The organism is Gluconacetobacter liquefaciens (assembly GCF_003350405.1).
In the GTDB taxonomy this organism is placed as follows: domain Bacteria; phylum Pseudomonadota; class Alphaproteobacteria; order Acetobacterales; family Acetobacteraceae; genus Gluconacetobacter; species Gluconacetobacter liquefaciens.
Genome location: NZ_QQAW01000004.1, coordinates 172,016 through 229,686 on the forward strand (window position 1 = coordinate 172,016; position 57,671 = coordinate 229,686).

The window sequence follows — 57,671 nt, forward strand, 5'->3', positions numbered from 1 at the left end:
ATCTGCGACCTGCTCCGGCGCTGGGACCTCACGGAGGTCGAGGTCATCCTCTTCGACACTCATGGCGAGAGCATCGGCCGCGGCGCCCACCCGTTCCGCCTGGCCGACCGGCTCGACTACCTGTCGCCACCGCAGGCACGGGCCACCTTCGCCGATGCAGGCGTGCATATCCGCGAGGAAACCGCCTTCCAGGGCGGTGACGGTTACCTGCTGTTCGGCACGAGCGCGCTGGCCGACGCCACCATCAGCATCATCGCCGAGCACGCCTTCGCCCATCCGCCCCGCGACCGCGACCCGGTGTATGACGAGCCCGATTTCTCCGCCGATTTCTTCTCCACCATTGGCGCGGGCATGGCCACCCTGGTCGAAGACCCAGGCTATGCCGCGCTGCTGGGCGCCTTCGGTCCGTCCCTGATCGACAAGACCGGCTCGCGCCCCTCGGCCCGCCAGAGCGATGCCGGCGCCGCCACCACGCGCATCAGCCATCCCAGCCAGTTGCGCGCCATCCCCAACAACGCAATCCTCCAGCAACTCGGCTGGTGCGCCAACACCATCCAGGGCCTCGGTACCGCCTCCGCCCGCCACCCCGAAACATTCGAGGAATTTCTCGGCCGCAGCCCGCGCTTCCGCCGGGCGCTGGATTTCGCGGCCCACGCCCTGGCCCACTCGGATGACATGGTGCTACGCGCCGTCATCTACATGCTCGACCCGGATATGTGGCTCAACCGCGCAACGGCCGAGACCGACCCGGCCCGGCGCGACGCCTATCTGGTCCTGATGCAGGGGCTGGAACGGCTGAATTTCTGGGCCAGCACCCAGGCCATGTTCCGCCGCATCCAGTCCGATCATCTCGCCCTGCGCCGCGCCTGGGCACAGGCCCCCGCCATGGGCACCGAGGAAAAGCTGCTGCACGCGATCCGCATCGCCATGATCGAGCAGATCTGGCTGCTATCGACGCGCATCCCCTATTTCTCGCCGCGCAACGCCTTCTCGCGCGACGCGCTGACAACGCGCGTGCTGTGCCTGGAAATCCCCTCCGCCCTGCGCGAGCTGGACCATGTCTTCCCCTCGGTCACGCGCAGCGGCCTGGAACTGGACTACCACGAGCCCCACGGCCCCCGCTCCGAAGGCGCCTATGTCCGCGAACATGCCGAAATCTTCGTGCCCATGCTGCGCCTGTTCAACCTGCTGCGCGAAACCAGCGTCGCGGTGATGCACCATGTCGGAGCCTTCGGCTGACCACGCGCCTCGAATCCCGCCCCCGCCCCTCCTGGCAGGTCCGCGAACCACCGCCGCCCACGGGCCGTCCCCTGAAGGCGGCGGCGCACCTGCCGGGGCTACGGCGTATCGTCGCCCCCAATCCCGGCCCCATGACCGGGCACGGCACCAATAGCTGGCTGGTCGACCATCCCGGCGGCACCGCCGTCATCGACCCCGGCTCGGACCATCCCGCGCATCTCGAAGCGATCCTCGCGGCCGGGGGCGGCCGGATCACGCATATCCTGCTGACCCACACGCACCGCGACCACCTGACGGGCGCCCGCCCGCTGGGCCGCATGACAGGCGCACCGGTCTGCGGCTTCCGCCACAGCGCGGTCCCATCCTTCACGCCGGACATCGCGCTCGACGACGGATCGGTCGTGGCTGGACTGACCGCCCTGCACACGCCGGGCCATGCGGCCGACCATCTCTGCTTCCTGACGGAGGAGGGGATCGTCTTCACCGGCGATCACATCATGGGATGGTCGACGACGATGGTGCCGCCCGCGCCGGATGGCTCGGTGCGCCAGTTTCTCGACGGGCTGGAAAGGATCAGCGCCCTGGCTCCGCCCTTGCTGCTGCCGGCCCACGGACCGCCGATCCCCACACCCGAACCCTGCATCCGCGCCCTGATCACCCACCGCCTCTCGCGCGAGGACAGAATCCTGGCCGCCCTGCGGCAAGGCCCCGCAACGCTCGAGGACATGATGCGGCGCGTCTATCGCGCCATACCAGCCTCCCTCCACCGGGCGGCGGAACTGAATCTGCTGGCGCACCTGGAAAAATTGCGTGATGACGGTTGCGCCATGCACGATCACGATGTCTGGCGCGCCGATGCCGCACACGGAGCCTCCCCGCCTCCGCAGGAACCGGCACGCCCGGCCCCCTGACCAACCGGAGGAACCGTTGACCACACGCCTGACCCTGCTGCTGTCCGCCTCGCTCATCTGCCTGGGCCTGTCTCCGGCCCGCGCCGCCATCGACCACCCCGATACGGCCCATCCCGACCCCGCCCATGCCGCCCACCCGGCCCAGCCCATCGAACGGACCAGCAGCGGCACAATCACGATCGACGGCAAACCCGTCGCCTACCAGGCCGTCGCCGGCACACTGGTCGTGCACCCCCATGGCTGGGACGATTCCGACGAGACCGTCCAGCACCAGACACCGGGCAGTGACGCCCACGCCATCGACGGCAACCCGGACGCCACGGCGTCGATGTTCTATGTCGCCTATTTCCGCAAGGACAGCCGCCCAGACTCCCGTCCCGTCACCTTCATCTATAATGGCGGGCCGGGTTCGTCCTCGGTGTGGCTGCATATGGGCGCCTTCGGCCCGCGCCGGGTGGTGACGAACGACGACACCCACACCCCTGCCAGCCCCTACCGGCTGATCGACAACCCACAGAGCCTGCTCGACGTCACCGATCTGGTCTTCATCGACGCGCCGGGCACCGGCTTCGGCCGCATCAACGGCAAGGACAAGGAAAAGCTGTTCTGGGGCGTGGACGCAGACGGCCAGGCCTTCACCAGCTTCGTCAGCCAGTTCCTGGCGAAATACGGCCGCTACAACTCGCCGAAATATCTGTTCGGCGAAAGCTACGGCACCATGCGCTCGGCCGTTCTGGTCAATGATCTGCAAAATCAGGAAAATATTGACTTCAACGGCGTGATCCTGCTGTCGCAGATCCTCAGCTACGACAACAGCGTGGACGAACCGGCACTGAATCCCGGCATGGACGAACCATTCGTGCTGGCGCTGCCCACCTACGCCGCCACCGCCTGGTATCACCACAAGCTGCCGCAGCAGCCCGAAGACCTGAAGGCCTTCCTTGCCGAGGTCGAGCATTTCGCCAGCACCGACTATCTGGCGGCGCTGCAACAAGGCGCGGCCCTGCCCGATGCCGACCGGGCACGGATCGTGGAACGACTGCACGCCTATACCGGCCTGCCCGCCGACTATATCCGCCGGGCCGACCTGCGCATCGACGGCGGAGAATTCTCCAAGACCCTGCAATCGGACGACGGCATGACGACCGGCCGTCTCGACACCCGCTTCTCCGGCCCCGCTCTGGACCCGCTGAGCGAGGAAGCCGGCTACGATCCGCAATCGACTGCCATCAGTTCGGCTTACGTGTCCCTGTTCAACGACTACGTGCGCAAGACGCTGAATTACGGTGACGGCCTGACCTATCGTCCGGAAATCGACATCCAGCACTGGAACTTCCACCACGCAGCCGGCGGCGGTACGGAGTCGGACGGCCCGGCCAACGTGATGCCAGACCTCGCGGAGGCGATGAAGACCAACCCAACCCTGAAAATCATGCTCAATGCCGGCTATTTCGACCTGGCAACCCCGTATTACGAAGGGGTCTACGAAATGCGCCACCTGCCGATCCCGACCGCCTTGCAGAAGAATATCGAATTCCGCCAGTACCAGTCAGGCCACATGGTCTACGCCAACATCCCGGCCCTGACCCAGTTGCACGACAACATCGCCGACTTCATCCGCCGCACCGACAACCAGCCGGCACCCGGTTCCTCCGCGCCATAACGGGCGCAGATCACCTGCCCGGCCACGGGCAGGGTTCCTCATGGGCATAAAAGGCATGAAGATCGCCCGAAATCTTCTGCAACGCCGGCATATCGAAATACATCATATGCCCGGCCGGGTAGCGGCAGAAACCAATCTGCCGCATCCGCTCCAGAGAAATGTCGAGATGCCGGATATCATGAAGCGTCAGTGAAAAAGGCGTGGCCAGATCGTAAAGACCATTGAGAAACACGACCTGCATCCCCGGATTCCGCGTCATGGCCTCCGCCAGGTCATCGCCCGTCACCGCCGTTTCCAGCGGCCGGGCACGCCCCCGCGCCTTGTGTCGCCAGTCCCAAGCCGAACTGATCGTATTGTCATACACGACATAAGGGCGCGTACCGGCATAGCCGAAATCCAGATCGAGTTGCCGGTTCCATATCGCTGTCAGCGGCGCGCGGACATTCTCGTTCGCAGGGTCGAAAACCGGCAGATCGGGCGTGACATGCGACATCGCGGCCGTGGCGCGCGCATCGTAGCGACCGATGCTCAACCCTTCGGATTTCAGCAGCGCGCTGCGAAACGTCGCGACATCGATCTTGAGGCCATGGTCCATGATGTCGCCGACAGAAAGCCCCAGATAGCGTGACAATTGTTCCGCAACCCCCTGTTGCGACGCGACATCCAGGTCCTTGCCCTGCCATAGCGCCCGCATATACGGCCCGGCGGCAAAATCCTGTGCCTGGGCCATAACGTCGTCGAGCGGGCGATCCTGATAGCCGCTTTTATGATGGAACCAGGCGATAGCGGCATAGGACGGAAGATAACCCGCATTCGTCAGATCGACCCCCGGCAGCCTTTCTCCATAATCGAGAATTGTCGACATGAAGATCAACCCGTTCAGGAACACCCCGCGCTCGGTCAGGATGCGACTGGTGATGGACACCCGGGTCGTCCCGTAACTTTCGCCGAAAAGATAGAGCGGGGCATTCCACCTATGGGCCATGGCCAGATAGGCCGTGACGAAATCGGCCGAACTGGCGGCATCCTGATCCACCTGCCAGAAATCCGCGTTTTTCTTCTCGCCCATCGGATGGGAAAAGCCGGTGCCGACCGGATCAACGAAGACCAGATCGGTCACATCCAGCAGCGTCAGCGGATTGGCCGCAACATCATAAGGCGCCCCCGCGACCAGGTGGCTGGCTTCCGCACCAACGCGAAGCGGGCCGAACGATCCCAGTTGCAGGAATAGCCCCGACGATCCGGGGCCACCATTGAAGAAGAACGTGACCGGCCGGCTCCCCTCCTTCCCTGCGCTGTAGGCGACATAAGACAGGCAGGCGACGGCATTGCCCTTGGCATCCTTCAAGGGAAGCATCCCCAACTGCCGCTCATAGGCCCATTTCCGCCCCTTGAGGGTGATCGCACCGGCCACATGCCTGTTCAGGTCACAGGCCGCCGGCGCGGCGGGTTCGGCAGCACGCGCGGCTCCCGGAAACAGCGTCGCCGCCGCAAGGCACAGTCCCGCCAGAACGCCCCACCATTCAGAGCGAGCATGCATGCTGCGTGGCCCCCTTCTCATCCAACATGCTGAAATATTCGCTATAGACCTTGGGCGCCTGCGGAACCGCGCAACTGACGCCCCAGCGAAACAGCAATCCATCCCGGTCCGGGCGCCAGATCTCCGCGATCAGGATCGCTCCATCGCGCAGTTTCAGGATTTCCAATGCGCCATCGGGCAACAGACGCCCGCGCAGATGATCGAAGCGCCGACTACCCGCAAACGGATATGGGCGATCGTCGAGCGGAATATCGAAGCGGAAATGAGACGGTGCCGCCGCAGGATCGGTACGGTTGACCGAATGGTAGAACAGACGGCCGTCCCGCAGACACAGGCTGACGGTCAGGCTCATGCTGTCGCGGGGGAACAGTCCGTTGCTCCAACTGGATCGCTCCCTTTCGATCATCCATGTTCCATTCAGGGCAGCGATCACGGACTCAGGCACGCACATGCAGCAGGGCATCTCTGTCATCGGGATTGAAGGGCTCGGAAGAACAGGCGCGCAGCGCCTGGACCGTCATATCGGCCCATCGGGCGATGCCGGCCTTCGTGGCCAGCAGGTCGTTGCGGATTTCGACGATGACGGCAGGCAATCCCCGCCCATCACCATGGAAAGGAATCGTATGGTTCGAATGCTTCCAGAGGTCATAAGGCTGGTTGCAGCCAACCTTCTCTCCGCTCGCCTCCGCCATGGATCGTGCCACCCTTTCCCCCTGGGCGCGCGACGCCCGATACAGTACCCCAGCCCCCCACGGACGCGCCACCCCCGCATAAACCGGGGTAAAGGAATGAATCCCCACCAGAAAGGTCGCCAGTCCCAGGGCCGCGCGCCTATCCAGCAGCGCCCCCAGCCCGTCGTGGAACGGACGATGCCAGCGCGCCAGCCTCTCCTCACGTGCCTGCGCCGTCAGATCCGCATTCCCCGGCACCGGAACATCCTCGCTACGCGCCGGAATGCATTCGCAGCAGACTTCCGGCCGGTTCAGGTCGATGACCAGGCGCGACACCGGCGCGGTCACCAGAGGCGCGTCCAGTGCCCGGGCCACCCGCGACGCCACATCCACGGCATTGATGTCCCAGCCGATATGGCCAAGGGCCGTCTCCGGATCCAGGCCCAGACCGTCGTACTCCGGCGGAATGACCGATGACGCATGTTCGCAGACAATCACATAGGGGCCCCGGGCACCGGCATCGCGAACGATGATCGCCTCGTCGCCGCCCCGTTCGGCGTCCTTCGGTTCAGATCCCACCGGCATGTTCCTTTACGTCAAGAAGCGGCCTGTCGGGCCGCAGCCAGAAGAAACCGACTGCTCCGGCAGCGGCCGCAACGGCGGGCAGCAACAGCACGTCGGCCCACGAGCCACCGCTCCAGGTCACGATCCCGCCGACCCCCAGCGGTACGAGGCTGGCGGACAGGCTTCCCCAGAAGGCGGTGCAGCCGGTCACGAACCCGGTATAGCGGCCGCTGACATCCTGCACGGCGGACCAGAGCGACACCTGCACGAAGCCGATCGCCCCGAGGCAGCCCGTCATCAGGATCAAAGCCGGCGCGGTGCCATGGACATGGCCGGCCACGGCCAGCAACCCCGCACTGAGCGCCAGCGCCAGCACCGGGGGCCCGGTCCTGACAAGGCGCAGGCCATATCCCATGGCGATCAGCCGGTCTGCGAGCACCCCTGCCAGCAGGACGGAGACATACAGCGCGGCCCATGGGGCGGAAGACAGCCAGCCCAGATCTTTCAGCCGGACATGATGGACTTCATGCAGCCACGTCGGAAACCAGCTGGCATAGAAACCCTGCACGCAGATCGTGCAGAAATACAGAAAGCCGATCAGCCAGAATCGCGGCGCGCGAAGCAGTTCCCCGCGACCTGCGCCGGCCTCCACAGGCACCGCCGCCCCCCGGATACTCTCCGGCGGATCGCGGTAGCAGACCAGCCAGTAGACACTGATGACGATCCCGAAGGCGCCGAACAGCGCAAAGGCCAGTTTCCAGGAATAAGCCAGCATCAGCCAAGATGTCAGCGGCCCGCTGACGATGGAGCCCAGGTAGATGAAGCCCAGCAGCAGCGCATTGGCGCGGCTTCGCGATGCCGCGGCAAAACGCTGCTTCAGCACCAGCATGCTGCTCGCCCAGTCGGGCGCCTGCGCGGCCCCCATCCCGAAACGGGCCAGCAGAAAGGGCGCGAACCCCAGACAGAGCGGGCTGACGAATGTCGCGAGAGACCACAGGAAGGCGGCCCCGAACAGGACGCGGCGCGGCCCCATCCGCTCGGCAAGCCAGCCGGACAGGGGTTGGAGCAGCGAATATCCCCAGGTGGCGCAGGACAGGATGAACGACGCCTCGGCGACGCTGAAACCCAGATCCTTGCGAATAACCGGCATGGCAATGGAAATCGCGTGCCGGTCCAGCGACATCAGGAAATTGATCGGCGCCAGCAGAAGGATCAGGACGATCCAGCTTTTCTCCCGCATGACCCGTCGTCAGTCCGTCACGGGGAGAGGAAGGCGCCGATGGTTGCCTAGCGGAATGGCCTGCCGGATGTGCTGCGTGATGGCATGGTCCAGATAACCGGTCACGGAATGGGCGCCGTCCGACGCCATGGCCACGATATGGCCCCACGGATCGCAGATCAGCGAATGACCATAGGTCGTGCGCAGATCCCCGCTCTCATGGCGATGCGACCCATACATGCCGGTCGCCACGATCCAGACCTGGTTTTCGATCGCCCGTGCCCGCAGCAGAACCTCCCAATGGTCCTTGCCGGTCTGCAAGGTAAAGGCCGCCGGAACGAAGATGACGTCAGCCCCCTTGTCGCGGAGGGCGCGGAACAGCTCGGGAAAGCGCAGATCGTAGCAGATCGTGAAACCGGCGGTCATCCCGTCGATGTCGCAGGTCACCAGTTCCCCGCCGTGATTGAAATCGCGGCTCTCGTTGTAAACCGTGCCGTCCGGGCCGGTCACGTCGAAAAGATGCAGCTTGCGATAGCGCGCGATTTCCCGGCCTGCCGGGTCGAAGACCAGCGTGGTGTTGCACAACCGGCCGTCATCCAGTTCGGCGATCGAGCCGCCATGCACATAGGCATCATATTCCCGCGCCAGATCCACCATGGTCTGGTAGATCTCGCCACCCGGCGCGCCGCTGCCCAGTGCGGGCAGGCGTTCCGCCACCGCAAAACGCGTCGCCCGATCCGCGTTTCGGCAGGGCCACATCTCCGGCAGGCTGATGATACGGGCTTTCTGGCGCGAGAAGGACTCCGCGATCATCCGGCGGACCGTGGCGATATTCTCGTCCTTCTTGTTGCCCGCGTTGAACTGGATCAGGGTGACAAGCATGATGGTATCCTCGAATGTTCAAAAACCTGTCGAGATGGAAACGAGCGCGGCAAATCCCGCTCCCAGGTCGTAGGTCGGCGTCGCGGCGGCGATGGTCGCCCCGTTGGCGCCCTTCTGGGCCTTGGCGTTGGCGACGGGCGCCACGACACCCGACAGATAATTGCTGTTGGCGGCGTTGATGATGTTCAACTGGATCTGCGGCCGATACAGAAAGCCCAGCTTCCCCATCCGGTATCCGGCGTTGAGATCCAACGTCTTGCGCTCCGGAATCCCCTGATCGTTCATGAAGCTCGCATACATCGAATCGACCCAGTTGAACTGCAGACCGCCGAAGAAGCTGCCATCGTCATAATTGATGCCGATCGCCGCCGTCGCCTTCTGGCTCATCGGCGCGATCTTTCCTTTGGTACGCAGATATGTTCCGGCGGTATGGAAATTGTCGTTGATGGTCGCATGCAGATACGAGATCGACGCATAGGGCGAGATATGATGCCACGGCTTCAGACCGATTTCCGCCTCCACACCGCGTGATGTCTGCCCCCCGACATTGAGATACTGCGTGGTCAGCACCCCATTGAGCGGCGCCGTCGCGGAAAGCTGTCGATTGCGGAAATCATAGTTGAACACACCGATCGAGGCGTTGAACAAGCCTGTATACCGATATCCCAGTTCCTCCGAGATGGAATATTCCGGCTTGATCGACGAACTGCCGCGAGACGTGATCTTTCCAGTCGAAACGCTCAGCACATCGTAAAACGGCGTATCGCCCACGGGGGTGCGGAACGCAGTGTTCACATTGAAGAAGATCTGGTGTTCGGCATTGAAGTTGTAATGCACGCTCATGCGCGGCAGCGGAATCGCATAGCTCGCCCCGGCATAATAGCGCGCACCAGGCAGCATGTTCGCACCCCGCAGATCGACCATCGCCTCCTTGAACCCGGCGGAAATCTTCAGCTTGTCATGCAGCAGCGAAACCGTATCCTGGACATAGAGCGCCGTCGTCTGCTGGATCTCATGCAGATTGGTGCTGTAAAGAACCGGCCCGCTGGCCATCGTGATGGCATCCCCGCCATACAGGTTGGCGGCCTGCCCATTCTGGTTCACCGCCGCGTAGGACGTAATGGCCCGCCGGTCGAGGTAATTGTACCAGGTCCCGAACTCGAACAGATTGATGCCCGTCCGATAAGCCAGCCCGGCATTGACACCGCTCGAAAACGTATAGCCTGCCGCCACCGCTGCCACGACCCCGCGGCCCGCTGTCAGATTTTCCAGCCCCAGATCCCCGGCCGGTTCGTTCCCCGAATAACTGCCGGTATTGCTCAACGTGCTCCCATTCGGCACCGTCCCGCTCATCCACAGATAATACGGCGTCGCCGAGAAGGACAGCCCATGTCCCAGATTGAAGTGCGATGGCAACGAAACCATGACGCGCGAACGGCGATTGATCCACAGCTTGTAGTAATTCGCCTGTCCGCTCTTGAAGGATGTCGCCAGATTGTAATTCGGCCCATATTTCTGCCACTGGCTCAACGTCAGATAGTTCATCCAGGAATCCTGGACGCGGTTATAGGTCACGACGGCCGCCACGCGATTGCCGTTTCCCCATTCCTTCACGAACTTGCTGTCGACATGATAGCGCGAATTGGTGCCCGGCCCGCGCCAGTTGTCATTGGTCGTATAGGAAAACGAGGTGAAATTCCGGATACCCGTATGACCGATCTCCCCTGTATCCAACCGGATAAATTCACGAAACGCATTATTCGTGCCGAAGCTGGACCCGAAATACCCACCGCGCTGCCGTGACGGATCGCGCAGGGACGAACTGATCAGCGCGCCCACGGCGTTCAGCGCCGGTGCCGTAATATCCGGCGAACCCTGCCGGATCTCGAAATGGCCGATATTCTCGGCATCCGACCATTCCGAGGAATCCGCGACATGGTTGACCTGGTCATCGGCGGGCATGCCTTCGAATTCCCAGCCGATCTCGTTCTGCTGCATGCCACGGATCAGAACATTCGCCCGGTCGCTCAACCCCAGCGGATCGGTCTTGGCGACCGTCACGCCGGGCGACATCTGCATCAGGCTGAACAGATTGCTGGTTGGCGCCTGTTTCGCGATATAATCGCGGGTCGCGCCGCTGACCATCGCGGAATCATCCCGGGTTGGCAGCAATCCGCCACCCGGCGTCTGGTTGGTCACACCGTTGGCGTCCCGCAATACCCCGACCACGCGCAGTTCCTCGGCTTTTCCCTGGGCCTGGACACCATTCCCGCCGGGCGGCGTCTGCGCGCGCACTTTGATATGCGACGGACGATCGTCTCCCTTCGGCGCGCTGTCGGCTGCCCTGGCTGCGTCGAGGCTGCCGGACAGCGCAGTCATGCACAGAAGTGCAAACATCGTTTTATTCCGCACGCCTTTTCCCCTCGCAGGATATGGATCCTGGAAAACTTCAGGATCCATCAATGTCATATCCAGACCGAAACAGTATTGACGGAGCCATCTGAAGCCGACAAATGTTATGTTGTTATTGAACATTTAATTCTGCTCTCTGCGGACCGACGAAAAAAGAAGGAGGTTACCCTGGTGTCAGGGCACAAACACCTCTTGCGCGTGATATAATCTGTGTATGACGTTATTTTAAGTGTTTCTTTGTTATTGAACATTTAAAATTGGTCAAAGGCGGCGTGTATTGACAAACACCATCTCTGCATCGTGGCTCTCCGATCATCTTCCCGATCGCAGCGTCACAGGCATCACCCGGCGAACCCGCTTTCTCATCCAGTCCGGATTACTGCCGCTCGGCAGCCGGCTTCCGTCGCTACGCGAACTCGCCTTCTGCATGGAAATCAGCCCGGCGACCCTGTGTCTCGCCTGGGCCGAACTGCGCAAGGACGGCATTATCGAAGGGCGCGGACGCCTGGGCAGTTGGGTCTGCCAGGCTTCCTCCTCTCCCCGCCCCAGGCGGCGCGGCGTCCAGAAACATGCCGGGCGCGATCTCATCAATCTCGCAGCGGCCATACCCGACCGCTCCCTCCTGCCGCCGCTGACCGAAGCCCTCTCCCATGTTGCCCAGATGCCGGACGTCAATTCCTACGCCAAGATCCGCATCACCCCGGCGCTGGAGAGCGCGTGCCGCGAAAGCTGGGCCTATCAGGCCGAGGCGTTTCTCGCCACCAACGGCGGGTTCTGCGCCCTGAATGAAACCTTCTCGGCCCTCCTTTCCAGGGGCGCGGTCGTGGCCGTCGAAACCCCGACAGCCACGGCCACGCTGGATATCCTCGAGCATCTCGGCGTCACGGCCATACCAGTCGTGTCGGATCACCAGGGGCCCTGCCCGCGGTCGCTCGCCAGGGCGCTCCTCCAGGACCCCGCCGCCTTCGTGCTCCAGCCCCGGGTCAACGGCATCACCGGGCGCCATGTCAGTCCCGAGCGCCTGGCCGCCATCGCGGCACTGCTCAAGGACAAACCGTCATGGATCATCGAGTGGGACGCGCTGGACGCGCTGTCCCACACGCCACCAGCCAGCCTCGGCCACTGGCTGCCGAACCATACGGTTCATATCCGCTCCTACTCCAAGAGCATGGCGCCGGACCTGCGTCTGGCCGTGCTGTCCGCGTCTTCGGAAATCGTTGCAAAAATCCATCAGTTCCGCGCATTCGGTGCCGGCTGGACCAGCCGTATCCTGCAAGAAGCGACGGCATGGCTGCTGGGGGACTGGGCGGCGCAGGACTGTATCCGCAACGCCCGCGCAATCTACGCGAACCGCCGCCGCCACCTGGTAAACGCCCTGCGCGACAAAGGCGTCACCGTCGATGACGAAGGCAGCGGCCTCACCCTCTGGCTGCCCGTACAGAACGAGCAGGCGGCCTTGGCCTTTCTGGAGGAAAACGGCGTTCTCGTCTCGGCCGGGCACAAACACTCCCTGGCATCGGCCTCCTGCATCCGCGTCGCCTATTCCAATCTGCAAACCAATTTCGACTGGATCGGCGGTCTCATTGCCACCGCCACGCGCCTGTGCGACTGAACGAACGCGACGAATTTCGTTGACGCCGGATCACTCCATCGCAATTCTGATCCCGGTCCGATGCAACCTGCCGCCTGCGGCCCAATGGCCACGGTGAATGCGTCTTCGCTCCGTTCCCCTCCTGTTCGGGCGAGCCTATCAGCAATGCAGGCCCTGATCCCGATGGTTCGCCCTGACAGACGAGGTTAGGCATGCGTACCTTCAAACACGCCAAGCTCATGGCATCGACCCTGCGCGCGGGCCTTGCGGAACGCGGCACGGCGATCAGCCACTCCGAAAGCCTGGAGATCGTGGCACGACAATTCGGCTTCAGGAACTGGAATATTCTGGCCGCCCGTATCGCCGCCGCCAGACAGCAGGCCGCCCCTGCCCGGCTACCGGAAGGATGGTTCGCCGCCGGCACAGCGCCCGAAAATTACAGGATCGGCGCTGAGCCGGATCATGACGACGCAGGCAAACGGGTCGGCAGTATCCAGTGCCTGTTCCCGGCTGACGACCCGGATGCAATGAGGATCGAAAAGGGTTTCGCCACCTTGATGCAATCGGTCGAGGCCCGCTCCCTCATCGGGCAGCGCCTGCGCTTCTCCGCCCGGTTGAAAACCCGCGACGTCTCCGGACACGCCGCCATCTGGATGCGCGTCGACGATGACAGACCCGTCACGATCCTCTTCGACAATCTGACGAATCGCGAAAGCGATGGCGCGCTGACGGGCACCTCGGACTGGACCCAACGCCATATCGTCTTCCAGATCCCCGACGATGCCGACAGCCTCCATTTCGGAATCCTGCTGAGCGGCATGGGCTCACTCCAGGCGCACGATCTCCGCCTGGAAGAAGCCGCGACGGACGAACGCATCTCCGCCACACGGCAGCATGATCAGGATCAGCGCCGCAAGCGTCGCATCATCGAAGGCAGTCCACGCAACCTGGATTTTTCCACCCTCATATAGCCGCCACCGACCATCCGGTCCCGGCTCAGGGGCCGGATGGCGGCAGGTGCACAAACATCAGTCCATGACCATCGCAGCCATCATGTACAATCCGGCATCGCCCTTGCCGAGACTACGCAGGATCTCGCGCTGTTCATGCAGGAAGAAGCTGCGTCGCCGGGTTTCGTGGCGCAGGATCTGCGCCGTATTGTCGATCAGGCTGGCAATGCAGATGGTCTGGGCTTCGGCCGAGGCCCGGGCCAGTTGTTCGTGGTCCACCGGCCCCGGCAGATCATCGGCCAGGCAATGTGCCGACATCGTCACCATGTCCACCAGCGACGCCACATCCGGCCCGAAGATCGCGACGAGTTCCGCCAGCGTTACCGGCGTCCCCTCCAGAACATCATGCAACCAGGCCGCCGCCACCACCTCCGGGCGCGCCCCTGTCCCGGCAACCAGTTCAGCCACCCGCATGGGATGCGTGATGAACGGCTCGTCAGTATAACGGAGGCGCTGACCGCTCGCAGCATGGATCGATGCCGCAAAAACCGCCGCGCGCCTTACCAGATCCGTCACCTGCCGGCCCTCCCCTCCACATATGCTCCGTGCTTAATGCCCGGACATGTCGATGGGTTCCCACGCAGGCCGATCATCGGGGTCCTCCGGGAGGGACACCCTCCTCCCGGAGCCGGCATCAGTGGGTGCGCACTGCAACCACTTCGATTTCCACCAGCCAGCCGGGATTGGCCAGATGGGCGACTTCAAACGCCGAGCGCGTCGGCAGCTTCGGCTGGGCCGGCGTGCCATAGAACTCGGTGTAGGCTTTCATCATCCCGGGAAAGTCGATCTTGCCCAGCTTCGGATCGGCGACCAGATAGATGTGCATATTGACGACATCGCCCATGGTCAGCTTCAGCTTGGCCAGTTCGCCCTGGATACGGGTCAGCGCGCCACGCACCTGGGTTTCCGTATCGCCGTAGGCCGCCAGCGTCTTCGGATCGGCAGTCTTGTCGGCCGGCGGAGCCCCCATGCCGCTCAGATAGATGGTCGTGGCCCCCGGCGGCACCTCGATCGCGGTGGAAATCGGGAAATGGCTGCCCGGCTCGCTATGCCGCACCACATCCGCTGCTCCGGCCGCAGAAATCGTGCCGCCCGCCAGCACCGACGCCAGCGCGGCAATGCGGACTGTCCTGAAAATCGTCATATCCCTGTCAATCCTCTTCAGATTTGATGGTCGGATGCTGGGCCGCAACATCCGACGGCTTCACCATGTCGGTGTAATGATTGCCGAAATGGGTACGGATATAATTTACCACGTCCGCCACCTGCTGGTCGCTCAACATACCCGAAAACCAGGGCATGCCGCCAAATCCGTTCAGCACGACATAGACAGGGTAATCCGCGCTGGCCAGCTTGGCATTCCCCGCCAGCGCCGGGAAGCGCGCACCGGCTCCTTCGGCTCCCTTGGCGTCAGGCATGTGGCAGCTCTGGCAGACATGCTTGTACACGTCGGCCCCGGTCTTCAACGGCTGCATCTTGCCCACAACGGCACTGGCACTGTCGGCCCGCGCCTGCGGAGCAAGAAACGCGCCGGCCGCCAGGCCGGCCAGAAGCAGAAATACGGACCGCATCAGGCAGCTCCCTGCGCGTGTTTGTGCAGACGGGTAATGGCATCCAGCGACGACAGGATGGCCCCCTCCTGCCAGCAACCGACATACGACGCATGCTCGCCAGCCAGCACGATCCGGTTATCGATCTCGCACAGCGCCTTGTAATGGGTCTTGCGCGCCATTTCCGACCACATGGAACAGCAGCCGAGGGTCCATGGCATGCGGCTCCATGCCATGGACACGCCGGTACGGAATTCCTTGCGATAGTTGGCATGAATGGCCATGCCCTGCGCCAGACCGTGCTCGATCCGCTCGGCCGGGGTCATGCCCGCGAAATCATAGGCCGCCGGCCCGAACATGTAGCCACCCAGCAGAACTGCCGGCCCGTCCGAGAAATAGCCGTGGCTGGGGTAGGAAATCTGGCTGATCGGCTGGTCGGTAAAGCTGATGCCGCCATAGATCTGGTCGTCCTGCTCCCAGAACCGGCGCTTGAATTCCAGTCCAAGCTTGACGGACGACGCATAGGGCACCGCCGCGATCGCCGCCTTCATCGGGCCACTGACCTGCACATCGAGCTGCGAAAGAACCGGCAGCGGGATGGTGCAGACGCAATAATCCGCCTCGGCCTGCCTTACCGCACCGCCATGAGCCATGTCGTTATAGGTCACAGTCACATGACGATCGTCCTGATGGATCGCCGTCACCTTGCAGTTCAGCGTGATCAGGTCATGCACCTGGCGGTTGAAGCCCTTGCCGATCTGGTCCATGCCGCCGACCGGCTGGAACATCGTCGTCTGCATGTCCAGCCGCTCGTGGAAGGCCATCCACTGCCACAGGCCGGACCGCATGACATCCTCGCGTGCGAACAGGTCGGAGGGCACGGGCGCGCCATCCAGCCCACCGCCCTGCGGCTTGGCAAAGCCACGGCGCAGCGAACTGATCGCCCCCTTGCGATAAGCCCCGTCGGCCGTCAGCCCGCCCCAGCCTCGCATCGCCGAAACGACATGCGCCTGCTCGTCGGCCGAGACCAGGTCATCCAGCTTGTGCTGGTTGATCGCCTTGGAAAGCAGTTCCGCCGTAAAGCCCGTGAAATCCGCCGCAAAATCGCGGTAGCGCACGGGCTTGCCGTTGAACACCGCGCTGGAATGCAGCCAGGAATTATGATTCAGCTCGACAAACGGCTCCAGTTCGACGCCGAAAGTCTTGCAGTAATGCAGCAGACCCTGGTGATGATACGGAATCCGCCACGGGCCAGGATTGATGTAATTGCCCGAGGCGAACTGCACCTTCTGCACGGCCCCGCCCAGTTCGGTCAGCGTGTCTCCGCCGCGCAGCGAAATGTTGCGGCCGCCGGCACGGTCCTGGAACTCCAGGATCTGGACCTGATAGCCGGCCTTGCGCAGTTCATACGCTGCCAGCATGCCCGCCAGGCCGGCCCCCAGCACCAGCACCTTCGTGCCGAGCTTGCCACCGCTCAGTGCGGGCGGCCCCTGGAAATCCGTTCCTGCGGCGTGGCCCAGGCTCGTCATGGCCTGGTACAGGGCAGCACTTCCCCCCAGGATGCCGATTCGTGTCAGCATCTGGCGGCGTGTGGCCACCGGACGCCGAAAAGCATTTGTCATCAAGTTTCCCCAGCAGACAGGACAGAAAACCTTACCATTCACAACACCCCCCGGGCAGCACGGCCGTCCGAAGGCGGAAACACCATGCCCGTTTACAAGGGTCCGTCCCGTATGGGCAATGACATAATCCCCTTATCGTAACGGTTTTTTCGGGGCGTCCCCCTCGGCGGGACGAAAAGACGTTTGTTTCCCGGACCTTTCCGGTATCAAAAAAAATTTCTGCGGCAGGACGTGCTTTAAATGCAACTTTGAAACAAAAAAATCTTTACAGCGCGTTCATCAAACCAAATAAGTCAGGAAGGCTGACTTATCACCGGCGGCACAAGGTCACGCGGCATCGGACTGACATAAGGGCACTCGGCCAGCCGCGCGGCGTGGTCCCGCCGGGCCCGCGCCAACAGCTCCGGGTCCGACAGCACATCCACCGCCGTCGCCGCCATGACCTTGGCGACATGGACCATGCCCTTGTGAGCGACCGACGACCTGCCCTGCGCCGTCATCTGCCATGAATGCAGCGCCGTACCGATGGCACAGGTCGCACCCAACGCCTGAACGGTCGGCACCGTCCAACTCACATCTCCCACGTCGGTGGAGCCCAGCAGAATCGGCCCGACTGGCGACGGATAAGGCAGCACGACATCGCACAGCGGCATGTCAGTCGCCGACGGCAACCCCACCTGGCGGAACGCCGCCACGATATCCTCCGGCGTAAAGGTCTCCTGCATCTCCCGAGCGAACGCCCGATCCGCCGCATCGAAGGGCGGCGGTCCCAGCCGCTCCAGATTCGCCTGCATCGCCGCCTCCAGCGGCGGATTCGGCAGCAGGTTTGCCATCCCGCTGACCACCGCGCATTCCACCTGGGTTTCGGTCATCAGCGCGGCGCCTTCGGCCACCTTGCGCACGCGCCCCGCCAGGGCCAGCATGTCGTCCAACTCCGCCGCCCGGACGGTGTAGCGAATAACCACCCGCGACTGGACCACGTTAGGCGCCGTACCGCCCGCATCCTGATAGGCATAATGGATGCGCGAACTCGGCAGCATATGCTCGCGCAGGTAGTTTACCCCCACATTCATCAGCTCCGCCGCATCCAGCGCCGAACGACCCAGATGAGGGGCCGCCGCCGCATGGGCCGACCGGCCGGTAAAGGTAAAATCCATGCGCATGTTGGCCAGCGCCGCCGGCGGAAAGACCGTGGCGAAGGCAAAGGGATGCCACGAAATCGCGACATCCACGTCGTCGAACACGCCCGCGCGCACCATGAAGCCCTTGCCCGCGCCGCCTTCCTCCGCCGGGCAGCCATAATAGCGCACCCGCCCCGGCATCCCGGTCTCGGCCAGCCAGTCCTTCAGCGCCACCGCCGCCAGCAGCGATGCCGACCCCAGCAGGTTATGCCCGCAGGCATGGCCGTTTCCATCGCCCGACAGCGGCCGATGCACCATCACGCCGGCTTCCTGGCTCAGGCCCGGCAGCGCGTCATATTCGCCCAGGAAGGCGATCACAGGTCCGCCGTCCCCGGCCTCGCCCATGATCGCGGTCGGCAGGCCGGCCACATCGCGGCTCACGCGAAAGCCCGCCTCCTCAAGCGCCGCATCATGCAGCGCGACCGAGCGGAATTCGCCGAAATTCAGTTCCGGCACGGCCCATACCGCGTCACTCAGCGCGACCAGCGGCGCCTTGCGAGCCTCGACGCATTCCCAGATCCGCGCGCTGTTCCGCATCGACCGTTCCCAACCCATCCATCCATGATGCGGGATTCATAGCCCAGAACGATACCACCTCACCATGATCTCGTGGGATGCGCCCCGGCTCCCCCGACACGCCGGTCAGCCCCGCAGGTCAAGCACCTTGCGTCCATGCACGTTGCCCGCCTCCAGGTCGGCGAATATCTCGTTGATATTCTCCAGCCGGTCTGGCTCGATGACGGTCTTGACCTTGCCGTCGGCGAAGAACGACAGCGCCTCGATCATGTCCAGCCGCGTGCCGACGATCGACCCCCGCACCGTGGTCCCGGCCATCACCATATCGAAGATGGAAATCGGGAATTCCCCCGGCGGCAGGCCATTCAGCACGATCGTCCCGCCGCGCCGGGCAAACCCCATCGCCTGTGCGAAGGCAGTGCGCGAAACCGCCGTCACCAGCGCGCCATGCGCCCCGCCCACCTGCGACTGGATGTAGGGCGCGGGATCGACCGACCGCGCATTCACGGTCAGCGCCGCCCCCAGCACCTTGGCGGTCTGCAACTTCTCGTCGTCGATATCGATCGCAATCACGTTCAGTCCCATGGCCACGCCATACTGCACCGCCATCTGGCCCAACCCGCCCACGCCCGAAATGGCGACCCATTGGCCCGGCCGGGTGTCCGTCATCTTCAGGCCCTTATAGACCGTCAGCCCCGCGCACAGCACCGGCGCAACCTGCATCGGGTCGATATTCTTCGGCAGATGAGCGACGTAATTCGGATCGGCCACCACATATTCGGCGAAACACCCGTTGACGGTGTAGCCCGTATCGTCCTGCGTGGGGCACAGCGTCTCCCACCCGCCCAGGCAATGTTCGCAATGGCCGCACGCCGAATACAGCCACGGCACGCCGACCACGTCGCCCTTCTTCACCCATTTGACGGCACTGCCCACGGCCACCACATGCCCCACACCTTCATGCCCCGGCACGAAAGGCGGCTTCGGCTTCACCGGCCAGTCCCCACGGGCGGCATGCAGGTCGGTGTGGCACACACCGCACGCATCCAGCCGCACCAGGATCTGATCCGCACGGATCGTCGGAATATCCAACTCATCGATCGTCAGCGGCTTGCCGAATTCACGGACGACAGCGGCCTTCATCTTTCCGGTCATGCTCGTTCCTCGCATTGCATGGGGGTGGCGCACCGAGGGCGCTATACCAGCCATGCTAGCCTGTCCGCGAGCGGCGGAACCTGATCTACGTCAAGCCCCGACGCTGCCTGTATCATCAAGAATTCACACGCTTCCGCTCCCGTTCCATGATGGCCAAGGCCGGGACGACGCCCTATAGAACGAAGGCCGACCGCCGGGGCCGCCGCCGGTACGGCGTGGGTCCGGAGATGATCGTCCCGCACGATCGGTTCGCTCCGGGGCCGCAGAACCGCAAACAGCAGGATACGCGCTCGGCATGACCTCTCCCCGCCCCGTTCGCCTCGCCAGCGCCCTCGTGGCCCTGCTGGCCACCACGCCCGCCCTGGCGGCAACGCCCGAAACGGCAACACCGATCAGGCATCTGATCGTCGTCTATGACGAAAACGTCTCGTTCGACCATTACTTCGCCACCTATCCGCAGGCCGCCAACCCGCCCGGCGAACCCACCTTCACGGCCCGGCCCGATACGCCCTCGGTCAATACGCTCGTCACGGCCGGTCTGCTGACCACCAACCCCAACGCCGGTCCCGCCAACGGCGCCGACGCCAGCCTGCCGTTCCGCCTCGACCGCACCCAGGCCGCCACCGCCGACCAGAACCACGCCTATACGGCCGAGCAGATGGCCTATCATGGCGGCAAGGCCGACCTGTTCCCCCTCCATACCGGGCGCGGCACGCCCGGCGGCGTAGGCGCCTTCGGCATGCGCGGCCAGGTGATGGGCTATTTCGATGGCAACACCGTCACCGCCCTGTGGCAGTACGCCCAGCATTTCGCCATGAGCGACGCCACCTATACCGACACCTACGGCCCCTCCACGCCCGGCGCGCTGGAAGTCGTCTCGGGCCAGACCAACGGCATGCAAATCGTCAAGACGACGCAGAAACCCGCCACCAAACATGCCGCAACGCCCTATATCGCCGACGGGCAGGGCGGCTGGACCATGATCAACGACATCGACCCGGCCTATGACGTCTGCTCGGTTCCCGGCAACCAGGTCACCATGCGCGGCCGCAATGTCGGCGACCTGCTGAACCAGGCCGGCATCACCTGGGGCGGCTTCATGGGCGGGTTCGCGCTGGACACCCGCAACCCGAACGGCACCACCGGCTGCGCCCGTTCAACGCCCTCTCCCGTGGTCGGCCAGACGATCACCGACTACATCCCCCATCACAACTGGTTCCAGTACTATCCCAGCACCGCCAACCCCACCCACGCCCGCCCCGGTTCGGTCGCCGCGATCGGCCACACCTTCGCGGCAGACGGCGTCACGCGCGATCCGGCCAATCATGAATATGATTTGCGTGATTTCGCCGCCACCCTGCGGGCCGGCAACCTGCCGGCGGTCTCGTTCCTCAAGCTCCCCGCCTATCAGGACGGCCACGCCGGCTATTCCGACCCGCTGGACGAACAGCAGGGCCTGGTCGAAATCCTGAACATGGTGCAGCAGCGGCCGGAATGGCGCGACACCGCCGTCATCATCGCGTGGGATGACTCCGACGGCTGGTACGACCACGCCTTCGTCCCCCCCACCCGCTCCTCCAGCGACCCCGAGGCCGACCAACTGGACGGCCCCGGCCGGTGCGGCAGCGCCCCCCGTCCGATGGGCGTCGATGGCCGGCCGGTCAACGGCCGCTGCGGCCCCGGCACCCGCATCCCGTTCCTGGTCGTCTCCCCCTGGGCCAAGACCAACCATGTCAGCCACGTCCTGCTGACCCAGAGCTCGGTCGCCCGCTTCATCGAAGACAACTGGCTGCACGGCACACGCCTGGGCGGCGGCTCCTTCGACGCCGACGCAGCCGACCTGCGCGACCTGTTCGATTTCACCCAGCCGCCCCGCATGACCCGCCTGCTGTTGGACCCGAAGACCGGCGAACCGCGCTCGGTGGTGGCTCGTTAAACATCGTAAGCTCCGCAGGGCTCTGCCCTGCACCCGGAAGGGGACAGTCGTCCCCTTCACCCCTCGGGGTTATGAGGTATCGACAATTTCGAGACCTATCTCGACATACTCAATGCTTTCCAAAACATTCCTCTTCCTTGCGCTTCTGGCCATACCGGCTCTCGCCGCCGCAGCCCCCCCGGCCGCCTGCCTGCCGATGCCCGACGGCAGCAATCCCTGCCCCGTCGCGCTGCATCGCCCGGTCGTCATCCCCCTCTCGGCAATGGCACAAGTCGGGCGCAGCCTGTTTCACGATCCCGCCCTGTCCGGATCGGGCCGGCAATCCTGCGCCTCCTGCCATGACCCCGCGCATCATTACGCCCCGACAGGGCCGGCCCCCGTCGCCCAGGGCGGCACCGACCTGACACGGGACGGCCTGCGCGCGGTCCCAACCCTCACCTATCTGGAAACCCGCCCCAATTTCAGCATCGGCCCCGACGACGCCGAGACGGAAACCGCCACCACCCCGTCCACGACCGCCATCGGCCCGCACGGCGCCAAGACGGCGCAGAACAACGCCGCTTCCGCCGGCAACATGGTCCCGCAAGGCGGCCTGTTCTGGGACGGCCGCGCCGACACCCTGCAACAGCAAGCCAACGGCCCCCTCTTCAACCCCGACGAAATGGCCTCCAGCCGCGCCATCGTCCTGGCCCGCCTGAAGCACGGCCCATACGCCCCGATGCTCCGCCGCCTGGGCGGTCCCGCCGTCGCCAGTTCGGACGACCTGCTGCTGTCCGAAGCCCTGTTCGCCATCGCGCGCTACCAGATCGAAGACCCGACCTTCCACCCCTACGCCAGCCCATATGACGCCTGGCTGGAAGGCCGGCGCCGCATGACGCCGGCCCAGCGCCGGGGCTACCTGCTGTTCAACGACCCGGCGAAAGGCAACTGCGCCGCCTGCCACCCCGACCGTCCCAAACCGGACGGCACGCCCCCGCTGCTAACCGACCATCAGTTCGAAGCCCTCGGCGTCCCGCGCAACCGCACGCTGCCCGCCAACCGCAACCCCGCCTTTCACGATCTGGGACTATGCGGTCCGGTCCGTATCGACATGGCAACCCGTGCCGACATGTGCGGCCTGTTCGTCACGCCGACCCTGCGCAACACCGCCACCCGCCACGCCTTCTTCCATAACGGCATCTATCACACGCTCAACGACGTGCTGGATTTCTACGTCCTGCGCGATGTCGCCCCCGAGCGGATCTACCCCAAAGACGCCAACGGCCAGGTCCTGCACCAGGACGACCTTCCGGCTGCCTACCTGGCCAATCTCGACGTCACGGACGCCCCCTTCGACCGCCACCTAGGCGACGCCCCGGCACTGACCCCACGCGAACGGCAGGACATCATCGCCTTCCTGCGCATGCTGACCGACCGGCCGGCACACTGATCCGTCCACCGAGGTCCATCTGTCACGGATGCGTGTGTTATTCTATCGTTCGCCCCCTCGACCCACGAACAGAGAGACCGCTCATGAGTCCGATCACCCGCCTGCAACCCGAAACCCGCCTGTGCGGCGCGACGATCCATAACGGGCTGGTCTATCTGGCCGGCCAGGTCACCGATGACCCGTCACTGGATATCGAAGGGCAGATGGCCGACATCCTGCGTCAGGTCGACGCCCTGCTGGCCGAAGCGGGCACCGACAAGAGCCGCCTGCTCTCGGTCCAGCTCTTCCTGGCCAACATGGATGATCTGGAAGCCATGAACCGCGCCTGGGACCAATGGCTGGATCACGGCAACAAACCAGCCCGCGCCACCGTCGAGGCCCGTCTGGCCGACCCGGCCTGGCGCGTTGAACTGACCGGCATCGCGGCATTGCCCTGAACCGCACAAGGACAAGGGGCTCTGCCCCTTGACCCCGGCAAAGGCCGGCGGCCTTTGCAAACCGGTTCGTTTATTCAGTCAATTGGAATGGTGGGGCTGAAAGCCCCACCTTGGCGTCAATCAGTCGACGCGCTGGACCCAGCCATAGGGGTCCGGGCGCTGGCCGCGCTGAATGCCGATCAGCGCATCGCGAAGCCCTTCCGTCACCGGATCGGCCCCATTTCCCGCACCGATCACGATCTCGCCCCGATGCCCACGGAAACGGCCGATCGACGTCACCACAGCCGCCGTACCGCAGGCAAAGGCCTCCTTCAGGCGCCCGCTGGCCGCATCCTCATAGCACTGGTCGATGCTGTAGCGTTCTTCACGCACCGTCAGCCCCTTGTCGCGCGCCAGCGTCAGCAGCGCATCGCGGGTAATGCCGGGCAGGATCGTCCCCCCCAGCGGCGGCGTGGCCAGCGTGCCGTCATCCATCACGAAGAAGATGTTCATGCCACCCATTTCCTCGATCCACCGATGTTCGGCGGCATCCAGGAACAGCACCTGGTCGCACTTCTTGTCCTTCGCCTCGCGCTGGGCCTGCAGGCTGGCGGCGTAATTGCCACCACACTTGGCCGCACCAGTACCACCGGGGGCAGCACGGGTATAATCCTCCGACACCCACACCGACACGGCACCACCGCTGAAATACGCCCCGACGGGCGATGCGATGACAATGAACAGATATTCCGAGGACGGCTTCACGCCGAGGAAAGCCTCGTTGGCGATCATGAACGGCCGCAGATACAGGCTGGCGCTCTCACCCGACGGAATCCAGTCGCGATCCACCTTCACCAGTTCGCGCACCGCCTCCAGGAACAGCGCCTCGGGCACGTCCGCCATGGCCATGCGCTCGGCCGACTGGCGGAAACGACGGGCATTGGCATCCGGGCGGAACATCACCACGCCACCATCGGCAGCGCGATACGCCTTCATGCCCTCGAAGATTTCCTGCGCATAATGCAGCACGGCCGCAGCAGGATCGAGCGCGATCGGCGCCCGCGCCTCGATCGTCGGATTATGCCAGCCCTGCCCTTCCTTGTAGCGGACGACCGCCATGTGGTCGGTAAAGACGCGCCCGAACCCCGGATTGGCCAGCAATTCCGTACGCTGCGCGACCGATACCGGCGCGGGGTGCGGAATATGCGTGAAACGGAATTGATCGGCGCTATCCATGATCCTGCTCTCTCACGACGAAACGGCGCGTGCCGCATGCACGACGCAACAGGCACGCACCCCACGGCACGTCCCGATCGGCCAGAGTCCCCAGATCACGCGGCACGTCAAGTCCGCGCCGCCACGCATCAGGCCCGCGAGCCGTTACGACAACGTCGCCGCCACATGCCGCCCGATCCCGGCAAAGAGCGCGGCAAACTGCGCATCGTTCGGCGTACCGCCGCGCGTATAGACAGCCATGACGATCGGCCCGCCCACCCCAGGCCACGCAATCGCAATGTCGCCGGCAGCGTCCTTGCCGTTATTCCCCGTCTTGTCGCCCACGACCCACTGGCCCGGCAGGCCCGCGCGCAGACGGTTCTTTCCGGTCTGGCAGTTGACCATCCAGGTCTTCAACGTCGCCCGCGATCCTTCCGAGAGAACATCGCCCAGCACAAGCCGCCGGACGACCCCCGCCATCGCCATCGGCGTCGTCGTATTCCGCACCCCACCCATGGGCGTGCGATTGAGAAACGGCTCGATATCGTCAAGCCGCGTCACGTCATCGCCCATCGCCCGCCAGAACCGCGTCAACGCAGCAGGACCTCCGATCCGTATCAGAAGCTTGTTGGCACAGACATTGTCGCTGAACTCGACGGCCCCCGCGCACATCTCACGCACTGACATCGCACCCCGGCCCAGATTCTCTTTCGCGACAGGCGCATACATCTCCCCTATGTCCGCTGCCGTAAAAGCGATGACCTCATCCAGATCCGCATCCCCCCGATCGACGCGCGCCAGAACGCACGCGGCCAGCGATGCCTTGAACGTGCTGCACATCACGAACCGTTCGTCCTGCCGCCAGGCAAAACTCTTTCCGCTGGCAATATTCCGGGCAAAAACGCCGACACGCCCTCCCGTTGCACGTTCATAGGCCGCAATCGCTCCCTCCGCCGGCGCCCGCGCGCACGCCGGAGACACAAGCAGGGCGGGAACAGATTGAAGCAAATTGCGGCGCCGCATGCGCATCATCCCCATCGCAGCAAGACCAGATCACTACACCCACGACATGTCCGCACGGTACGGCCTATCGCAGCGCAAATCCCAGCGCGCCCAGCGCCTCACGCAACCGGTCGCGGCCATTCAGCGATTGCGGACCGGCCACTCGGCGCACCATGGCATCCGACCACGCGCGCGGCGCCAACCCCTGTTCGCGCTGAAAGGCTTCGTCGATACCGTCATACCGGCCGATCGCCGCGTCCTCGCCCGCAACATCGTAGCGCTCGCGATGCAGCACGACCGCCTGCGGCAGGCGCGGCTTGATCGCGGCAGGCCGCGCCGTATCCGGATGCCCCACGCACATGCCGAAAACCGCCATGCAGCGATCCGGCAGCCCCAGTTCGCGCGCCACCCATTCCGGATGATTGCGCAGGCCGCCGATATAAACGATCCCCAGCCCCTGCGCCTCGAAGAAAGCGGCCGCGTTCTGCGCCGCGAGCGCCGCATCGACGACCCCGACCAGAAAGGTCTCCAGATAATCCAGCCCCTCGCTGGCGTGCGATCGCTCCGCCCCCAGCCGAGCCAGACGGGAAAGATCGACCAGCCACACCAGAAACAGCGGCGCCTGACGGATATGCGCCTGCCCACCGGCCAGTTCCGACAGAAGGGCCCGCCGCTCGGCATCCTCGACCGCCACCACGCTCCACACCTGAAGGTTCGAGGATGTCGAGGCCGACTGACCAGCCGCCATCGCCCCTTCCAGCACACCCTCGGGCAACGGATCGGGCCGATAGGCCCGCACCGAGCGATGCGCCATCAGATGACGCAGCATCGCCTCGTCCGGCAAAGCACCCGGCGCGACGCCTTCGCGATAACGCCCGCCCACAGCGCCGCCAGACTGCCGGCGTCAAAGGCGGCCGTGTCAGACATAATCGCGGATCGTCACGAACCGGGTGTCCAGATAGGCATCCAGCGCCTCGCTTCCACCTTCCGAGCCATAACCGGAATCGCCGATCCCGCCGAACGGCACCTCCGGCAGCGCCAGCCCCAGATGGTTCACAGTCAGCATCCCGGCCCGCACCTCATCGCGCAGCCGGGCTGCCGTCGGCGCCGCACCGGTAAAAGCATAGGCCGCCAGCCCGTACGGCAGGCGATTGGCCTCAGTCAGCGCCTCGTCCAGCGTATCGAACGGGTTCATCAGGGCCACCGGCCCGAACGGCTCCTCATTCATGATCCGCATGTCGGTGCTCAGGTCGGTCAGCACCGTCGGCGCGAAGAAATAACCGGCATTGCCGATGCGCTGACCACCGGTCACGATCTTCGCCCCCTTGCCCGTCGCATCGCCGATCAGGGCCTCCATCGCCTCCACGCGCCGGACATTGGCCAGCGGCCCCATTTTCGTATCGGGCAGCAGCCCGTCACCCACGCGGATCTCCCTGGCCACCGCCGAGAACCGCTCCACGAACCGGCCGAAGACCGGACGTTCCACAAGGAAACGGGTCGGTGAGACGCAGACCTGCCCGGCATTGCGGAATTTCGCCGCCGCCAGCGTCGCCGCCGCATGGTCGATATCGGCATCGGCACAGATGATGGCCGGCCCATGCCCGCCCAGTTCCATCGTCGCCCGCTTCATGTGCGACCCGGCCAGCGCGGCCAGCATCTTGCCCACAACGGTGGAGCCGGTGAACGTCACCTTGCGGATCGCCGGATGCGCAATCAGCGTCTCCGAGATCTCGGACGGCGTGCCATAGACCAGCCCGACCACCCCCGCCGGCACACCGGCATCGGCAAAGGCACGGATCAGCGCGGCCGGCGAAGCCGGCGTTTCCTCTGCCGCCTTGACGATGATCGAACAGCCAGTCGCCAGCGCCGCGCCGACCTTGCGCACCACCTGATTGACCGGGAAATTCCACGGCGAGAACGCTGCCACCGGCCCCACCGGGCTCCGGATCACCGCCTGGCTCACCCCCACCGCGCGCGACGGGATCAGCCGCCCATAGGCCCGGCGCCCCTCTTCGGCCAGCCAGTCGATCGTATCCGCCGCCCCCAGCAATTCCGTCCGCGCCTCGGCCAGCGGCTTGCCCTGTTCCTGGGTCAGGACCGTGGCGATCTCATCGACCCGCGCCCGCAGCAGCGTCGCCGCCTGCCGCATGATCCGATAGCGCTCGAACACCGACATGCGGCTCCATACCGCAAAGCCCCGTTCGGCGGCCGCCACGGCGGCGGCCAGATCAGGCTGGCCGGCATGGGCCACCCGCCCGATAACCTGCTCGGTCGCAGGGTTGACCACGTCGATGAACCGCCCGTCCCGGGCCGCAATCCACTGACCGTCGATAAACAGCAAGGTGTCCGGATAAGACGACATGGCAGAGAGCCTCCAGCAGTTGGGCGAACGGGGCGGGAGCTTGCCGCATCCCCCTCTGCCGGTCAAAGAGACTCAGTCCCTGCCCCCCGCCTACCGGGCGGCCCAAGCCTCACGGAGCGCGTCCCGCCCCCATCCCGGCGGCAAGGCCAGCGCCCAGTCCATCGCCTGGCCGGCCTGCGTGCTATTGCGGCGGATATAACCGCGATTGTCGGGAAACAGCACGCTACGCCACTCGGTCAACAGCACCCGCAGCACCAGCCGCGCCACGACCAGATCGAACAGCAGAGCGACCTCGGCCGCTTCCGGCGTCACCACGGTCGCAAACCCCGCCAGCATGGCCCACCCACCCGACCATGCGGGCCATCAGCCCGTCCACGCCCGGCATCGTCAGAACGGCAATTCTCTCTTCCACCATGGTCGGCACGATCTCCGCCAGCCCGATTTCCGCCATGTGTCCGGCAAGGCGCTCCATGATGTCCGAGACGAACGCGGCATCCTCAGCCGTCTCGTCCGCATTCATGACTTTCAGCACCGTCCGCCGCCCATGCGCGTCGCACAGCACGAAATTCGCGTCACGTTCTCCCGACAAAGGCCACGGCAGACGGATCGACGGGGAATGGCGAAATCAGGGCGCGCCGATCTCCAGCGCCCGACGGGCCATGGCCACCGCGCCCGCCCGGCTGCGCGCACCGCAGATGAACCGCGCCGGATGCGCGAAGGCCGCATCCCCGATCCCCGAGACATCGGCCAGCGCCTGGCCTTCCAGCCCGCCCCACGCTTCCGGCAACGAGACACGCTGGCCGAACTCGCCCCGTGCGGGCGGCACCGCCTTCACATTCCACTGGCCGCCACCGGCCGGCGAGACGACATAGACCACCGGCAGATCGCGCTCGAAAATCACCTTCTCGGCCGGCATGCCGGTTTCCAGCACCAGAATGCGCTTGTCTTCGGCCTGCTCATAGGCACGTAACACACGCTCCACAGCCTTCAGGCTGGCCCGCGCACGATCGACAACCCCGACCAGATACCGCGCCACGATCCCGGCTGCATCGGCGAAGCCAGTCATTTCGCGCTTTCCAGCTTCCTCGGCGCCATACAGTTCGGCGGTATCCCAGGCCGCACCGCAGGTCGAAACGATCTCCGCCAGCGACAGCCGTCCCATTTTCGCCACGCCGTTATCGTCCAGATCGACCGGCAGGATCAGCGCCTTGTCGACGGCCTGCCAGATGGCGGCCGCCATGGCGTCCTCCACAGGCTCGGCCAGCATGTTACGGATCGCGGCGAGGCCGTAATCCTTCCACAGCAGCCCCGCCGCGCTGTAGGGCGTACCGTCCTCGCGCAGCGGCTTGTTCTTCATGTGATGGTCGTACCGCCCCGCCGCCGGATCGTACACACCACCGACGTCAAACACGATATCCGAGGCCTGGATCTGCCCCGGCACGCGCGAGCGCGTGAAGGTCAGCCGGTCCTCCGGACCATCACCCAGAATCCGCGCCCGCAGATCCCCCTGCGGCGCAAGCGCATAATGGAGAATGACGTAACCCAGCGTCTCATCGGCATGAAAATTGCCAGAATGCGTCAGCGCCCGGACAGGCGTCGTCTCATGACCGAGACCGATGGGAGTGTGTTCCGTCATATTCCAAGGACCTGCCGACGTTCGGGGGAGTATTTCAGGCCCCCTCATGCCGTACCCGACAACGCGACACAACATGCCTTCGGCGCGTCGCAGATATCCCTTCTCGCGCAAATGCGATTGGCGGAATAACGGAACCAGTATGATTTTCCATCACTGGAGCGTGATACAACCGCCAGTATTCTTTACCGTTATTGAAATCCTGTGGTGAATACCCGCAATCGGGCTCCTTGGCGCGTCTGCGGTATCATCCGGGCCGCACCCGCGATTGTCACGGCACGCCGCACGGCTGTCCCCACCTTGTAAAATAACGAACGATCTATCGAGACAGAACATGATGTCATCGGCCTCTCCAGCGAAGCATGCATCAAAGATCCAGGCCTCGATCGCGGCCGACAACGCGGCGCGCTCAGGTGTCGTCGCATCCTGGCGGCGCTGCATCGCCCGCCACGGCCTTGACCCCAACATGCAATCCAGGCGCTCCATCCTGACGGAAAGTGAACTGCGCCTGTCTGAGGAACGGTCCGGCCCCCTGCTGTCCCATGTCATGCAACCCCTGTCGCATCTGTCGACCACCCTGGCGCCTTACTGCATGTGGGTAGGATACGCCGCCCCCGACGGTGTCATCCTGGCCATGCGGGCAAGGGACGGAGACACGGCACATGTGGCGCAATGGGGCCTGGCCCGAGGCGTCGACTGGAGCGAGGCCGTCGAAGGCACAAACGGAATCGGCACCTGCCTGGTCGAGGAAACCCCTCTGATCATCAATAGCGATGAGCATTTCTTTTCCCGCGACGCGGTGATGACCTGCGTTGTCGCACCGATATTCGACCACCAGGGGCGCATCGGAGGCGCCTTCAACGTCTCCTTATACGGTCCCGACATGGCGCGAGAGATCAGGCGGATCGTGGCGTCCCTGGTCGGCTTCGCGGCGCGACAGGTCGAATCCGAGCATTTCCATGCCATGTTTCCCACATGTCGAATCATCTCGCTCGGCATGTCGGGCCGTTCGGGCAACGCACTTCTGGCAGTCGATTCCGACGATGTTGTCCGCGCCGCCACCCGGGGCGCACGGGCCATGCTGAAACTCTCGGACGCACACCTGCAAGCCGGGATCTGCGCCAGCGACCTGCTGGAAGATAAGGAAGACGGACTGCCATCAGCCGAGCGCGCCGCCATCCGCCGGGCACTCGTGCGTTCGGGCGGCAATGTCAGTGCAGCCGGACGCACGCTTGGCCTGAGCCGCGCGACGATCAACAGAAAGCTGAAATTCCATGGCCTCAATGGCGGAAACCTGAGCAGCGACACCGACGCCGACAAACTCCCACCCGGCTGACATAATGCATCCCCGGCCGATAAAGTGGCTCGCGGCTGAGCCACTTCGGTCGAAGAAGCACTTTCTCCATCCTGACATCCTCCCAAAATCCGGCAAATGCTAAGCGGCAGCACGACGCGAAGGAGCGCGGCTGGAGGAACCCAGGATGCCCAACAATCAACGAACGTCGAACGACGTCACCTCCCTCTCCCCCCGGCACTACCAGAATTATATCGGAGGCACATTCCGAGACCATGCGACGGACACGCTGGAAGTCCATAATCCTGCAAATGGTGATCTTCTGGGCTATGTCCCCAATAGCGACGCCGCAACGGTAGACGAAGCCGTTTCCGCCGCCATTGCGGCACAGCCATCATGGGAGAAACTGCCGGCAATCCAGCGGGCCGGCTATCTGCGCCAGATTTCAGCCGGCATTCGCAGACGCCGAGATCATCTGGCCGCAATCATCGTCGAAGAACAGGGCAAGATCCGCAACCTTGCCGAAACCGAGGTCGCTTTCGCAGCCGACTATTTCGACTACATGGCCGAATGGGCACGCCGCCTGGAAGGCGAAGTGCTGACAAGCGACCGCGTGGCGGAAACGATCCTGCTGATGCACAAGCCTCTTGGCACGGTAGCCGGTATCCTGCCCTGGAATTTCCCGTTCTTCATGATCGCGCGAAAAGTCGGGCCGGCCCTGTTGACCGGCAATACCATCGTGATCAAGCCGAGCGAGGAAACACCGATCAACGCTCATGAATTCGCGGCCCTGGTTGCCGAAACCGATCTGCCGCCAGGCGTCTTCAATCTGGTCAGCGGAACAGGGGTCGTCTGCGGGCACAGCCTGACGGCCCATACCGGCGTCAATATGGTGACGTTTACGGGCAGTGTCGGGACCGGTGTAAAAATCATGGAAACGGCGGCGCGCAACCTGACACGCGTCAACCTGGAACTTGGCGGCAAGGCCCCCGCCATCGTGCTGGCCGACGCCGACCTTGATCTGGCGGCACGCGCGATCCATGCATCCCGTATCATCAATACAGGACAGGTCTGCAACTGCGCCGAACGCGTCTATGTCGATCAGACGGTGTATGAACCCTTTCTCGCACGCCTGAAAGATCTCTTCGCCAACACGCGTTATGGCGATCCATCGCGGGAATCCGGGCTCGACATGGGGCCGCTGATCAATCATGCAGCCGTCACGCGCATCTCCGGTATCGTGGAAAACGCGCGGCAGGCAGGGGCGGAAATCATTGTAGGCGGACAGGTCTGCGACACGAAGCCGGGCTTCCATTACCAGCCCACATTGCTGGCAAACGTGACGCCGGACATGGAGGTCATGCGGCGCGAAACCTTCGGCCCTGTCCTTCCCGTCATGGCCGTCTCTGGCCTTGATGAGGCCATCGCCCTGTCGAACGACTCCGAATACGGACTGACCTCCTCGATCTACTCCAGCAATATCAACGCGGTTCTAAAGGCATGCCGCGAACTGAAATTCGGCGAAACCTACGTCAATCGCGAAAATTTCGAAGCGATGCAGGGTTTCCACGCCGGCCGCAGAAAATCGGGCATCGGCGGCGCGGACGGCAAGCACGGTCTGTACGAGTTCATGGAAACACATGTCGTGTACATCCAGGGAACACCATAAGACAAAAAACAACCTCAAAAAAAATCCATCAGAACAAGAATAAAACGGATTCAGACATGACCATCATCGTTTCACGGACTGCCGCATGCCGGCACGCCGCACCTCGCGGCTGGCCGCGTGTCGCCTTCACCTGCGTCGCCTCACTGGCCATGCTGTGCGGATCGGCTAGCCTGCTCCATGCCGCCGCAATCCCTGCCGACGTCGATGGCGCGCGGATCGTCAATGCCGACAAGGAAGCCGGCAACTGGATGTCCACCGGGCGCACCTATGACGAGCAGCGCTTCAGTCCCCTGAAGGAGATCAACGACGGCAACGTCAAGAATCTCGGTCTCGCCTGGCAATACAAGCTGGACTACAACCGGGGCGTCGAGGCAACGCCGATCATCGTCGACGGGGTGATGTACACCACGGGCTCCTTTGCCCTCGTCTATGCCCTGGACGGCGCGACGGGCAAACTTCTGTGGAAATTTGATCCGCATGAGGACATGACCCGCGCGGGCGAATTCTGCTGCGACGCCGTCAATCGCGGCGTAGCCGTCTGGAAAGGCCGTGTCTATGTCGGCACGAATGACGGCCGGCTGATCGCGATCGACGCCAGGACCGGGCAATCCGTGTGGCAGGCCGACACGATCGCCGACCACTCCCGGTCCTACGCCATCAGTGGCGCGCCACGCATCGTCCACGGCAAGGTCATCATCGGCAATGGCGGGGCGGAATTCGGCGTGCGCGGCTATATCACCGCCTATGACGCGGAAACAGGGCAGCAGGCGTGGCGGTTCTATACCGTACCCGGTGACCCGACCAGGCCGCAGGAAACGCCGGAACTCCAGATGGCGGTCAAGACCTGGACCGGCGACGCCTGGTTCAAGCAGGGCGGTGGCGGCACGGCTTGGGATTCGATGGCCTATGATCCCGAACTGAACCTGCTCTATATCGGCACCGGCAACGCCTCGATGTGGAATTACGCGCTACGGTCCCAGGCCAAGGGCGACAATCTCTTCCTGTCCTCGATCGTCGCCATCAACCCCGATACCGGGAAATATGTCTGGCATTACCAGACGACACCGGGCGACGCGTGGGACATGACGGCGACTCAACATATGATCCTCGCCGATCTGCCCATAGATGGCGTCGATCGCAAGGTCATCATGCAGGCACCGAAAAACGGCTTTTTCTACGTGCTGGATCGCGCCACCGGAAAGCTGATTTCCGCCGAGAAATACGCACCGGTCAACTGGGCGTCGAAGATCGACCTCAAGACCGGCCGCCCCGTCTTCACCGGCGAGGCCAGCTACTGGTTGAAAAAAGGCAAGGTGCTGGTTCGCCCGGGCTTCTGGGGCGGCCACGACTGGCAGCCCATGTCCTATAACCCGCAGACGGGGCTGGTCTATATCCCCAAACATGTCTTCGCGGTGACGTACGAGAACACACCCGATTACCAGTACATCTCCAACAAGAAGCATTTCTACCAGCTTGGCGTCGCGGCGGCCGACATGAAGGACGACCCGGCCGACATGGAAAAATGGGCAAAAAGCTGGACCGGCGCGTTACTTGCCTGGGACCCGGTCAAACAGAAGAAAGTCTGGGAAGTCCCTTACAAGACCATTTATAACGGCGGCACACTCTCGACCGCCGGCAATCTCGTCTTCGAAGGCACGGCAGACGGACGCGTCGTAGCCTATCGCGCGACGAACGGCGACAAACTCTGGGAATCGCCGGCCCAGTCGGGCGTCATCGCCGCGCCAGTGACCTTCGAGGCCAATGGAGCGCAATACGTCACCTTCATGGTGGGCTGGGGCGGCGCATTCCCCACTTTTGCGGGCGCGGCATCACTTGATGCCGGCGTACGCCCGTGGGCACAGGTATTGACGTACAGGCTGGGCGGCGACGCAAAGCTGGCCGAGGCCCATTTCGCCCCCTTGCCCACGCCCGAACCGCCGGCCCAGACAGCAAGCGCCGAGCAGATCACCCAGGGCAAGGCCGAATTCAACGGTCATTGCTCGCAATGCCACGGCATCAATGCCGTATCCGGCGGCGTGGTGCCCGACCTGCGCAGGCTCTCGTCCGGGCAGCACCAGATGTTCGCCTCCATCGTGAAGGGCGCATTCCAGCAACTGGGCATGCCCTCCTATGACGGCGTGCTGACCGACGATCAGATCAGCCTGATCCACGATTACCTGATCAAGCGCGCCTACGATCTGAAGGCAGAAACGCCCGAGACCAGTCCCCCCGCCACGAACTGACCCGCCAGGGCCACAGAACGCGGGGAGCGATGCTCCACGATCGGGCCCGGGGCGATACGCCACCTCATTCGACACGTCCGCAGTGCATGGTGCCGGCCCGAAAGGCCGGCGCCTCAAGGGCGGCCCGTGCCGTCCCGCGCCCGCCGGGCCGTAATACCGCTACCCGGCGTTTCGACGCCGTTCGGGGGCTCTCATCATGCTTACGATACGCCATCTTAAAAAAAACGTTTCCGCCGGAGCCATTTGCCTGCTCGCACTGGGATCTGTCCGTTCCGCGCACGCATCCGATATCACCTTCGCCGTCATCGGACCGCACGAATACGACCTTCCAGTCAATTTCGATCCATTCAATGTCCTCGTCCAGTACGGCGATGGAAACGCCGCCGGCCACAGCTATGACGGTTCCGGCGCGCTCGTTCCGGCCGGCGGGAGCCACACCTGGACCGGCCTGACGAAATATGTCCATTTCCGCAGCTTCGAAGCCATCCCGAATGTCGGATTCGCCTTCGAACTGATCCAGGCATCGAGCTACGTTCTTGCCAACGGGCAGAGTTATGGCGGCCTCGGTACCACAATTCCGGGCTTCGCGGCCTGGTTCAAGCCGAACGCCCACAGCACATTCGGCTTCCAGACCTTCATGGAGTCACCAAGCGCGACCCGCGACGCGCTGGCATCCCATAACTGGACGAACATCACGAGTTTCCTGTTCGACTATGAATGGGAACATTTCAGCTTCGACGGCGACCTCGGCGCGACGGTCGCCGCGACATCCACACATCTGCGCCAGCAGCACAGCTACACGACCGGCCAATCCTTCTTCAGCAACCTGCGCTTCGGATGGAAAGCCTCGGCGGTGATGGAACCCTTCTTCGCCTTCGACTGGCAGAATACAGGAGGACTCTACGACAACACGTTCAACCAGTATGTGCAGAATTCGAGCATGCGCGAGGTGGCGCTCGGAACAGGCATCATGTTCAACCTAAGCAAGAAGAGTTCACTGACACTCCGCTATGCGCATTCCGTCGAAGGACGAAACGTCCCTGAAACCAACGCCTATTACGTAAAATTCGTCTATCTGTGGTAGCCGGCGGGCGTGGACGGAACGCCTGCTCCGATTGACAGGAATGCCAGCCTAAACAACTATCCTGGCAAGATGCAGGAAGTCGACGAGAATATCCGCCATATCCAGCCTGGCCCGGAGAATGGCGCGTTTGGCCGCCTGCGGCCAAACGCGCCCCCCCTTGCTGCCGTTTCCATCGGAATAGGCATACCGGCACCAGAAGCAGCAATGGCAGAGGCGGTCGAAAATGCCATCCAGTACGCCACCACCTGCCTTACTCAGGTACCGGATCATCCCGAAGCTCTGCTGCTCATGGGCACGATCCACACATGGCGGAAACAGTTCGAACGGGCGGTTCCCTTCCTGCGACGCGCCACGGCATTGATGACCGACAATGCAGAAGCCTTCAACACGCTCGGCCTGGCGCTCCATGAATCCGGAAGAACAGAAGAAGCAATCAGCAGCTTCCGCAAGGCAATCGACCTGCACCCTTCACTTCCCAGCGCACTGGCGCGCCTGCAGCAGGCCCTGGCGACACGCGGCCATGCCACGGATAATATCGAACAATACCGTGCGGTCCTGGCGATCGAAGCCCGCATGGAGACCATCGCCCGTCACCGCGCGGCCCTGGCCGCCGATCCACAGAACATGGCCGCCCTTACCGGCCTCGGCGATGCATTACGGGCAGCCGGCCGACATGAAGAGGCCGCCGAGCAGTTTCGCACCGCTTTGGCCCACACGCCGGCCTGCCCCGACGCGGCGCGCAATCTGGTTCAGGCCCTGGTCGAGCTTGATCGTCTCGACGAGGCGATTGCCTGCTATCGATCCGTTCTGGAACAGGACCCGAGCCTGCACGCCATCCACGCCGCCACGGGAACGCTGCTGCGCAAAGCCGGGCGCCACGCCGAGGCCATTCATCATCTGGAACAGGCCCACGCCCTGCGGCCGGACGACGCGCCGATCCACGCCGCCCTGGCCCAACTCCTTCAGGAACAGGGGCACATCGACGCGGCGATCGCCCACCGACGTCAGGCCATCGCCCTGGCTCCGGAGGAACCGAGCCATTATCTGGCCCTCGCCCGCCTGACGAAACTGGCGCCCGACGATCCCGCACTGGCCGCCATGCACGCCCTGGTCGAGCGCGAAGAGGCGCTTGACGACCGCGGCCGGATGAATCTTCATTTCGCACTGGGCAAAGCACTTGCCGACCTCGGCCGGAATCAGGAATCGTTCGACCATTTGCTGAAAGCCAACGCGATCCGCCGCCGCCTCATGCCCTATGACGAAAAACCGGTCGCCAGGGCGGCAAAGGCCGTGCGTGAGCATTTTACCGCCGAGGCCCTGGCGGCCACCGCCGGAACCGGCCATCCCTCGTCACGCCCGATCTTCATCGTCGGCATGCCCCGATCGGGTTCGACACTGGTCGAGCAGATCCTGGCGAGCCATCCGGACATCTACGGCGCAGGCGAAATCAGCACGCTGACCGATACGCTGAAGGACGCGGCCAGACGGTTTCCGGCGTGGCAGGTCGGCACCCCGCTGGCCTGCCTGAGTGCGCAGGATCGACACGCCATCGCCGAAGAGTATCTCCAGCGACTGGACAAGCTGGCAGCAATCGACTGGGCGGGCGACCATCCGCCGGCACGCATCTCGAACAAGATGCTGGATAATTTCTTTCATATTGGAATCATTAAGCAATTATGGCCGAATGCGCAGATCATCCATACCTGTCGCGATCCGGTGGACACCTGCATGTCCTGCTTCTCGATCCCCTTCGACAATCTCGATTTTACGTTCGATCTGGGCGAACTCGGCCGTTATCATCGCCAATATCAGGAGCAGATGGCCCATTGGCGGCGGGTCCTGCCGCAGGATGCGATCCTGGACGTCCACTACGAAAACATCATCGAGGATTTCGAAGCCAATGCGCGACGCATCATCGCCTATTGCGACCTGCCATGGCATGATGCCTGCCTGCGCTTTCATGAAACCCGGCGTGTGGTCAGAACATCAAGCGTCGCCCAGGTCCGCCAGCCGCTCTATCGCACGGCCGTGGGGCGCTGGCGCCCCGACGCCGAAACGTTGCGGCCCCTGCTCGAAGGACTTGGAACCGGTATTGCAAACACCGGTCGCGGTTGAGGCACGATGATGGTCGATAAAAGAGCACGGAAGGCAGCCATTGCCCTGGCGGTTGCGTGCACCTATCAGAGTGCGCAGGCCTGCGCCGATACGCCGCCTGCCGTGGAGATCACCGTCGACGCTGCGGCGGAGCGCCATCCGATCAGCCCGTTGATCTACGGGGTCGATTTCGGTTCCTCCGCCGTCCTGCACGATCTTCGCGCACCGGTAACCCGCGCCGGCGGCAACAATTCCACTACGTACAACTGGCGTCTCGACGCCCGAAATTCCGGCGCCGACTGGTTTTACGAGAGCGTGCCATGTCCGCCGGATGAGCCCACCCTCCAGTTCGGGCCACGCTTCGTCGCCGCGGCCAGAAAAGGCGGCGCCATACCCATGGTGACGATTCCGATGATCGGCTGGACTGCGAAACTCGGTCCGAACCGTACGCGCCTCGCCAGCTTTTCCATCGCGAAATATGGGCCGCAGCAGGCACACGACGCCCAATGGTTTCCCGACGCGGGAAATGGCCGGGCCCCCGACGGCACGCCCATCCTCAACGGCGATCCGAATGATGCCCAGACGCCGGACAGCCCCGCCAACGAACAGGCCCGCGTGCGGCGTCTGGCGCGCCGTTTCAGCGCCCATGACATACGTTACTATCTTCTCGATAGCGAACCGAGCCTCTGGCACAGCATCCATTACGACGTCCATCCCGTCGGCGCCCACGCAGAGGAGGTCGCGGACAAAGGCATTCTTTATTCCAAAGCGATCAAAAGCGCCGATCCTCATGGGCTGGTCGTAGGGCCCGAGGAATGGGGCTGGACGGGCTATCAATATAGCGGGTTCGACCAGCAATACGGCACGAAGCACGGTCTGGCACATACACCCGATCGGGAAAATCAGACACATGGTCTGGATTATGTTCCATGGCTGCTGGCGCAATGGAAAGCCGCCGGCCATCCGATCGACGTTTTCAGCCTGCATTTCTACCCGCAAAGCGGCGAATTTTCGGATTCCGATTCCCCCACTGTCGCACTTGCCCGCAATCGTTCAACCCGCGACCTCTGGGACCCGCACTACAAGGACACAAGCTGGATCAACAGCGTGGTCGCCCTGATTCCGCTCATGCGGCAATGGGTGGACCAGTATTATTATCCAGGCACCCCCATTGCTCTGACAGAGTATAGCTGGGGCGGAGAGAAGCTGATGAACGGCGCCACGGCCGAAGCCGATCTGCTGGGCATCTTCGGTCGGGAAAAGCTCGATATCGCCATGCGCTGGACCGCCCCGGCACCAGGTACGCCCGTCTACAAGGCGATGAAGCTCTATCGCAATTACAACGACCGGGGTGACGGATTCGGAGAGACGAGCATCCAGGCCACAGTGCCCGATGCCGATCAGGTTTCCGCCTTCGCCGCCCTGCGCGCCAGAGACGGCGCAGCAACGGTGATGGTCATCAACAAGCAGCTCGACACCATGGCCGACGTCACACTGTCGCTGGCCCATCTGCCCGACAACGGCAAGGTGGAAACCTGGCAATTGGCGGATAACAGGATCGTCCACCTGGCGGACTCCCGCTACACGAACGCCAGGTTGCACGCCTCCCTGCCCCGCCAGACCGTCACCCTGTTTCTCCTGCATCCCACCGGAAAGAGAAGCTCACACAAACAATGACCTGTTGTCCTGACGTAACATTCTCTGCCGGCGCCGGAGCATTCCCACCGCAAGCCGGCCAGTCAAAAATTCTTTAATTTGTTGTTTTACAAGAATTTTCTTCCAATTCAAACGTACACATTCAAACCGGCTCTACTCTAAGCGGATTTCCCGGCCCGATAGAGGTGGTAGGACAGCAGCGTCTTCGCGTCCGTACGCCCGATGCGCGGAATATCGTCCAGTTCGATCACATGCAGCCGGATCGGTTCATGCTCGGCCGCGTTTCCGGTCCGCCGCCCATCCAGCGCCCGCATCGTCGCCTCGTCGATATCCAGATCCACGGCATAAAGGGTAATCGCCTCGTCACACCCGCCGGGCGACGGCCATACCGTCGTCAGTTCCATCAACCGCTCGGCGGGCACGACCAGGTCGGGGCCGACTTCCTCGGCCAGCTCACGCAAGGCGGTGCTGACCAGATTTCCGCCATCCACCATCCCGGCCGGCAGCGCCAGCAGGTCAGGACAGGCCGCCGGCAGGCGCGGCTCGCAGGTCAGGATGGTACGCGCTGCGTGACCCGGGCAATGCAGCACCACCAGGACCGAGACCGCATCCCCACGCAACAACGCGGCACCAGGTACCTTCCGCCCCTCATGCCACGCATCGGCATCGACCAGGATGAATCCCACCCGCACCCCGAAAAAGACCACATCCCGTACCACCACCCGGCGCAGGTCGAAGCGCGCGGCCGCCTGTTCCAGCCAGCGGCGGAAATGCGCCGCCGCCAGCACGTCGCCCTGCCGGTCCTCCGGCACCCCGGCCGAGAACGCAATCGGAATCTGATCGACCGGCACCATGCGGCTGCCTCCTTTATAACGGGTCGCAACGTTACATGCGCCAGCCTGCCGCAATCCAATCCGTCCGACCATCTTCCCCGACATCGCCCACAGGATTGTCCCCATTTCTGTGGATAACTCCAGAGGCCGGACCCAAGCTATTCGTACTCCCCGCGATGTTCCACTTCACGCCACAGATGGACATAAAGCTGCGTATCGAACCGGGGCCTGATAAACATGCGCCGCACCGCGCCGAGACCTGTCGACGTGAAATAGGCACGCGGTGGCCCCTCATCAGCCGCAACCCGCAACAGGCCGCGCGCGACCAGATCGCGGATCGAGGCCGGAATGCGCGGCTGGCCAGCCAATGGCCCGCTTTTCCATGTCGGCAGGACAATACCCGCCGAAAGCGAGGGATTGCTGCCCGAATAGGTTCCGAAAACCCAGCGAATGAACCGTTCCTCGGAACGGGTCATGCCTGCATCAACCATTGTGAAGACCTGCATTCTTGTTTTTTTTGCGTCCGCACGAACCGCCTTTTTCAGGTGGCCGACACCAGTTTCAAGGTCTGCATAACCGAAACGCAAGACATTATTTGCCGAATCATGCGCAAGCCCGGCCCTTGACAAAGCATTAAGAACGCGGGCCGTGTCAGACAGATCAAATCACCCCCTACCGAACCAAGCCCCCCGATGCCCCTGTCCCCAGCCCCGTCCCACACCGCCAGCCTGTCATGGAAAGACCTGCGTACACTGGTGCTCGCCGCACTGGGCGGCGCGCTGGAATTCTATGATTTCGTCATCTTCGCCTATTTCGCGAAGATCATCGCCCAGCATTTCTTCCCCGCCAGCCAGCCCGACTGGCTGCGCCAGACCGAGACCTTCGGCCTCTTCGGCGCCGGCTATCTGGCACGGCCGCTGGGCGGGGTAATCATGGCGCATTTCGGCGACCTCCACGGGCGCAAGAAAATGTTCGCCTTCAGCGTGCTGCTGATGGCAGCCCCCACCCTGCTGATCGGCCTGCTCCCCGGTTTCGACACGCTGGGCATAGGCGCACCGCTGGTGCTGCTGGTGCTGCGCATGGCCCAGGGGGCCGCCATGGGCGGGGAGGCACCGGGCGGCTGGGTCTTCGTCGTCGAACATGCCAGCGCCCGGCATACGGGCCTGGCCTGCGGCCTGCTCACCGGCGGCCTCACAGCCGGCATGCTGATCGGCTCTCTGGTCGCGCTGGGCCTGAACGCGGCCCTGTCAGCCGCCGCGATCACCGATTGGGGGTGGCGCCTGCCGTTCATCCTGGGCGGCATATTCGGGCTGGTCGCCATGCGCCTGCGCCGCTGGCTGCACGAAACCCCCGTCTTCGCCGAAATGCAGGCCAACGATGCGCTGGCGCGTCAGGCGCCATTGCTGACGGTGCTGCGTGCCAGCCGCCGGGCGATCGTCCTTTCTGTCATCGGCACCTGGACGCTGACCGCCGCGATCGTCGTCCTGCTGCTGATGATGCCGGCTCTGCTGCAAAGCCTGCACGGCTTCTCCCCCGCCAGCACCATGCGCGCCAGCCTGATCGCCACGCTGAGCATCACCATCGCTTCCGTGGCGATCGGGGCAGCGACCGACCGCTGGGGCCTGCACGGCGTAATCCCCCCGGTGATCGCACTGCTCATCGCCGGTGCCTGGGGTCTGTATGCGGTCGCGCCCGCGCATCCCTCATGGTTCATGGCATTCGCCGGCCTGGCCGGCATCGGCGCAGGTTATGTCAGCCTGGTGCCGATCGCGATGGTGCGGGCCTTCCCTCCGGCAATCCGCTTTTCCGGCCTCTCTTTCTCATACAACCTGTCTTACGCGGTCTTCGGCGGCCTGACGCCGGCCTGCGTCTCTGCACTGGTCGGGCACAACCCCACCGCGCCGGCCCTGTACGTCATCGTCATGGCCCTGATGGGCGGCATTGCCCTATGGGCCATGCCCGACGTCACACGCGCGCACGCACCGTTATCTCCCCGCGTCGGGCAAGGCGCCAGGCAGATATAATGGACGCCACTGCCTGTTCGTGCTTAAGAACGACATGGCAAGCATCTCTCCCGACCTGATCGCCCGCCGCATTCGTCAGGGCAGTGGCGCCGAAGCACCGGATCTGGTCATCCGGGACGTCCGGCTGTTCGATCTGGTAACCGGCGCGCTCATCGAGACCGATATCGCAATCTGCGGCGATACCATCGTCGGCACGCTGGACCGGTACGACGGCCCCAACGTCATCGACGGACGCGGCCGCATCGTCGTTCCCGGCTTCATCGACACCCATCTGCATGTCGAATCGTCGCTGGTCACGCCGTTCGAATTCGAGCGCTGCGTGCTGCCCCACGGCGTCACCACCGCCATCTGCGACCCGCACGAAATGGCCAACGTCCTGGGCGTCCCGGCCCTGCGCTATTTCCTCGACGCCGCGACCCGCATGGTCATGGACCTGCGGGTCAACCTGTCGAGCTGCGTGCCGTCCTCGCCGGTCGAAACCTCCGGCGCCGTCCTGATGGCGGACGACCTGACCCCGCTGATGAATCACCCCAAGGTCATCGGCCTGGCGGAATTCATGAACATGCCCGGCGTGCTGTCCGGCGCCCCCGACTGCATGGACAAGCTGGCCGCCTTCGCGGGCCGCCATATCGACGGCCACGCCCCGCTGATGGGCGGCAAGAAGCTGAACGGCTACCTGTCGGGCGGCATCTCCACCGACCACGAGGCCACCCGCGCCGACGAGGCACTGGAGAAGATCCGCAAGGGCATGACGGTCCTGATCCGCGAAGGATCGGTCTGCAAGGACCTGGCGGCGCTCGCCCCGCTGCTGACGGTCGAAACCTCCCCCTTCCTGGCTTTCTGCACCGACGACCGCAACCCGTTGGAAATCGCGCATGAAGGCCATATCGACTTCCTGATCCGCAGCGCCATCGCGCGCGGCGTGCCACCACTGGCCGCCTATCGCGCCGCCAGCCTCACGGCGGCGCGCGCCTTCGGGCTGACCGATCGCGGCATGCTGGCGCCCGGCAAACGCGCCGACATCGTCTTCCTGGACGATCTGGAACGCTGCACGGTCTCCGATGTGCTCGCCGGCGGCCGCCCCATCGGGCCGGCACTGGACGAGCGCCAGCCGATCCCGGCCCCCGGCCGCAACAGCATCATCCTCAACCGGCCGGTCACGGCGGAAGATTTCACGGTGCCCGGCAGCGGCGCCGGCCGTCCGGTCATGGGTATCGTCCCCGGCCAGATCATCACCACCTTCCTGACCGAAGACCTGTCCGAGACCGAAGGCCGCGTCCTGCCCGACATCGGGCGCGACATCGCCAAGGTCGCGGTCGTGGCGCGACACGGGCTGAACGGCAATATCGGCCGCGGCTTCGTGCAGGGTTTCGGCCTGCGTAGCGGCGCCCTGGCCTCATCGGTCGGCCATGACGCCCATAATATCTGCGTCGTCGGCGTCGATGATTCGGACATGGCGGCGGCGGTCAACCGGCTGGCCGAAACCGGCGGCGGCTTCGTCATCGTCGAGGGCGGCGCGGTCCGCGCCGAACTCAACCTGCCGATCGCCGGCCTGATGAGCGACGCACCGTTCGAAACCGTGCGCGCGCAACTGGAAATCCTGCGCGCCGCAACGCGCGAGATGGGCGTGACGCTGGAAGAGCCATTCCTGCAACTGGCCTTCCTGCCCCTGCCGGTCGTGCCACACCTGAAGATCACCGATCACGGGCTGGTCGATGTCAGCCGAATGACCGTAATCGGCTGACCGAGGCCCCCGCAATCGCACGGCTCGCACGAAATTGAATCCCCCGCCGGCCGCGATGACACAGCAGGGACGGCACGGCTCCAACATCGCTCGATACGGGAAAAGACGCGGCCAGAACCTGTAGTTCCCATTGCGTAACGCCCCCCGCCGCCACCCTGCCACGGCGCGGAAAGACGCGTACAGGGCTTGCCAGCACCGGCATTTTTCAAACAGCCTCCGACGACCAGTTCCAAACCCCTCGATCGGACGCCCTCATGCCCCTTGCTCCGGCGGATGCCGGCACGTTCATCACCCGCGCCAGCCCGGCCTATCGCCGCGCCGGGCTGGCTCTGTTCCTGGCGGGCTTCGCGACCTTCTCGCTGCTCTACTGCGTGCAGCCGCTGCTACCGGTCTTCTCCAGCCGGTTCGGCATCGGCGCGGCCAGCAGTTCGCTGTCGCTCTCCCTGTCCACCAGCGCCCTCGCCGTCGCTATCCTGCTCGCCGCCGCCCTGTCCGAACGCCTCGGCCGGCGCGACATCATGGCCCTGTCCATGATGCTGTCAGCCGTGCTGAACATCGCCGCGGCATGGGCACCGGTCTGGCCGGCCCTGCTGGTGGCCCGCCTGGCCGAGGGCTTCGTGCTGGGCGGCGTACCCGCCGTGGCGATGACCTACCTGGCCGAGGAGATCCACCCGCGCGAACTGGATCTGGCAATGGGCCTGTACGTCGCTGGTACCGCATTCGGCGGCATGATCGGCCGCGTGGGCACGGGCATCCTGACCGATGCGCTCTCCTGGCGCGCCGCCATGACCATCATCGGCGCTGCCGGCCTACTCGCCGCCCTCGGCTTCCTGGCGTTGCTGCCCCCCTCGCGCAATTTCGTCCGCCGACCGGGACTGAACGCGCGCCATCATCTCGCCTCCTGGGCACGCCACCTGCGGGACCCGGCGCTACCGGCCCTCTACGCCATCGGCTTCACGGTCATGGGCAGTTTCGTCACCATCTTCAACTATGCCGGCTACCGGTTGATGGCCCCGCCCTACAATCTGGACCAGACCCGGCTGGGCCTGCTCTTTTCGGTCTATGTGTTCGGCATCCTGTCCTCGTCGGCGGCCGGCGCGCTGTCCGACCGTATGGGGCGCGGGCGCGTGCTCACGGCCGGCATCCTGATCATGGGCACCGGGATCATGCTGACCCTGCCACATGCCCTGCCCTGCGTCTTCCTCGGCATCGTGTTCCTGACGATCGGCTTCTTCACCGCCCACGCGGTGGCCAGCGGCTGGGTAGGGCGCCTGGCGCGCATCGACCGGGGGCATGCAACGTCCCTCTACCTGCTGGCCTATTATCTCGGCTCCAGCATCGCCGGCTCGATCGGCGGCTGGTGGTGGGCGGGCCTGGGATGGAACGGGGTCGCCGGTTTCACGCTGCTGCTGCTGGCCGGCGCACTGGCCGCCGCCGCATGGCTACACCGGGTGGCCCGGTCCTGAAAGGGGAGATCACATGACGGCCTATGTCGCCCTGCTGCGCGCGGTCAATGTCGGCGGCACCGGCAAACTGCCGATGACAAGTCTGGCCACACTCTGCGCGGCCGCCGGGTTCTCGCGGGTGCAAACCTATATCGCCAGCGGCAACGTCGTCTTCCACAGCGACGAAACCGAAGAACAGGTCCGTACGGCGCTCGAAGACCGGCTCCATACGCATTGCGGCAAGCGCGTGGGCGTCATCGTCCGGACCGCATCCGAAATCGCGGCGATCGTGGCCCGAAATCCGTTCCCCGACCAGCCGGGCAACCGCGTCATGGCCCTGTTCGTCGATGCTCCCCTGCCGACCGACCCGATGGCAGGCGCCACCGGCGCGCAGGGCGAACAGGTCCGCCTGGGACAACGCGAATTATTCGTCTTCTACCCCAACGGCATGGCGAAGACCCGCCTGCGCCTCCCCAGCGAAAAGGCCGGAACCGCGCGCAACATGAATACGGTCGCCAGACTCGCTGAAATGGCTGCCGCCCTGAGGTAAAAGGCAGCAACCAGCCTCTCAGGCGGATTGGGCGTTACCCACCCTCAGGGCAAACAGCGCCAGCAGATAGACCAGCAATCCACCAACAGACAGCAGCGCCCCACCCATGCCAAGAGCGCCGTAGCCGAACTGATGCGCCAGCAGAACGCTCCCCAGTACGGCACCCAGCGCGTTCGCGATGTTGAACGCAGAATGATTGAGCGACGCAGCCAGGGTCTGCGCCTCACCGGCGAAATCCATCAACCTCGTCTGCAATGCCGGCCCCAGCGCATTGAAGAAGGTCGGCACCAGAAAGACATCCGCCATCAACCCGATGCGACTATGCAGGACGTAAGGCAGAACCAGCATGGTCCCGATACTGCCCACCAGTGCGATAAGCACCGCCGCATTCAGGTTGCGATCGACAATCCAGGCCCCGACATTCGCGCCCGCCAGCATGCCCGCGCCCCACAGCACCATATAGGCCATGGCCATCCATTCCGGCACATGGGTCACGTTATTCAGGATGCTGGTCAGGAAGGTATATAGCGTGAACATGCCGCCGAAACCGATGGCCGCCGTCAGCAGGGTCAGCAGCACCTGCGCGTTGGCCAGCCCCCGCAACTCCCCCAGCGGCGTCACGGCGCGGTCGGGTTTATCGGCCGGAATATACCGCCACACACCCAGCAGGGTCACGGCTCCCGCCAACCCGATCACGGCATAGGCAATCCGCCACCCGAGATGATCGGCAGCGAAAGTCGAGAACGGCGCCCCGATCAGCGTGGCGATCGCAATCCCCGACAGCACCCGGCCAACCGCCCAGCCCCGCCGCGAACGATCGACCATCGAAGCACCGATCAGCGCCGAAATCCCGAACAACGCACCATGCGGCAAGCCGGTGATGAAGCGGGCCACATCGACCAGTGCCGGCGTCGGCATCATGACGCTCAGAAAATTCCCGCAACAGAAGAACACGAACAGCGCCAGCAGAAGCTCCCGGCGTGAAAGGCGCGCGCCCAGAATGGTAAAGAGCGGCGCCCCCACCACCACCCCCAGCGCATAGGCCGTGATGGCATAGCCGGCCTCGGCTGCCGACACATGAAGCGACGCCGCAAACTGGGCAGCATCCCCATGATCGCAAACTCACCCGTGCCCACCACGAATGTGCCGAATGTCAGCGTCAGAAAGGCAAGCGCCGCGCCATGCGGCGGAGGGACTCGGGCAATACCGTGCCCGTCGGGAATCATCTCTGTCGACATCGGATCAGTCCAGGATTCTGCGATAATTTACGAAAAGGCAGCCAGGGCCACGCGGCCGATGGCGATATCGTCTTCCGTCCTGGCGCCAGAGACGCCGATACCCCCGATCACGACCCCGTCCTTGTCCCGTATGGCCAGGCCGCCACCAAAGCTGGTCAGTCCGCCATTGGTCAGTTCCAGGGAATAGGCCCCGCCCCCGGGCACGCGACCTGGGCAAACGCCGCGCTGTCCATATGAAACAGCGCGGCGGTCCTGGCCTTCTTGTGGCAGACGTCGATACACCCCAGCGCAAGTCCATCCATGCGCAGGAAGACAACCGGGTACCCCGCCGCATCCACGATGGACACACACACAACGACGCCCAGCCGCTCCGCCTCCGCATGGGCTGCGGCGAGCATGTGGGTGGCAGATGAAAGCTGCATGAAAGAACGACCTCTGATGCTGTCAGGAAAGCGTGCCGCACTCTAATCCAGACAAGCGGACAGGGAATGGCCGTATCCCGCAATTCCGAATTTGTTCAATATCGTTGAACTTCTGCACCGCCACCACAGTGTGAGGGCGGCCCAAATCGTCAGGCGGCCAGCGTCATCATCGTCCAGCTCAATTCGATCAGCCGCCGCCGGGGCAGCCTGTCAGCCGGCCCGGTAATGCTGATGCCCGCCTGCACCAGGCCGTTATCCCGCCACGGCACGGCCAGGCAGTTCCATCCGATGCGGGAGGCTTCAAGGTCGAGCGCATATCCCCTGGCCCGCACCTGTTCGATCTGCGAGAGAAACGCGGCACTCAGGGTCCGGCCCTGCGACAGGGCCATCCTCTTCTCGACACCCGGAAAAAACGCGAGAAACACCAGGCCCAGCGCCGATCCTTCCAGCCTGTCACGCTGCCCGAACCCGGCACCATTCAGGCTCCAGGCCGGCGTTTCGATCAGGTCGAGATACGCCACCTCGTCCCCGCTCGGCACCGCCAGCAGCACCGTCGCCTCGCAGGCCCGCGCAATCTCTTCAAGGACCGGCCGCAGCCGATCGCGCAACATGGCATCATTCCCTGCCATGCGCGCGATATTCAGGATCCGGCTTCCCAGATGATAGCGCATGTCTCCCGGGACACGCTGCACATAGCCCAGGCGTTCAAGCGTTTTCAGAATATTGTGGGCGGTCGTCTTGCCGATCCCCATCTGCTCGTGAATCGTGCGCAGATGCGCCCGCCCACCTTCCTGGGCGATGATTTCCAGGATCGCGGCCGCCCGCTCGACCGACTGGATCACGGCCGCCCCCGCGGGAAGGCTGCTGGCTCAGTGCCCGATATCCGGCAGTCCATCATCCTCTTCGTCCATCAGCGACAGGTCAGGCACGGGCACGGCACTGCGCACGCCCCATACGCAGAACAGCAGCGAAACCACCGCCACCACGATCAGGTCCCAGCCATAGGCAATCCAGCCATGCCCGCCGAATTGCGGGCTGCCGGCATAGGACAGGGCCGCGATCGTCGGCAGATAGACCATGAACCAGACGGCATGCCGGGCCGCCGCGCGATGCTGCGCCCAGCTATCCTGCCGGCGACACCACAGATAAAGCGGCAGAAGCAGCAGCATCAGCAGGATGATGTACCCGCTCAGCGGCCAGCGCGCCCAATACAGCAGCAGCGACGAGAACATGAAGGCCAGCGCCCCGGTCACGCGCATCACCGGCACCCGCACCGGGCGCGGACGATCCGCCAGCGTGTGCCGCAGCGCCAGCGCCGAGATCGGCAGCATCAGATACGAAATCACGGTACAGACCGAAATCACCGCGGCAAGAATGCCCCAGCCACGAAAGCAGAACAGAAAGATATAGGCCGCACCAAGATTGAACCACAGCGCCGGGCGCGGCACGCCATAGTCCGGATGGATCGCCCCCAGCAGGTCGGGCAGCGTGCCGTTACGCTGCATGCCCAGCGTCATCCGCGTGCTGGAGGCCAGATGCGTCGCCCCCGCCCCGCTTGGTGCAAGAAAGGCATCGAAATACAGCAGCATCGCCACCCAGTTGAGGTTGAAGGCGATCGCAAGCTGCGCGAACGGCGAGGAAAAGGACAATCCCGCCCATCCCCCGGCACCCGGCCGCACCGCGCCCAGATAGGCGCATTGCAGCAGCAGATAGATCACGGTCGCCGTCGCCACCGACCCGATCACGGCAAAAGGAATGCTCCGTCCCGGATTCCGCGCCTCGCCCGCCAGGTTCAGCGGGCTCTGAAACCCGTTGAACGCAAAGACGATGCCCGAGGTCGCCACCGCCGTCAGCACGCCCGACAGGCCATAGGGCATGAAGCCCCCCGTCTCCGCGCCGCTCAGGTTGCCGGCATGGAAACTGCTGGCCATCAGCAGCACCGCCGTCGTCGCCGGCACGATCAGCTTGAAGACCGTAATCGCGGAATTGAACCGGGCAAAGAACCGCACGCCCCAGAAATTGAGCAGGAAATAGACCACCACCAGCACGGCGGCGGCGGCCAGTCCGCTCGGCGACAGCACCCCGTCATGATACATGCCCTGCGCCCAGGGAAACGGCCAGGAACTCATATACTGCACCGAAGCCTCGGCCTCGACCGGCACGACGCTGACGATCGAAAGCCAGTTCGCCCCGGCAGCCATGAAGCCGACCAGCGGTCCATGGGTCAGGTTGGCATAACGGACCATACCGCCCGCCACCGGAAACATGCCGCCCAGTTCGGTCGCCATCGCGGCAATCACCAGGGCGATGAATGCCCCCAGCAACCAGGCCAGAATGGCGGCCGGCCCGGCGGTGGAGGCCGCCCGTTCGGCACCGAACAACCACCCCGACCCGATCATGGCGCTCAGCCCGGTGAACATCAGTTGCCAGGGTCCAAGGGCACGATTCAGGCGGGACGACACGTCAGGCAAACTCCGAAACGAGGGAACAGGCGAGCGAATCGCCCGCGATCCGCCCAACCAACCTCGTTCCGCGCCCGGATGCAACAGCCCCCATCCAGCCCGCACGCATCACGCGCGCCACCGCGACCGCGCAGGCGGCACCACGACCGAGATCGTGCCCGGCCCCGGTCATCCGGGCCATCCCGCCACCCCTCACCGTCTGAATCAGCAAAAAAACCCGCTCTTCGCATATTTTTTCATTGCTTATTTTTTGATATCATAAATATATAAAATAAGAAAAAAGGGAGCAGCAAGAATGGGTACGGCTGAAATCAAGGCACGGGCGATTTCGGGTTTCGTCGGCATCGGCGCCATTCCGCTTCTGGCTCTGGCCGGCGCCATCAGCCTGCTCTCCATCCAGGCAGACGCCTCGGACAGCGCAGCCACGACCCACATCATCGGCGCGGGCCTGTGCGGTGGCGCGATCCTGCTCCTGCTGCGTGCGTTCATCACCCTGCAACCCAATGAGTCGGCGGTGCTGACATTCCTGGGTAAATATTCGGGAACCCTGAGCCAGGACGGCTTCTGGCTGGTCAACCCGTTCGCCCTGCGCAAGCGGGTCACCCGCCGGCTCGTGACGCAGGAAATCGGCCCCCTGAAGGTCAATGACGCGGCGGGCAATCCGGTCGAGATCGGCATGGTGCTGACGTGGCGCGTGGCCCAGGCGTCCCGCGCGGTCTTCGACGTGGAAAATTATCAGGCTTATGTCACCGCCCAGGGCGAAACCGCCCTGCGCAGCCTGGCCAGCCGCCACCCCTATGACGAAGAGGAATATCGGCACGCCCTGGCCGAACGGCAGGCGGACGGACCGCTCCGCCAGGAAGGCGCCGTGCTGTCCCTGCGCGACGGCGGAGACCGGCTGACCGCCACCCTGGCCGCCGACCTGCGCGACCGGATGGAACTGGCTGGCCTGATCGTGCAGGAGGCCCGTCTGTCGCACCTGGCCTACTCGCCCGAAATCGCCGCGACCATGCTGCGCAAACAGGCGGCGAGCGCCGTCATCGCCGCAAGGCGGACGATCACTTCCGGCGCCGTGGCGATCGTCGAACAGGCCCTGAACGAACTCGAAGATCGCCTGGGCGGCGTCCTGGACGCCGAACGCAAGGCGGCGATGATTTCCAATCTGCTGGTCGTGCTGGTCGGCGACCGTGATGTCACACCGGTCGTCAACACGGGCACGCTGTATTCGTGACCGGCGAAAGCCGCAGGGGAAGGCCGCGCGGGCCGGACAAGGCGGCCTTCGCGCTCCGCCTCGATCCGGCCCTGCTCGCGGCCATCAGGCGCAGCGCCGATGCCGACTTGCGCAGCGTCAACGCGCAGATGGAAATCCTGCTGCGCGAAGCCCTGACCCGGCGCGGCATCCGCGTCGCCGAGCCCTCCGACAGCGACCCGCCCTGACCACGCCCCGGAGCCGGCCCGCATCGCCAGAGCAGGCCCTCAGCACACCTGGCGTCCGGCAACCCACACCTGCCGAACCCGCAATTGCTCGTCCATCACGACGAAATCGGCGCGGCGTCCCACAGCCAGAACGCCCCGATCATGCAGGCCCAGATAACGGGCGGGCGCGCCACTGACCAGGTCGGCGGCACGCGGCAGCGCCACGCCGCCACTCTCCACCGCATTGCGCAGGGCCACATCCAGGGTCAGCACGCTGCCCGCCAGCGATCCACCCGGCAGCCGCACCACCCCGTCGCGGATCATCACGTCCTGGCCACCCAGTTGGCTCGGCCCGTCCGGCAGGCCGGTGCCGCGCATCGCGTCGGTCACCAGCAGCAGACGCCCGTCCATCAGGCGCGCGGCCATGCGAAAGGTGGCGGGATGGACGTGATGCGTGTCCAGGATCATTTCGGCATAAGCCGCATCGCTGCACATCAACGCGGTCGCGGGGCCAGGGCGGCGTCCCTCGATCGGCGCCATGGCGTTGAACAGATGCGTCGCCCCCACCGTACCGCCGGCGGCGCAGATCGTGCAGATCGCCTGCTCGGTCTGCGCGTAATCGGCCGTCATGTGGCCCAGGCTGACCCGCACCCCGGCGCCGGCGAAAATCTGCATGGCCCTCTCGGCATGCTCCAGTTCCGGCGCCAGGGTCACCACGCGCACAATGCCGGTCTCCAGCACCTCCCGCACAAGGTCCGGGTGGGGGGGCACGGCAAAGGGCGGCTGCGCACCCAGCTTGTGGGGGCTGACGAACGGCCCTTCCAGATGCGCACCATGAATGTCAGGCCCGTCCGGCACCCCAGCCCGACGCACCTCGGCAATCGCGCGCAGCGCGTCCATCACGTCGGACCAGGGCCGGGTGATGGTGGTCGGCAGGATCGTCGTGGTGCCATGCGTCAGATGAAAACGCGACAGCCGCCCGATCGCCGCCACCCCATCCATCGTATCCGCACCATCGCCGCCATGAACATGGCAATCGATAAAACCCGGCAGGATGTAGTGTCGCGCCGCCTCCGGGCATGGCGCAATCTCGCGGATCTGCCCGTCAAAGACGATGCGCCCCGGCATGATCCGCTGAGGCAGCACGATCCGGCCTTCCAGAACTGGCAACGAACTCATCTTTCCTCCGCTATCGGCGGTCGTTCACGTCCGAAGTACCGGCCATAGAGCAGAATGGCAAAATAGGACGGCAGCATCAGCATCGCGAACATACGCTGGAAACCGATTATCGGCTTCAGCCAGACATAAAGCTGCGGCATGATCGCACCCCCGCAGAACGCCATGACCAGCAACGCCGAGGCCAGCGGCGTAGAGGCCCCCGCCCCCCGGATGGCGATCGGAAACAGCGCAGGCATGATCATCGCGTTACTCAACCCGAGCAACGCCACGCACACTACCGAGACATACCCGTGCGTGGCCCAGGCCAGAACGGTCAGCACGCAGCCCACCAGGCAGGACAGTTCCATGCAGCGTTCCTGCGAGAGCAGGCGCGGCACCGCCAGCAACCCGGCCACATAGCCCAGCATCATCGCCGCGAGGGTCAGCGCGGTGAGGAAACGGGTCTGCTCAAGCGGCAACCCCAGCCCCCGTCCATAGGTGCCTATCGCATCCCCCGCCATGACTTCGACGCCGATATACAGGAACATCGCCCCGATCCCCACCAGCAGGTGCGGACGAAGAATATGTGCCTTCCACGCAGCATCCTGCTCACGCGACGACGGCGCATCCAGGTCAGGCAACGACGACAGGACAATCGCGGCCGACATCGCCACCAGGACCGCCGCCATACCCATATAGGGCCAGTAGATCGCCCGCATGAAACCGGCCAGGATCGCCTCGCGCATCGCCGGGTCCGCGGCCGTCCGCGCGCTCTGCGCCACGCCGCCGATATCGCGCATGACCAGCATGGCCAGCGCGACCGGCGCCAGGATACCTGCGAATTTGTTACAGATTCCCATGATGGCGATACGCTGGGCGGCCCGCGGTGGCGGCCCCAGCAGGCTGACATAAGGATTCACCGTTACCTGCAACAGCGCCAGCCCCGCGCCCAGCACCAGCAGCCCCGCCAGCGCGCCGGCATACCAGCGGCCGGCGACGCATTGACCGAAGAACGCCGTCCCCACAGCCATGACCAGGAGAGCCAGCGCCAGTCCGCGCTTCAGCCCCATCCGCCGCGCAATCACCGACGACGGCAGCGCGAACAGAAAATAGGACAGGTAGAAGACCAGCGGAACAAAAAATGCGCTGACATCGTCAAGCGAGAATGCGACCTGCACGAACGAGATCAGCGGGCCGTTCAGCCAGGTGACGAAGCCGATCACAAAAAACAGTCCGGCGATGATCGCCAGCGGTGCCCAGCCGAAATCGCCGGCCGGCCCATCCGTCCCGGACAGGCGGCGCGTCATGAGCCATGAAGCCCGGGCGGCACACAGGCCCGCGTATAATCCTCCAGCACGAGGTCGATCGCAGCCAGGACGATGGCCCGGGGTGTGCGCGCAATCGCGCCGGAGCGCACGCCCGCGCCGACCGCCGGCAGAAACTGGCGCAGCAGCACATCCGGCAGGCCGCTCTCCTCCAGGTCGGCGAACAGCCGCCCCACCGCCGCCTCGACATCGGGAAACGACCAGTAATAGCGGATCCGGTCACTATAGCCGTAATGGCGCAACATCCTCTGTTGCGCAGCCGATCCCGCGTAATGGCCGGTCCAATGGCCGGGTGCGTCGGTCATGACCTGCTCCATCGTTTCGCGCAGGCTCTTGCCACCCGGGTACAACACCTCGCGCAGGGCGTCGAGCGCGTACAGCGCTTCGCGCAACGCTAACGTCAGGCCCGGTCCCACCTTCAGCAGCGCGAACCCGTCCTCGACCAGCGCCCGCAATGCGCACTCCGGCTGATAGTCGGTCGAATGCGCCTCGAACACCCAGCCGGGCATCTTCGCAAGCACACCAGCCAGGGGTTGGGCGGGTTCACGGCGATAGACGACCACCTCCTGAGCATCGAATTCCACACCCGGCTGCACGACCAGCGCGATCACCCGCGACCAGACGTCATCCCCTAACACGGGGCGGAACGCCGCCTCATGCGCCGCCAGGGTCCGCAGGGCGGCCTCCGGCGCGGTCGGGACCAGATGGGCCAGATGATCCGATCCCCCGCTCACGCCGCCAGGAACCGGAACTTCGGTTCCCACGACATACACCGCCTGTCCCGGGGCCACCGCCTCAGCACGCGCCGCCAGGGCGCAGGCGCGGCCCGCCACGACGTCATCGGGCAACGCGGCGGCCTCACCCCGACAGCCCATGCTGGCATCCAGATGCAGCTTGACGAAACCGGCCTCGGCATAGGCCGCAATCATCGTCTCAGCCCGTCGCATCGCCTCATCCGCTGGCAACGCCTTCCAGGGATTGGGGCCAAGATGGTCTCCTCCCAGCAGGATCAGGTCGCGCGGACATCCGGCCTGCTCCGCAATGCGCCAGACCATGTCGCGGAAATCTGCCGGCGTCATGCCGGTATACCCGCCCTCCTGGTTGACCTGGTTGCAGGTCGCCTCGATCAGAACCGGGCGTCCGGCGCGCCCGGCACGCGCGAGTGCGGCCTCCAGCACCAGCGGATGCGCCGAACAGACCGACGCCAGCCCAACCCGGGCCGCAGGCGGCACCGACGGATCATGCGCCTGCGCAACCAGAGCACGGAACAAAGCCAAGGACATCACGTATTCCCTTTGGACCACGAGTTCGGAATCGGAGCGAACATGCATTGCCGGCACGCCTGTCCGGCCTGGCTCTCAGGCGACCGTTACGACCTTGGTCAGGTGCCGGGGCGCCAGGGTGTCCAACCCGTGCTGACGGGCCACATATTCGCCCAGCAGTTGCAGAACAGGCAGGCAGAGCAGCGGCCGCACCTCGGCCGGAGCATCGACGGACAGTTCGATATTGCCCGGTCCGCCCAGCCCCAGCACGCGCGCGCCCTTTGCCATCAGTTCCCGCGCGAGCTGCGCTTCCTCCCCGATCGTGTCCGGATGATACAGCATGACCACGCAGGACCGGTCGTCGATCAGGCTGATCGGGCCATGGCGATATTCCAGCGGATGATGCGCCTCCGTCTGGCTCAGACTCATTTCCTGCAATTTCAGTGCACCCTCGCGCGCCACGCCATACAGCGCGCCCGCGCCCAGGAAGACGAAATGCGATCGTCCCGCTATCAGCCCAGGCAAAAGCGGATCGGCCGCACGCAGCAGGGCTTCAGCCGCCCTCGTGGTCTCCGGCCCGACCGCGACCCCGGCATAGCGCAAACCCATCAGCAGCATCAGGCTCGCCGAGGCCGTCATCACGATCCCTTCCTCAGGATGGGTATCGGCGAGCACGACGTCATCGGCGTGATGGCACAACGCGCTGCCCGGCGCGCAGCAGAAGGCGGTCACCCCCAGGCCGGCTGCCCGGCTGACCTCGGCAGCAGCCACCGTCTCGGTCGATTCACCACTCCGCGACAGGGCGACGACATGCGGCGCGATGGTGGCAGGAACGTAATTGTCCCGTCGCCGTGTCCATTCGTTCCCCGGCACGGCTCGCGCCAGTACACCGCGCATGTTCAGCGTCGCAGCGATCGAATCCGCGATATGGACCGACGTACCACACCCCACCACCACATGGACCAGGCCGGCACGCGGCCGCACCCCGTCCATGACCAGCTTGTCCCATAGAGGGAATTGCTCGCGAATACCGCGTTCCGTTGCGTTCATGATCAATCCTTGTCTCTATTTCCGTATGGATATTCGCATGGGTATTCAGCGTCGGGGCCTGTCAGGACAACGCCGGAACGAACAGGCCGGCATCGGTCAGCCCCTTCCTCAACCGCGCGATCCAGGCCGCATCGGGGTCCCACCCCGCCCGCCGGGCCGCCAGCAGCGCCGCGCCGCCGACGGGCGGCAACAGGGGGGCCACTGGTACGCCGCACAGATCGACGACCGCACGACGAAGCGACGCATTCCGAAAAGCTCCGCCGGCGTCGCACCAGGGCAGGTCGGGCTGTCGCAGCCTCCGGCGCGCCGCGTCGACATGGCGGGCCAGATGGGCCGCGGCCCCTTCCACGATCCGCTGAGCAGACCGGTTACCAGCCGCCGCCAGTTCATCCACACCCCGGCTCAGGGCCGCCACCGCCGAACGCGCATGAGACAATCCGCCATACCAGTCCAGCAGAGCACCTTCGATTGCGCCCGGATCGTCGGGAAAGCCCATGAACCGGCAGAATGGCGTGACGAAGGACGTCGCCTCGGGCTCCCGCCCGTCCAGCCCCCGCGTCAAAGTCCCCAGCGCCTCGCGCCCGATCCAGAAGGCACTCCCCTCATCGCCGAACAGATGCCCCCATCCTCCGACCCGCAGAGCTTGCCCGGTCTGGTCCGTCGCCCAGACCATGGACCCGGTCCCAGCCAGCAGCAGGATACCCGCTCCCCCGCCAAAGGCGCCGGCGCAGGCGATATCGACATCGTTGCACACGATGTACGGACACCGCCCCCATTCCACCAGCAGATCATCCTGACAGGCGCTGACCGTCGGGCTGCCACCATAACCCGCCATACCGAAACCGGCGGCGACGATGCCGCCCGGCAGGTCTGCAAGCAATCCGGCCATTTCCATCCGCCAGTCCGGCCGGTCAAACGGATTGGTGCCGCCAGCCCGGCGCACATCCCGCACCACGGCATCCCGATTAATCAGCACAAGCAGC

General features: G+C 64.5%; 48 protein-coding genes and 2 pseudogenes (2 of these 50 running past the window's edge). 20 read left to right on the forward strand and 30 right to left on the reverse strand.

Going from position 1 to position 57,671, the window contains the following annotated elements; translation table 11 throughout:
* The 3 genes from C7453_RS09130 to C7453_RS09140 all read left to right on the forward strand — a co-directional run.
* Positions 1-1,239: the final stretch of a phosphoenolpyruvate carboxylase gene (locus C7453_RS09130; protein WP_114727236.1), read on the forward strand. The gene continues 1,575 nt to the left of window position 1, outside the view; only the last 1,239 of its 2,814 coding nucleotides appear in the window; its start codon lies off the left edge, out of view; its stop codon occupies positions 1,237-1,239.
* Positions 1,240-1,370: 131 nt separating this feature from the next.
* Positions 1,371-2,150, forward strand: a complete 780-nt coding sequence (locus tag C7453_RS09135; protein WP_245948943.1) for an MBL fold metallo-hydrolase — start codon at positions 1,371-1,373, stop codon at positions 2,148-2,150.
* A 16-nt stretch (positions 2,151-2,166) separates the two neighbouring features.
* Positions 2,167-3,813, forward strand: coding sequence for a S10 family peptidase (locus C7453_RS09140; protein ID WP_114727237.1), 1,647 nt, complete (start codon positions 2,167-2,169; stop codon positions 3,811-3,813).
* Positions 3,814-3,823: 10 nt separating this feature from the next.
* Here C7453_RS09140 and C7453_RS09145 read toward each other — a convergent pair whose 3' ends face one another.
* Genes C7453_RS09145 through C7453_RS09165 form a run of 6 tightly spaced genes read right to left on the reverse strand, consistent with a single transcriptional unit; the run spans position 3,824 to position 11,086 of the window.
* Positions 3,824-5,353 (reverse strand): S10 family peptidase, encoded by a 1,530-nt coding sequence (locus tag C7453_RS09145; protein WP_170143170.1) that lies wholly within the window; start codon positions 5,351-5,353, stop codon positions 3,824-3,826.
* Positions 5,337-5,759: a hypothetical protein gene (locus C7453_RS18710; RefSeq protein WP_141288777.1), complete on the reverse strand. Its 423-nt coding sequence runs from the start codon at positions 5,757-5,759 to the stop codon at positions 5,337-5,339. The genes C7453_RS09145 and C7453_RS18710 overlap by 17 nt, the downstream gene beginning before the upstream one ends.
* A 31-nt stretch (positions 5,760-5,790) precedes the next feature.
* Positions 5,791-6,603 carry an N-formylglutamate amidohydrolase gene (locus C7453_RS09150; RefSeq protein ID WP_170143171.1) on the reverse strand — a complete coding sequence of 271 codons (813 nt, stop codon included), beginning with the start codon at positions 6,601-6,603 and terminating at the stop codon, positions 5,791-5,793.
* Positions 6,593-7,828: an MFS transporter gene (locus C7453_RS09155; RefSeq protein WP_114727240.1), complete on the reverse strand. Its 1,236-nt coding sequence runs from the start codon at positions 7,826-7,828 to the stop codon at positions 6,593-6,595. The genes C7453_RS09150 and C7453_RS09155 overlap by 11 nt, the downstream gene beginning before the upstream one ends.
* Positions 7,829-7,837: 9 nt before the next feature.
* Positions 7,838-8,689: a carbon-nitrogen hydrolase family protein gene (locus C7453_RS09160; RefSeq protein WP_114727241.1), complete on the reverse strand. Its 852-nt coding sequence runs from the start codon at positions 8,687-8,689 to the stop codon at positions 7,838-7,840.
* An 18-nt stretch (positions 8,690-8,707) separates the two neighbouring features.
* Positions 8,708-11,086 carry a TonB-dependent receptor gene (locus tag C7453_RS09165; protein WP_170143172.1) on the reverse strand — a complete coding sequence of 793 codons (2,379 nt, stop codon included), beginning with the start codon at positions 11,084-11,086 and terminating at the stop codon, positions 8,708-8,710.
* A gap of 292 nt (positions 11,087-11,378) precedes the next feature.
* On the opposite strand from C7453_RS09165, the gene C7453_RS09170 reads away from it, so the two are divergent.
* Positions 11,379-12,713, forward strand: a complete 1,335-nt coding sequence (locus C7453_RS09170) for an aminotransferase class I/II-fold pyridoxal phosphate-dependent enzyme (RefSeq protein ID WP_114727243.1) — start codon at positions 11,379-11,381, stop codon at positions 12,711-12,713.
* 191 nt (positions 12,714-12,904) lie between these two features.
* Positions 12,905-13,663, forward strand: a complete 759-nt coding sequence (locus C7453_RS09175; RefSeq protein ID WP_114727244.1) for a glyoxalase superfamily protein — start codon at positions 12,905-12,907, stop codon at positions 13,661-13,663.
* A 57-nt stretch (positions 13,664-13,720) separates the two neighbouring features.
* Here C7453_RS09175 and C7453_RS09180 read toward each other — a convergent pair whose 3' ends face one another.
* The 6 genes from C7453_RS09180 to adhP all read right to left on the reverse strand — a co-directional run bounded on the left by C7453_RS09180 (position 13,721) and on the right by adhP (position 19,726).
* Positions 13,721-14,218, reverse strand: a complete 498-nt coding sequence (locus C7453_RS09180) for an HD domain-containing protein (RefSeq protein ID WP_170143173.1) — start codon at positions 14,216-14,218, stop codon at positions 13,721-13,723.
* A gap of 118 nt (positions 14,219-14,336) precedes the next feature.
* Positions 14,337-14,846, reverse strand: a complete 510-nt coding sequence (locus C7453_RS09185; RefSeq protein ID WP_114727246.1) for a RidA family protein — start codon at positions 14,844-14,846, stop codon at positions 14,337-14,339.
* A 7-nt stretch (positions 14,847-14,853) separates the two neighbouring features.
* Positions 14,854-15,273, reverse strand: a complete 420-nt coding sequence (locus C7453_RS09190; RefSeq protein WP_114727247.1) for a c-type cytochrome — start codon at positions 15,271-15,273, stop codon at positions 14,854-14,856.
* The gene (locus C7453_RS09195) at positions 15,273-16,874 is read right to left on the reverse strand and encodes a flavin monoamine oxidase family protein (RefSeq protein WP_114727248.1); all 1,602 of its coding nucleotides are present in this window, start codon (positions 16,872-16,874) and stop codon (positions 15,273-15,275) included. The genes C7453_RS09190 and C7453_RS09195 overlap by 1 nt, the downstream gene beginning before the upstream one ends.
* A gap of 293 nt (positions 16,875-17,167) precedes the next feature.
* The gene (locus tag C7453_RS09200) at positions 17,168-18,592 is read right to left on the reverse strand and encodes a M20 family metallopeptidase (protein ID WP_114727249.1); all 1,425 of its coding nucleotides are present in this window, start codon (positions 18,590-18,592) and stop codon (positions 17,168-17,170) included.
* A gap of 105 nt (positions 18,593-18,697) precedes the next feature.
* Positions 18,698-19,726: an alcohol dehydrogenase AdhP gene (adhP, locus tag C7453_RS09205; protein ID WP_114727250.1), complete on the reverse strand. Its 1,029-nt coding sequence runs from the start codon at positions 19,724-19,726 to the stop codon at positions 18,698-18,700.
* Positions 19,727-20,021: 295 nt separating this feature from the next.
* Here adhP and C7453_RS09210 point away from each other — a divergent pair, with 295 nt between their 5' ends.
* From C7453_RS09210 to C7453_RS09220, 3 genes are all read left to right on the forward strand, one after another.
* Positions 20,022-21,662: a phospholipase C gene (locus C7453_RS09210; RefSeq protein WP_114727251.1), complete on the forward strand. Its 1,641-nt coding sequence runs from the start codon at positions 20,022-20,024 to the stop codon at positions 21,660-21,662.
* A 112-nt stretch (positions 21,663-21,774) separates the two neighbouring features.
* A complete protein-coding gene (locus C7453_RS09215) occupies positions 21,775-23,091 on the forward strand; it encodes a cytochrome-c peroxidase (RefSeq protein WP_114727252.1) in 1,317 nt (438 codons plus the stop codon).
* A gap of 83 nt (positions 23,092-23,174) precedes the next feature.
* Positions 23,175-23,528: a RidA family protein gene (locus tag C7453_RS09220; protein ID WP_114727253.1), complete on the forward strand. Its 354-nt coding sequence runs from the start codon at positions 23,175-23,177 to the stop codon at positions 23,526-23,528.
* 120 nt (positions 23,529-23,648) lie between these two features.
* Here C7453_RS09220 and C7453_RS09225 read toward each other — a convergent pair whose 3' ends face one another.
* The 6 genes from C7453_RS09225 to C7453_RS09250 all read right to left on the reverse strand — a co-directional run bounded on the left by C7453_RS09225 (position 23,649) and on the right by C7453_RS09250 (position 29,722).
* Positions 23,649-24,743, reverse strand: a complete 1,095-nt coding sequence (locus C7453_RS09225; RefSeq protein ID WP_114727254.1) for a branched-chain amino acid aminotransferase — start codon at positions 24,741-24,743, stop codon at positions 23,649-23,651.
* A 144-nt stretch (positions 24,744-24,887) separates the two neighbouring features.
* Positions 24,888-25,745: a class A beta-lactamase gene (gene bla / locus C7453_RS09230; RefSeq protein ID WP_114727359.1), complete on the reverse strand. Its 858-nt coding sequence runs from the start codon at positions 25,743-25,745 to the stop codon at positions 24,888-24,890.
* A 64-nt stretch (positions 25,746-25,809) separates the two neighbouring features.
* Positions 25,810-26,553 (reverse strand): NADPH-dependent oxidoreductase, encoded by a 744-nt coding sequence (locus C7453_RS09235; protein ID WP_114727360.1) that lies wholly within the window; start codon positions 26,551-26,553, stop codon positions 25,810-25,812.
* 90 nt (positions 26,554-26,643) lie between these two features.
* Positions 26,644-28,086 (reverse strand): NAD-dependent succinate-semialdehyde dehydrogenase, encoded by a 1,443-nt coding sequence (locus tag C7453_RS09240; protein ID WP_114727255.1) that lies wholly within the window; start codon positions 28,084-28,086, stop codon positions 26,644-26,646.
* Positions 28,087-28,176: 90 nt separating this feature from the next.
* Entirely contained in the window at positions 28,177-28,422 is a 246-nt protein-coding gene (locus tag C7453_RS09245) for a hypothetical protein (protein WP_114727256.1), read from the reverse strand.
* A 289-nt stretch (positions 28,423-28,711) separates the two neighbouring features.
* Entirely contained in the window at positions 28,712-29,722 is a 1,011-nt protein-coding gene (locus C7453_RS09250; protein ID WP_114727257.1) for an MYG1 family protein, read from the reverse strand.
* Between the two features lie 331 nt (positions 29,723-30,053).
* On the opposite strand from C7453_RS09250, the gene C7453_RS09255 reads away from it, so the two are divergent.
* The 6 genes from C7453_RS09255 (at position 30,054) to C7453_RS09280 (ending at position 39,780) form a co-directional block, all read left to right on the forward strand.
* Positions 30,054-31,055, forward strand: a complete 1,002-nt coding sequence (locus C7453_RS09255) for a GAF domain-containing protein (RefSeq protein ID WP_114727258.1) — start codon at positions 30,054-30,056, stop codon at positions 31,053-31,055.
* Positions 31,056-31,200: 145 nt separating this feature from the next.
* Positions 31,201-32,682, forward strand: coding sequence for an aldehyde dehydrogenase (gene aldA, locus C7453_RS09260; protein ID WP_114727259.1), 1,482 nt, complete (start codon positions 31,201-31,203; stop codon positions 32,680-32,682).
* 56 nt (positions 32,683-32,738) lie between these two features.
* Entirely contained in the window at positions 32,739-34,925 is a 2,187-nt protein-coding gene (locus C7453_RS09265) for a PQQ-dependent dehydrogenase, methanol/ethanol family (protein WP_211311038.1), read from the forward strand.
* Positions 34,926-35,121: 196 nt separating this feature from the next.
* Complete coding sequence (locus C7453_RS09270) at positions 35,122-36,009, forward strand: transporter (RefSeq protein ID WP_114727260.1); 888 nt, start codon at positions 35,122-35,124, stop codon at positions 36,007-36,009.
* A gap of 204 nt (positions 36,010-36,213) precedes the next feature.
* Entirely contained in the window at positions 36,214-38,124 is a 1,911-nt protein-coding gene (locus C7453_RS09275) for a tetratricopeptide repeat-containing sulfotransferase family protein (protein ID WP_170143174.1), read from the forward strand.
* Positions 38,125-38,130: 6 nt separating this feature from the next.
* Positions 38,131-39,780, forward strand: coding sequence for a glycoside hydrolase family 44 protein (locus tag C7453_RS09280; RefSeq protein WP_114727262.1), 1,650 nt, complete (start codon positions 38,131-38,133; stop codon positions 39,778-39,780).
* Between the two features lie 137 nt (positions 39,781-39,917).
* On the opposite strand, the gene C7453_RS09285 is transcribed toward C7453_RS09280, so the two are convergent.
* Together C7453_RS09285 and C7453_RS09290 are read right to left on the reverse strand one after the other, a co-directional pair.
* The gene (locus C7453_RS09285) at positions 39,918-40,613 is read right to left on the reverse strand and encodes an NUDIX domain-containing protein (RefSeq protein WP_114727263.1); all 696 of its coding nucleotides are present in this window, start codon (positions 40,611-40,613) and stop codon (positions 39,918-39,920) included.
* Positions 40,614-40,750: 137 nt separating this feature from the next.
* A complete protein-coding gene (locus C7453_RS09290; RefSeq protein WP_245948944.1) occupies positions 40,751-41,068 on the reverse strand; it encodes a hypothetical protein in 318 nt (105 codons plus the stop codon).
* Between the two features lie 216 nt (positions 41,069-41,284).
* On the opposite strand from C7453_RS09290, the gene C7453_RS09295 reads away from it, so the two are divergent.
* The 4 genes from C7453_RS09295 to C7453_RS09310 all read left to right on the forward strand — a co-directional run bounded on the left by C7453_RS09295 (position 41,285) and on the right by C7453_RS09310 (position 46,355).
* Positions 41,285-42,616, forward strand: coding sequence for an MFS transporter (locus C7453_RS09295; RefSeq protein WP_114727264.1), 1,332 nt, complete (start codon positions 41,285-41,287; stop codon positions 42,614-42,616).
* Between the two features lie 34 nt (positions 42,617-42,650).
* Positions 42,651-44,360 (forward strand): adenine deaminase, encoded by a 1,710-nt coding sequence (ade, locus tag C7453_RS09300; protein ID WP_114727265.1) that lies wholly within the window; start codon positions 42,651-42,653, stop codon positions 44,358-44,360.
* A gap of 254 nt (positions 44,361-44,614) precedes the next feature.
* Complete coding sequence (locus tag C7453_RS09305) at positions 44,615-45,826, forward strand: MFS transporter (protein WP_114727266.1); 1,212 nt, start codon at positions 44,615-44,617, stop codon at positions 45,824-45,826.
* A 13-nt stretch (positions 45,827-45,839) separates the two neighbouring features.
* Positions 45,840-46,355, forward strand: coding sequence for a DUF1697 domain-containing protein (locus C7453_RS09310; protein WP_114727267.1), 516 nt, complete (start codon positions 45,840-45,842; stop codon positions 46,353-46,355).
* An 18-nt stretch (positions 46,356-46,373) separates the two neighbouring features.
* Here C7453_RS09310 and C7453_RS09315 read toward each other — a convergent pair.
* The 5 genes and pseudogenes from C7453_RS09315 to C7453_RS09335 form a co-directional block, all read right to left on the reverse strand.
* A pseudogene (locus C7453_RS09315) lies at positions 46,374-47,581 on the reverse strand (MFS transporter).
* A 39-nt stretch (positions 47,582-47,620) separates the two neighbouring features.
* Positions 47,621-48,015 (reverse strand): annotated as a pseudogene (locus tag C7453_RS09320) (GlcG/HbpS family heme-binding protein).
* A 149-nt stretch (positions 48,016-48,164) separates the two neighbouring features.
* On the reverse strand, positions 48,165-48,857 hold the full coding sequence (locus C7453_RS09325; protein WP_114727268.1) for an IclR family transcriptional regulator: 693 nt from the start codon (positions 48,855-48,857) through the stop codon (positions 48,165-48,167).
* 27 nt (positions 48,858-48,884) lie between these two features.
* Positions 48,885-50,477, reverse strand: a complete 1,593-nt coding sequence (locus C7453_RS09330; protein WP_114727269.1) for an APC family permease — start codon at positions 50,475-50,477, stop codon at positions 48,885-48,887.
* Between the two features lies 1 nt (position 50,478).
* Positions 50,479-50,649, reverse strand: a complete 171-nt coding sequence (locus C7453_RS09335) for a hypothetical protein (RefSeq protein WP_170143175.1) — start codon at positions 50,647-50,649, stop codon at positions 50,479-50,481.
* 123 nt (positions 50,650-50,772) lie between these two features.
* Between C7453_RS09335 and C7453_RS09340 the strand changes: the two genes are divergently transcribed.
* Together C7453_RS09340 and C7453_RS09345 are read left to right on the forward strand one after the other, a co-directional pair.
* Complete coding sequence (locus tag C7453_RS09340) at positions 50,773-51,708, forward strand: SPFH domain-containing protein (RefSeq protein ID WP_114727271.1); 936 nt, start codon at positions 50,773-50,775, stop codon at positions 51,706-51,708.
* Positions 51,705-51,914, forward strand: a complete 210-nt coding sequence (locus tag C7453_RS09345; RefSeq protein ID WP_114727272.1) for a toxin-antitoxin system HicB family antitoxin — start codon at positions 51,705-51,707, stop codon at positions 51,912-51,914. Before C7453_RS09340 ends, C7453_RS09345 begins: the two co-directional genes overlap by 4 nt.
* 39 nt (positions 51,915-51,953) lie before the next feature.
* On the opposite strand, the gene nagA is transcribed toward C7453_RS09345, so the two are convergent.
* The 5 genes from nagA to C7453_RS09370 form a co-directional block, all read right to left on the reverse strand.
* Positions 51,954-53,072: an N-acetylglucosamine-6-phosphate deacetylase gene (nagA, locus tag C7453_RS09350; protein WP_114727273.1), complete on the reverse strand. Its 1,119-nt coding sequence runs from the start codon at positions 53,070-53,072 to the stop codon at positions 51,954-51,956.
* A complete protein-coding gene (gene gluP / locus C7453_RS09355) occupies positions 53,069-54,358 on the reverse strand; it encodes a glucose/galactose MFS transporter (RefSeq protein WP_114727274.1) in 1,290 nt (429 codons plus the stop codon). Before gluP ends, nagA begins: the two co-directional genes overlap by 4 nt.
* Complete coding sequence (locus tag C7453_RS09360; protein WP_114727363.1) at positions 54,355-55,659, reverse strand: class II D-tagatose-bisphosphate aldolase, non-catalytic subunit; 1,305 nt, start codon at positions 55,657-55,659, stop codon at positions 54,355-54,357. Before C7453_RS09360 ends, gluP begins: the two co-directional genes overlap by 4 nt.
* Before the next feature lie 75 nt (positions 55,660-55,734).
* Positions 55,735-56,688, reverse strand: a complete 954-nt coding sequence (locus C7453_RS09365; RefSeq protein ID WP_114727275.1) for an SIS domain-containing protein — start codon at positions 56,686-56,688, stop codon at positions 55,735-55,737.
* Positions 56,689-56,749: 61 nt separating this feature from the next.
* On the reverse strand, positions 56,750-57,671 hold the 3' portion of the coding sequence (locus tag C7453_RS09370; protein ID WP_245948945.1) for a BadF/BadG/BcrA/BcrD ATPase family protein. The gene runs 59 nt beyond the window's last position; only the last 922 of its 981 coding nucleotides appear in the window; its start codon lies off the right edge, out of view; it ends in the stop codon at positions 56,750-56,752.

Bases quoted from the DNA above. Each gene is read 5' to 3' on its own strand.
- C7453_RS09135 (WP_245948943.1), top strand. From the start codon at position 1,371: ATGACCGGGCACGGCACCAATAGCTGGCTGGTCGACCATCCCGGCGGC.
- C7453_RS09145 (WP_170143170.1), bottom strand. From the start codon at position 5,353: ATGCATGCTCGCTCTGAATGGTGGGGCGTTCTGGCGGGACTGTGCCTT.
- C7453_RS18710 (WP_141288777.1), bottom strand. From the start codon at position 5,759: ATGATCGAAAGGGAGCGATCCAGTTGGAGCAACGGACTGTTCCCCCGC.
- C7453_RS09155 (WP_114727240.1), bottom strand. From the start codon at position 7,828: ATGCGGGAGAAAAGCTGGATCGTCCTGATCCTTCTGCTGGCGCCGATC.
- C7453_RS09160 (WP_114727241.1), bottom strand. From the start codon at position 8,689: ATGCTTGTCACCCTGATCCAGTTCAACGCGGGCAACAAGAAGGACGAG.
- C7453_RS09165 (WP_170143172.1), bottom strand. From the start codon at position 11,086: ATGTTTGCACTTCTGTGCATGACTGCGCTGTCCGGCAGCCTCGACGCA.
- C7453_RS09175 (WP_114727244.1), top strand. From the start codon at position 12,905: ATGCGTACCTTCAAACACGCCAAGCTCATGGCATCGACCCTGCGCGCG.
- C7453_RS09185 (WP_114727246.1), bottom strand. From the start codon at position 14,846: ATGACGATTTTCAGGACAGTCCGCATTGCCGCGCTGGCGTCGGTGCTG.
- C7453_RS09190 (WP_114727247.1), bottom strand. From the start codon at position 15,273: ATGCGGTCCGTATTTCTGCTTCTGGCCGGCCTGGCGGCCGGCGCGTTT.
- C7453_RS09195 (WP_114727248.1), bottom strand. From the start codon at position 16,874: ATGACAAATGCTTTTCGGCGTCCGGTGGCCACACGCCGCCAGATGCTG.
- C7453_RS09200 (WP_114727249.1), bottom strand. From the start codon at position 18,592: ATGCGGAACAGCGCGCGGATCTGGGAATGCGTCGAGGCTCGCAAGGCG.
- adhP (WP_114727250.1), bottom strand. From the start codon at position 19,726: ATGACCGGAAAGATGAAGGCCGCTGTCGTCCGTGAATTCGGCAAGCCG.
- C7453_RS09210 (WP_114727251.1), top strand. From the start codon at position 20,022: ATGACCTCTCCCCGCCCCGTTCGCCTCGCCAGCGCCCTCGTGGCCCTG.
- C7453_RS09215 (WP_114727252.1), top strand. From the start codon at position 21,775: ATGCTTTCCAAAACATTCCTCTTCCTTGCGCTTCTGGCCATACCGGCT.
- C7453_RS09220 (WP_114727253.1), top strand. From the start codon at position 23,175: ATGAGTCCGATCACCCGCCTGCAACCCGAAACCCGCCTGTGCGGCGCG.
- C7453_RS09225 (WP_114727254.1), bottom strand. From the start codon at position 24,743: ATGGATAGCGCCGATCAATTCCGTTTCACGCATATTCCGCACCCCGCG.
- bla (WP_114727359.1), bottom strand. From the start codon at position 25,745: ATGCGGCGCCGCAATTTGCTTCAATCTGTTCCCGCCCTGCTTGTGTCT.
- C7453_RS09235 (WP_114727360.1), bottom strand. From the start codon at position 26,553: ATGCTGCGTCATCTGATGGCGCATCGCTCGGTGCGGGCCTATCGGCCC.
- C7453_RS09240 (WP_114727255.1), bottom strand. From the start codon at position 28,086: ATGTCGTCTTATCCGGACACCTTGCTGTTTATCGACGGTCAGTGGATT.
- C7453_RS09245 (WP_114727256.1), bottom strand. From the start codon at position 28,422: ATGCTGGCGGGGTTTGCGACCGTGGTGACGCCGGAAGCGGCCGAGGTC.
- C7453_RS09250 (WP_114727257.1), bottom strand. From the start codon at position 29,722: ATGACGGAACACACTCCCATCGGTCTCGGTCATGAGACGACGCCTGTC.
- C7453_RS09255 (WP_114727258.1), top strand. From the start codon at position 30,054: ATGATGTCATCGGCCTCTCCAGCGAAGCATGCATCAAAGATCCAGGCC.
- aldA (WP_114727259.1), top strand. From the start codon at position 31,201: ATGCCCAACAATCAACGAACGTCGAACGACGTCACCTCCCTCTCCCCC.
- C7453_RS09265 (WP_211311038.1), top strand. From the start codon at position 32,739: ATGACCATCATCGTTTCACGGACTGCCGCATGCCGGCACGCCGCACCT.
- C7453_RS09270 (WP_114727260.1), top strand. From the start codon at position 35,122: ATGCTTACGATACGCCATCTTAAAAAAAACGTTTCCGCCGGAGCCATT.
- C7453_RS09275 (WP_170143174.1), top strand. From the start codon at position 36,214: ATGGCAGAGGCGGTCGAAAATGCCATCCAGTACGCCACCACCTGCCTT.
- C7453_RS09280 (WP_114727262.1), top strand. From the start codon at position 38,131: ATGATGGTCGATAAAAGAGCACGGAAGGCAGCCATTGCCCTGGCGGTT.
- C7453_RS09285 (WP_114727263.1), bottom strand. From the start codon at position 40,613: ATGGTGCCGGTCGATCAGATTCCGATTGCGTTCTCGGCCGGGGTGCCG.
- C7453_RS09290 (WP_245948944.1), bottom strand. From the start codon at position 41,068: ATGACCCGTTCCGAGGAACGGTTCATTCGCTGGGTTTTCGGAACCTAT.
- C7453_RS09295 (WP_114727264.1), top strand. From the start codon at position 41,285: ATGCCCCTGTCCCCAGCCCCGTCCCACACCGCCAGCCTGTCATGGAAA.
- ade (WP_114727265.1), top strand. From the start codon at position 42,651: ATGGCAAGCATCTCTCCCGACCTGATCGCCCGCCGCATTCGTCAGGGC.
- C7453_RS09305 (WP_114727266.1), top strand. From the start codon at position 44,615: ATGCCCCTTGCTCCGGCGGATGCCGGCACGTTCATCACCCGCGCCAGC.
- C7453_RS09310 (WP_114727267.1), top strand. From the start codon at position 45,840: ATGACGGCCTATGTCGCCCTGCTGCGCGCGGTCAATGTCGGCGGCACC.
- C7453_RS09335 (WP_170143175.1), bottom strand. From the start codon at position 50,649: ATGACCGGGGCCGGGCACGATCTCGGTCGTGGTGCCGCCTGCGCGGTC.
- C7453_RS09340 (WP_114727271.1), top strand. From the start codon at position 50,773: ATGGGTACGGCTGAAATCAAGGCACGGGCGATTTCGGGTTTCGTCGGC.
- nagA (WP_114727273.1), bottom strand. From the start codon at position 53,072: ATGAGTTCGTTGCCAGTTCTGGAAGGCCGGATCGTGCTGCCTCAGCGG.
- gluP (WP_114727274.1), bottom strand. From the start codon at position 54,358: ATGACGCGCCGCCTGTCCGGGACGGATGGGCCGGCCGGCGATTTCGGC.
- C7453_RS09360 (WP_114727363.1), bottom strand. From the start codon at position 55,659: ATGTCCTTGGCTTTGTTCCGTGCTCTGGTTGCGCAGGCGCATGATCCG.
- C7453_RS09365 (WP_114727275.1), bottom strand. From the start codon at position 56,688: ATGAACGCAACGGAACGCGGTATTCGCGAGCAATTCCCTCTATGGGAC.